The sequence below is a fragment of the Vibrio sp. A37 genome (assembly GCF_059777565.1).
Genome location: NZ_JBLNLI010000002.1, coordinates 1 through 57,671, shown reverse-complemented (window position 1 = coordinate 57,671; position 57,671 = coordinate 1). Strand labels below are relative to the sequence as shown.

At 41.2% G+C, this 57,671-nt stretch carries 43 protein-coding genes and 1 pseudogene (1 of these 44 running past the window's edge); 21 read left to right on the top strand and 23 right to left on the bottom strand.

Annotation, left to right across the window (positions count from 1 at the left end):
• Positions 1-1,062, bottom strand: partial view of an EAL domain-containing protein gene (locus ACM2FC_RS03985; RefSeq protein ID WP_498479557.1) — the start only. It extends 1,410 nt beyond the left edge of the window; the window shows 1,062 of its 2,472 coding nt (coding positions 1-1,062); it begins with the start codon at positions 1,060-1,062; its stop codon lies off the left edge, out of view.
• A 98-nt stretch (positions 1,063-1,160) separates the two neighbouring features.
• Positions 1,161-3,635, bottom strand: a complete 2,475-nt coding sequence (locus ACM2FC_RS03980) for an EAL domain-containing protein (protein ID WP_498479556.1) — start codon at positions 3,633-3,635, stop codon at positions 1,161-1,163.
• A 179-nt stretch (positions 3,636-3,814) separates the two neighbouring features.
• Between ACM2FC_RS03980 and ACM2FC_RS03975 the strand changes: the two are divergent.
• From ACM2FC_RS03975 to ACM2FC_RS03965, 3 genes and pseudogenes are all read left to right on the top strand, one after another.
• Positions 3,815-5,968: pseudogene (locus ACM2FC_RS03975) on the top strand (YgiQ family radical SAM protein); the annotation flags it as partial.
• Positions 5,969-6,128: 160 nt separating this feature from the next.
• Positions 6,129-7,019 (top strand): substrate-binding periplasmic protein, encoded by an 891-nt coding sequence (locus ACM2FC_RS03970; RefSeq protein ID WP_498479555.1) that lies wholly within the window; start codon positions 6,129-6,131, stop codon positions 7,017-7,019.
• Positions 7,020-7,352: 333 nt separating this feature from the next.
• Entirely contained in the window at positions 7,353-9,791 is a 2,439-nt protein-coding gene (locus ACM2FC_RS03965) for a glycoside hydrolase family 2 TIM barrel-domain containing protein (RefSeq protein WP_498479554.1), read from the top strand.
• Between the two features lie 81 nt (positions 9,792-9,872).
• Here the strand turns inward: ACM2FC_RS03965 and ACM2FC_RS03960 are convergent, their stop codons facing one another.
• The 4 genes from ACM2FC_RS03960 to ACM2FC_RS03945 all read right to left on the bottom strand — a co-directional run bounded on the left by ACM2FC_RS03960 (position 9,873) and on the right by ACM2FC_RS03945 (position 13,280).
• Positions 9,873-10,364 carry a DedA family protein gene (locus ACM2FC_RS03960; protein WP_498479553.1) on the bottom strand — a complete coding sequence of 164 codons (492 nt, stop codon included), beginning with the start codon at positions 10,362-10,364 and terminating at the stop codon, positions 9,873-9,875.
• 180 nt (positions 10,365-10,544) lie between these two features.
• Complete coding sequence (locus ACM2FC_RS03955; protein WP_498479552.1) at positions 10,545-10,862, bottom strand: hypothetical protein; 318 nt, start codon at positions 10,860-10,862, stop codon at positions 10,545-10,547.
• 327 nt (positions 10,863-11,189) lie between these two features.
• Positions 11,190-11,933, bottom strand: a complete 744-nt coding sequence (locus tag ACM2FC_RS03950) for a TerC family protein (RefSeq protein ID WP_498479551.1) — start codon at positions 11,931-11,933, stop codon at positions 11,190-11,192.
• 249 nt (positions 11,934-12,182) lie between these two features.
• Complete coding sequence (locus tag ACM2FC_RS03945) at positions 12,183-13,280, bottom strand: M20 family metallopeptidase (RefSeq protein WP_498479550.1); 1,098 nt, start codon at positions 13,278-13,280, stop codon at positions 12,183-12,185.
• Positions 13,281-13,457: 177 nt separating this feature from the next.
• Between ACM2FC_RS03945 and ACM2FC_RS03940 the strand changes: the two genes are divergently transcribed.
• From ACM2FC_RS03940 to ACM2FC_RS03930, 3 genes are read left to right on the top strand one after another with little or no spacing between them, the layout of a single operon-like run.
• On the top strand, positions 13,458-14,456 hold the full coding sequence (locus ACM2FC_RS03940; RefSeq protein WP_498479549.1) for an ATP-grasp domain-containing protein: 999 nt from the start codon (positions 13,458-13,460) through the stop codon (positions 14,454-14,456).
• The gene (locus ACM2FC_RS03935) at positions 14,453-15,883 is read left to right on the top strand and encodes an ATP-grasp domain-containing protein (RefSeq protein ID WP_498479547.1); all 1,431 of its coding nucleotides are present in this window, start codon (positions 14,453-14,455) and stop codon (positions 15,881-15,883) included. Before ACM2FC_RS03940 ends, ACM2FC_RS03935 begins: the two co-directional genes overlap by 4 nt.
• Before the next feature lie 2 nt (positions 15,884-15,885).
• Positions 15,886-18,561, top strand: coding sequence for a M14 family zinc carboxypeptidase (locus ACM2FC_RS03930; RefSeq protein ID WP_498479546.1), 2,676 nt, complete (start codon positions 15,886-15,888; stop codon positions 18,559-18,561).
• Between the two features lie 148 nt (positions 18,562-18,709).
• Here ACM2FC_RS03930 and aldA read toward each other — a convergent pair whose 3' ends face one another.
• The 5 genes from aldA to ACM2FC_RS03905 are packed head-to-tail and all read right to left on the bottom strand — an operon-like array spanning position 18,710 to position 24,385.
• Positions 18,710-20,161 (bottom strand): aldehyde dehydrogenase, encoded by a 1,452-nt coding sequence (aldA, locus tag ACM2FC_RS03925; protein ID WP_498479545.1) that lies wholly within the window; start codon positions 20,159-20,161, stop codon positions 18,710-18,712.
• Between the two features lie 3 nt (positions 20,162-20,164).
• A complete protein-coding gene (locus ACM2FC_RS03920; RefSeq protein ID WP_498479544.1) occupies positions 20,165-20,950 on the bottom strand; it encodes an enoyl-CoA hydratase/isomerase family protein in 786 nt (261 codons plus the stop codon).
• The gene (locus tag ACM2FC_RS03915; protein WP_498479543.1) at positions 20,947-22,098 is read right to left on the bottom strand and encodes a CaiB/BaiF CoA transferase family protein; all 1,152 of its coding nucleotides are present in this window, start codon (positions 22,096-22,098) and stop codon (positions 20,947-20,949) included. Before ACM2FC_RS03915 ends, ACM2FC_RS03920 begins: the two co-directional genes overlap by 4 nt.
• Positions 22,095-23,240, bottom strand: a complete 1,146-nt coding sequence (locus ACM2FC_RS03910; protein WP_498479542.1) for a CaiB/BaiF CoA transferase family protein — start codon at positions 23,238-23,240, stop codon at positions 22,095-22,097. The genes ACM2FC_RS03915 and ACM2FC_RS03910 overlap by 4 nt, the downstream gene beginning before the upstream one ends.
• Positions 23,237-24,385 carry an extracellular solute-binding protein gene (locus tag ACM2FC_RS03905; protein ID WP_498479541.1) on the bottom strand — a complete coding sequence of 383 codons (1,149 nt, stop codon included), beginning with the start codon at positions 24,383-24,385 and terminating at the stop codon, positions 23,237-23,239. Before ACM2FC_RS03905 ends, ACM2FC_RS03910 begins: the two co-directional genes overlap by 4 nt.
• Before the next feature lie 298 nt (positions 24,386-24,683).
• On the opposite strand from ACM2FC_RS03905, the gene ACM2FC_RS03900 reads away from it, so the two are divergent.
• Positions 24,684-27,050, top strand: a complete 2,367-nt coding sequence (locus ACM2FC_RS03900; RefSeq protein ID WP_498479540.1) for a glycoside hydrolase family 2 protein — start codon at positions 24,684-24,686, stop codon at positions 27,048-27,050.
• A gap of 54 nt (positions 27,051-27,104) precedes the next feature.
• Here ACM2FC_RS03900 and serC read toward each other — a convergent pair whose 3' ends face one another.
• Both serC and ACM2FC_RS03890 read right to left on the bottom strand, forming a co-directional pair.
• Positions 27,105-28,199, bottom strand: coding sequence for a 3-phosphoserine/phosphohydroxythreonine transaminase (gene serC, locus ACM2FC_RS03895; RefSeq protein WP_498479539.1), 1,095 nt, complete (start codon positions 28,197-28,199; stop codon positions 27,105-27,107).
• Between the two features lie 153 nt (positions 28,200-28,352).
• On the bottom strand, positions 28,353-29,645 hold the full coding sequence (locus ACM2FC_RS03890; RefSeq protein WP_498479537.1) for a DUF945 family protein: 1,293 nt from the start codon (positions 29,643-29,645) through the stop codon (positions 28,353-28,355).
• Positions 29,646-30,031: 386 nt separating this feature from the next.
• Between ACM2FC_RS03890 and ACM2FC_RS03885 the strand changes: the two genes are divergently transcribed.
• Positions 30,032-30,592 carry a hypothetical protein gene (locus ACM2FC_RS03885; protein WP_498479536.1) on the top strand — a complete coding sequence of 187 codons (561 nt, stop codon included), beginning with the start codon at positions 30,032-30,034 and terminating at the stop codon, positions 30,590-30,592.
• 24 nt (positions 30,593-30,616) lie between these two features.
• Here the strand turns inward: ACM2FC_RS03885 and ACM2FC_RS03880 are convergent, their stop codons facing one another.
• Entirely contained in the window at positions 30,617-31,222 is a 606-nt protein-coding gene (locus ACM2FC_RS03880) for a TfoX/Sxy family DNA transformation protein (RefSeq protein WP_498479535.1), read from the bottom strand.
• Between the two features lie 353 nt (positions 31,223-31,575).
• Here ACM2FC_RS03880 and ACM2FC_RS03875 point away from each other — a divergent pair, with 353 nt between their 5' ends.
• The 7 genes from ACM2FC_RS03875 (at position 31,576) to ACM2FC_RS03845 (ending at position 39,529) form a co-directional block, all read left to right on the top strand.
• Entirely contained in the window at positions 31,576-32,496 is a 921-nt protein-coding gene (locus ACM2FC_RS03875; protein WP_498479970.1) for an HDOD domain-containing protein, read from the top strand.
• A 243-nt stretch (positions 32,497-32,739) separates the two neighbouring features.
• The gene (locus tag ACM2FC_RS03870) at positions 32,740-33,645 is read left to right on the top strand and encodes a LysO family transporter (protein WP_498479534.1); all 906 of its coding nucleotides are present in this window, start codon (positions 32,740-32,742) and stop codon (positions 33,643-33,645) included.
• A gap of 85 nt (positions 33,646-33,730) precedes the next feature.
• The gene (locus ACM2FC_RS03865) at positions 33,731-34,243 is read left to right on the top strand and encodes a hypothetical protein (protein WP_498479533.1); all 513 of its coding nucleotides are present in this window, start codon (positions 33,731-33,733) and stop codon (positions 34,241-34,243) included.
• Positions 34,244-34,345: 102 nt separating this feature from the next.
• A complete protein-coding gene (gene panP / locus ACM2FC_RS03860) occupies positions 34,346-35,992 on the top strand; it encodes a pyridoxal-dependent aspartate 1-decarboxylase PanP (protein WP_498479532.1) in 1,647 nt (548 codons plus the stop codon).
• 346 nt (positions 35,993-36,338) lie between these two features.
• A complete protein-coding gene (locus ACM2FC_RS03855; RefSeq protein ID WP_498479531.1) occupies positions 36,339-37,193 on the top strand; it encodes a MurR/RpiR family transcriptional regulator in 855 nt (284 codons plus the stop codon).
• A 177-nt stretch (positions 37,194-37,370) separates the two neighbouring features.
• On the top strand, positions 37,371-37,637 hold the full coding sequence (locus ACM2FC_RS03850; RefSeq protein WP_498479530.1) for a GrxA family glutaredoxin: 267 nt from the start codon (positions 37,371-37,373) through the stop codon (positions 37,635-37,637).
• Between the two features lie 209 nt (positions 37,638-37,846).
• Positions 37,847-39,529 (top strand): aspartate:alanine antiporter, encoded by a 1,683-nt coding sequence (locus ACM2FC_RS03845; RefSeq protein ID WP_498479529.1) that lies wholly within the window; start codon positions 37,847-37,849, stop codon positions 39,527-39,529.
• 74 nt (positions 39,530-39,603) lie between these two features.
• On the opposite strand, the gene fabV is transcribed toward ACM2FC_RS03845, so the two are convergent.
• The 7 genes from fabV to ACM2FC_RS03810 all read right to left on the bottom strand — a co-directional run bounded on the left by fabV (position 39,604) and on the right by ACM2FC_RS03810 (position 48,337).
• Positions 39,604-40,806, bottom strand: a complete 1,203-nt coding sequence (gene fabV / locus ACM2FC_RS03840; protein ID WP_498479528.1) for an enoyl-ACP reductase FabV — start codon at positions 40,804-40,806, stop codon at positions 39,604-39,606.
• A gap of 130 nt (positions 40,807-40,936) precedes the next feature.
• Positions 40,937-41,710, bottom strand: coding sequence for a helix-turn-helix domain-containing protein (locus ACM2FC_RS03835; RefSeq protein WP_498479527.1), 774 nt, complete (start codon positions 41,708-41,710; stop codon positions 40,937-40,939).
• A 332-nt stretch (positions 41,711-42,042) separates the two neighbouring features.
• Complete coding sequence (locus tag ACM2FC_RS03830) at positions 42,043-44,325, bottom strand: acyl-CoA dehydrogenase (RefSeq protein ID WP_498479526.1); 2,283 nt, start codon at positions 44,323-44,325, stop codon at positions 42,043-42,045.
• A 93-nt stretch (positions 44,326-44,418) separates the two neighbouring features.
• Positions 44,419-45,042, bottom strand: a complete 624-nt coding sequence (psrA, locus tag ACM2FC_RS03825; protein WP_498479525.1) for a TetR family transcriptional repressor PsrA — start codon at positions 45,040-45,042, stop codon at positions 44,419-44,421.
• Positions 45,043-45,514: 472 nt separating this feature from the next.
• On the bottom strand, positions 45,515-45,928 hold the full coding sequence (locus tag ACM2FC_RS03820) for a GtrA family protein (protein ID WP_498479524.1): 414 nt from the start codon (positions 45,926-45,928) through the stop codon (positions 45,515-45,517).
• Position 45,929: 1 nt separating this feature from the next.
• The gene (locus ACM2FC_RS03815) at positions 45,930-47,330 is read right to left on the bottom strand and encodes an ArnT family glycosyltransferase (RefSeq protein WP_498479523.1); all 1,401 of its coding nucleotides are present in this window, start codon (positions 47,328-47,330) and stop codon (positions 45,930-45,932) included.
• Positions 47,327-48,337 carry a glycosyltransferase family 2 protein gene (locus ACM2FC_RS03810; protein ID WP_498479522.1) on the bottom strand — a complete coding sequence of 337 codons (1,011 nt, stop codon included), beginning with the start codon at positions 48,335-48,337 and terminating at the stop codon, positions 47,327-47,329. Before ACM2FC_RS03810 ends, ACM2FC_RS03815 begins: the two co-directional genes overlap by 4 nt.
• 164 nt (positions 48,338-48,501) lie before the next feature.
• Here ACM2FC_RS03810 and ACM2FC_RS03805 point away from each other — a divergent pair, with 164 nt between their 5' ends.
• From ACM2FC_RS03805 to ACM2FC_RS03790, 4 genes are read left to right on the top strand one after another with little or no spacing between them, the layout of a single operon-like run.
• Positions 48,502-49,176, top strand: a complete 675-nt coding sequence (locus tag ACM2FC_RS03805; RefSeq protein WP_498479521.1) for a response regulator transcription factor — start codon at positions 48,502-48,504, stop codon at positions 49,174-49,176.
• 2 nt (positions 49,177-49,178) lie between these two features.
• Positions 49,179-50,462, top strand: coding sequence for a histidine kinase dimerization/phospho-acceptor domain-containing protein (locus ACM2FC_RS03800; protein WP_498479520.1), 1,284 nt, complete (start codon positions 49,179-49,181; stop codon positions 50,460-50,462).
• A 16-nt stretch (positions 50,463-50,478) separates the two neighbouring features.
• The gene (locus tag ACM2FC_RS03795; RefSeq protein ID WP_498479519.1) at positions 50,479-51,384 is read left to right on the top strand and encodes a 1-aminocyclopropane-1-carboxylate deaminase/D-cysteine desulfhydrase; all 906 of its coding nucleotides are present in this window, start codon (positions 50,479-50,481) and stop codon (positions 51,382-51,384) included.
• 54 nt (positions 51,385-51,438) lie between these two features.
• On the top strand, positions 51,439-51,726 hold the full coding sequence (locus tag ACM2FC_RS03790; RefSeq protein WP_498479518.1) for a DUF1496 domain-containing protein: 288 nt from the start codon (positions 51,439-51,441) through the stop codon (positions 51,724-51,726).
• Positions 51,727-51,767: 41 nt separating this feature from the next.
• Here ACM2FC_RS03790 and ACM2FC_RS03785 read toward each other — a convergent pair whose 3' ends face one another.
• Both ACM2FC_RS03785 and ACM2FC_RS03780 read right to left on the bottom strand, forming a co-directional pair.
• Positions 51,768-52,565, bottom strand: coding sequence for a substrate-binding periplasmic protein (locus ACM2FC_RS03785; protein WP_498479517.1), 798 nt, complete (start codon positions 52,563-52,565; stop codon positions 51,768-51,770).
• Positions 52,566-52,642: 77 nt separating this feature from the next.
• Complete coding sequence (locus ACM2FC_RS03780) at positions 52,643-53,416, bottom strand: substrate-binding periplasmic protein (protein WP_498479516.1); 774 nt, start codon at positions 53,414-53,416, stop codon at positions 52,643-52,645.
• Positions 53,417-53,650: 234 nt separating this feature from the next.
• Here ACM2FC_RS03780 and ACM2FC_RS03775 point away from each other — a divergent pair, with 234 nt between their 5' ends.
• Together ACM2FC_RS03775 and ACM2FC_RS03770 are read left to right on the top strand one after the other, a co-directional pair.
• The gene (locus tag ACM2FC_RS03775; RefSeq protein ID WP_498479515.1) at positions 53,651-54,325 is read left to right on the top strand and encodes a response regulator transcription factor; all 675 of its coding nucleotides are present in this window, start codon (positions 53,651-53,653) and stop codon (positions 54,323-54,325) included.
• A 257-nt stretch (positions 54,326-54,582) separates the two neighbouring features.
• Positions 54,583-57,671 (top strand): hypothetical protein (locus ACM2FC_RS03770; RefSeq protein ID WP_498479514.1); only part of this gene is annotated, 3,089 nt, incomplete at its 3' end.

The window sequence follows — 57,671 nt, the reverse complement described above, 5'->3', positions numbered from 1 at the left end:
ATTCAGAGACAAAAAAAATCGACGAATCGCTTGATGAATAAGCCGAGTTTGCCCCGGGCCAACCTTTTTATCGCACTCTAAACTCACGACAAAGTGGTTATTTCCCAAATATCCCGCAACTTTAGCTTGTTGATTTTTTCCTAACTCTTCAGACAACTTGGCTTTGACATCAAACTCTAAGTCCGACGGAAAATTAGGAAGGAAAGCGACAACCATACAAAGAACATCATCTTTAAAATCCAGCCAACGGTTAACCACTCGTTGGGTAAACTGCTCCTCCGTCGGTAATTGAGTCAATAATTCAACACCACCATGTTCGACATCTTCTACCCTATATAAGTGATCAGAGAGGTCGACATACCATCCCATGTAGAAAGTTCTGTCATGTACCGATAGGCGTTGAACCGTCAATTCTTGGGGGACAATTTGACCATTGGCTTTTCGAATCAATATTGTTCCTGTCCAGTAGCCTCGATTTTGTACCGCAGACCACATCGTATGATAAAACTCTGGACTGTGTTTGCCTGAATTGAGGATGCTTGCGGGCTGGCCAACTAGTTGCTTTTTCGCGTAGCCAGTATTAGACGCAAAGTAGTCATTGGATACCAGTATATGATGTTCACTATCTGTAATAACAATTCCATGATGTTGATTATCAAAGATTTGGTGAAATAACGATCCAATATCGTGACCGCTAGCAGGAAAGAAAAATAAAGGATAAATAACACCAGTTACTTTACGGTCATTGACAGGAGGTTTGACGATAAATTCAACATAACAAACCCGCTCACTTTCGAGTAGTAAAGAACAACAATAAGTAACTGGTTTATTCTGCTCTATGCAACGCTCCACGCTTTGGCTCAGCTCATTTTGTGATTCTAAGCTTAGAGCAGAAAGCATAAATTGTTCTTCAATATAAGGTAATCTAGACGAAAAGACTTTTGAAAATTGCGTTTTATCCAACTCAACAGCTCTCTTATCTGCGTCCCATTCCCAACTCAAACTAAACTGAGTTGCCTTCCGGGCTACGAGAGCTTTTTCATCCATGCGTTGTTGTATCATTATTGCGCCTTCGAACACTCATGGCATTCCTTGCCACCACTTAAAATTGCTATTGATACTAATAACATTAGGATATTTTCAAATAGATTACATTATTGCTATTGCTCTGACATCCACCGAAGTGCGTCGAATTGGGTTATAACTCCCTGATATTTATCAAACTCATCAACTAACACCCATGGAAACGGCTTTTCTTCTTTCACAAATTTTACAATGTGCTCCCGATTTGTTGTACACAACAATTTTGTCAAGTGCGTTTTCATAATCTGGTTAATTGGTCTCATCCAAATTGCAGCCTCTTTAGACGTCTCCAGATCGGTCCCCATGGTGGGCGTTAAATGGAAATTCAATTCAACTTCGGTAATCACTCCCACACACTTTTTCTCGTCTATTACCATAACAGGCTTATCTGGAAATGATTGCAAATATTGATAGACCAAAGACAGTGGTGCCCCAGGATCAACTTGAAAGACGTCATCCGATTTAACTACTGACATCATGGTTTGAGAGCATGCATACTGCTGTTGCTTCTTGAACAAATCATACAATTTGTCCTTGTAATCGCTCGCTCTTAATATCTCAGTTAACGGTAGAGGCTTGGAGAAAAAAAAGCCTTGCATGTAATCTATCCCTAAAGATTTTAAAGTTAGCATTTCCTCGGCAGTTTCCACTCCTTCAGCAACAACTTTAATACCTAATTTATGAGAAAGTTCGATCAACATTTTCACAATTAGATATTGATTACTGCCAGCATGAATGTCAGTAATCAGTTCACGATCAATCTTAAGAAGATCGAACTGGCAGGTGGTAAGATAGCTCATTGAAGCATAGCCAGTCCCAAAGTCGTCAATCGCTATCTTTATTCCCTTACTTCGCATTCTAGAAAGCAATTTAGATTGTTTGACATCACTATCGAAATACGCTGTTTCCGTTACTTCAATTGTGACTAAAGAGGGATCTTCAACGTACTGATCGATCAAATTATATGCGCTCTTCAATACCTCGACTGCACCAACTTTAGTGTTGAACGAGCGATTGATAGTCAGCCCGATGTGTTGGCCAAAGACTTGCTGAATAGCGTTTAGACCTTGCATAGAGACAATACTGACCGCATCATCCAGTCCGTAAACAAGATCCATATCTTCTGCCAGATTAATCATTTCCTGGGTAGTAAAAGGCTCTTCTTCATCCTTAGCAAATCGGCACAGAGCTTCAAACTTGGCAATCTCCCAATCTTTGACATCAACGATCGGCTGATAGTGCACCTCTAATGCTTTCTGATCAATAGAATTTAAAAGGATCGATTCTAAGCGTTTTCTTCGCTCTAACTCCTCGTGGATTTTACTGTGGTAAAAGCTAACGTTACTTTTGCCCGAATGGTTTTCTAGCATGGCCTGAGTCGCATGAACCACGGCCCTTTTGGGCAGCTGCGTATCTAACCCAAGTACAGATACCCCTATTTTTCCTTTAATAACTCGCTGGTGAATTGTGTTTCCTGATTCGTTTTTTATCTCTCTAAAAAACGCTTTCATGGCTTGCTGCATTGACTGAATCTGCGTCACCCCTTTGTTCTCATTGTATTCAATACAGACCGCGAAAATGCCCTCTTTTAAGTATCCACTGAGAGTCGCTATTTGGCTATTTGAAAGCATGCAAGCAAAGCTCATTTTTTGTTCGTTAAGCGTACTTTCTTCAAACTGTGGCTGCATTACAATCACAACTCTTCTTACTTCAAGTTCTTCAGCAGATTCGCACAATTCTTCTAGCATAGATTCAAATTTCGCACGCGTAGGTAACTGAGTCAAAAACTCAACGCCCCCGTCCGATTTTTCAGCAACACGATACAATTCACTGGTGACATCCAGTGTTAGCCCAAAGAAGTATTGCTCACCACTTTCTGTCGCGACTTTTTGTAGTGTTAACTCCTGCGGAAAAACGCTACCGTCTTTCCGCTTAGTTAAAATCGTCCCTGACCAAAACCCTTCCTTGCCAACCTGACGCCACATGTTTTTGTAAAAATCTGCAGACATTTTGTGAGCATTAAAGATATTTGTTTTTTGGCCAATTAGTTCTTCTAACTGATATCCTGTCTGCGACTCAAAAAAACGGTTACAGGATAAAATGCGGGTTTGATGATCAGTGACTAATATTCCATGGTGGGAGTTGTCAAATAATGACTGAAATATGTCAGAAAAATCCTTGCGAGTGGAAACCAAAAGTAGAGGCTTGATTGTGCCACTTATTACATTCGCGTCCTTGCGATTTATATGTAGCTGAGCTTGAAAAACAAGATGAAGCTTTGAAGCAATAGTGACACCAATCCGCTCACTCTCCCCAGAAGTGAGCACCTTTTTAATAACATCACGTAACGATCTACCCTGAGTGCTAGACATGAATGAAAACAAATTAATATTTCTTATTGTCCGGTCAATGCCCAGCAACACGTAAATACTGTCATCCTCAAAGTTAAACTCACCACTTTTTAGGTCCAGAGCCCAAGCCACCTGCGGATAACCTACAAGATTTTTAAGCTCGTCTGTTGAGCTATGTGCATCAGATATTAAGCCATTCACCTGCGCTTCCACCTTTTTCAATCCATTGTCATATAATCATCGCCTAATTTATCAAATTGTTTAATTGAGTAATTATTCTTATGTTGCGTTGTTTACAGAGTTAATGAAATGAAATGTAACGCTAGATCAACGCCAGCCGAGTCGCTATAATTCGGTCTCCCTAGCTCGAAGGTTAAATTATGTACAGCGAAGTCACTCCTATTCATCAACAAAAAAAATACTGGGCAGAATGTTTTGGCACTGCTCCGTTTTTACCCACCAGTAAAAAAGAGATGGATGAATTAGGCTGGGACAGCTGTGACATTATCATTGTGACTGGCGACGCGTATGTTGACCACCCTAGCTTTGGGATGGCTATTGTTGGTCGTCTCCTTGAAGCGCAAGGGTTCCGAGTTGGTATTATTGCCCAGCCGAAATGGCATGATAAAAATGCGTTTATGGCTTTAGGTAAACCAAACCTCTTTTTTGGTATTACCGCTGGTAACATGGATTCAATGATTAATCGCTACACCGCTGACAGAAAGCTGCGTCATGATGATGCTTACTCTCCGAATAATGAAGGGGGAAAAAGGCCAGACCGAGCAACCTTGGTATACTCTCAACGCTGCCGAGAAGCCTATAAAGAAACACCTATCATTCTAGGCGGAATCGAAGCAAGTTTAAGACGCATTGCCCATTACGATTACTGGTCAGATAAAGTCAGACGATCGATTTTATTCGACGCAAAAGCCGACTTATTGCTGTTTGGCAATGCAGAAAGAGCGCTTGTAGAGGTGGCTCATCGCCTTGCAAACGGAGAAGCAATTGAAACACTAAACCGAATTCGTGGTACAGCGGTTATCTTGCAGGCTGAACCAGAAGAATACAAAGTGATTGATTCTTCAAGAATTGAAAAACCGAGTAAAGCTTCATTCGTTGCGCCTAATCCCTATCAAGTAGAAGAGCAGTGCGATGTAAAAAAGCCTGAAAAGCAAGAAATCAAACCAGTCACTGTTCAACCTTCAAGACATGATGCAAAAACTACGGCTGTCAGACTTCCTCACTTTGATAAGCTCAATAACGACCGCATCCTATATGCTCACGCTAGCCGAATTATGCATCTCGAAACCAACCCGTATTCCGGTCGTGCATTAATACAAAAGCACGGTGACAGAGAGCTCTGGGTGAACCAAGCTCCCATTCCTCTTACTACAGAAGAAATGGATTATGTGTTTGGCCTGCCCTATGCGCGTGTACCTCACCCTAAATATGGTAAGGCTAAGATCCCAGCTTACGACATGATAAAAACGTCCGTTAATATCATGCGGGGGTGTTTTGGCGGTTGTTCATTTTGTTCAATTACTGAACATGAAGGTCGCATTATTCAAAATCGTTCAAAAGAATCAATCTTGGATGAGCTGGAAGAGATACGTGACAAAGTTCCGGGGTTCACCGGCACGATATCCGATTTAGGTGGTCCAACCGCCAATATGTATCGCCTAGGCTGTAGCGATCCAAAAGCAGAAGCAAACTGCCGACGTCCCTCTTGTGTGTTCCCGGGAATTTGCAACAAGCTTAATACCGATCACAAACATACTATTGATCTGTATCGCTCAGCGAGAAAAGTAGATGGCATTAAGAAGATTATGATTGCTTCAGGTGTCCGTTATGACTTAGCCATTGAATCTCCAGAATACGTTAAAGAGCTAGTGACTCATCATGTGGGCGGTTATTTAAAAATTGCACCTGAGCACACCGAGAAAGGCCCATTAAACCTGATGATGAAACCGGGTATGGGGACTTACGATCGCTTCAAAGAAATGTTTGAGAAATACAGCAAAGAAGCTGGCAAGAAACAATATCTGATTCCTTACTTCATATCAGCTCACCCGGGAACGGAAGATGAAGATATGCTGAATCTAGCCCTATGGCTTAAGCAGAACAATTTCGAGTGTGACCAAGTACAAAACTTCTATCCGTCACCGATGTGCAACGCTACATCAATGTACTACTCAGAAACCAACCCTTTGAAGCGAGTCAAGTACAAAAAACGCGAAGAAGTCCCTGTTGCCAAAGGCGACAAGCAGCGCCGATTACATAAAGCTCTGCTTAGATATCACGATCCTGATAACTGGCCAATGATACGACGAGCTCTCACCGAAATGGGGAAACAATATCTGATTGGAGATAAACCCAACTGCCTTATCCCAGCAGAGGACGACGACAAAAAAACACCCGCTCAAAGACGAAAGTCTGGCCGTCACGGTTCCAATCGTTTCGCAACTAAGCACACAAAGAACCAACCTGGATTTGATGCATTGAATAGTAAGCCAAAAGGCAAAGGTGGTCCGAGAAAGAAGCCCAAGCGTCGTTAACTACGCCGATTAAAGCATCGAAATGAATTTGTCCACGTATAATTAGGGCTAGCTAAATAGAGCTAGCCCTCTTTTGTAATACAAGATAAAAACAACCAACTATAATTAAGCCAAATTTACTCAATATGGACATTGATAAATGAAAATTTGGCTTTTGCTACTCTCTGCAATCATCACTTTAGGACATCAAAGTGCCGTATCAGCTAACTCTAAAGATGTCATTAAGTTGCCTAAACTTTTAGTGGAAGACGACAAAAGATTTGTTTTTCCAACTCATGTGCTTCGACTCGCATTGGAAGCAAGTCGTGATAAGTATGGCGACTACGAAATAGTGGTAACCAAATGGTCCGGAAAGCGTAATCGCATACTCAAAGAACTGGAAAAAGGTGAGCGATTAAATGTTCATGTTGCTGCTACTCGACCAGAGTGGGAAGAAAAAGCCATACCGGTCTATTTCCCTGTTTTGAAAGGCATATTGAGTTATCGAATTTTTTTAGTTCACAAAGACAACCTCGCACAGCTAGAGCAAGTTCAGTCACTCGACGACCTTAAGAAGCTTCGTGCAGGCGTTGGAGCGCAGTGGTCCACAACCAAGGCGCTTAGAAAGGCAGGAGGATTCAATATCGTTACCGGTTCTACCTACCTAGGTTTGTTTGCAATGCTTGAAGCAAAGCGATTTGACTATTTTGTTAGGGGGATAAACGAAGTCTTTGTTGAATATGATGATAGGGTCAATGAATATCCGAATATGGTTGTTGAACCCAACCTAGTATTGGATTTGCCACTTCCTTGGTTTTTCTTTGTTTCTCCCAATGAACCTAGAATTGCAGACCGAATTAATTATGGGCTGCATAAAATGAAAGATGACGGATCGTTTGATAAAGAGTTTTTCAAGTTTCATGCAGATAGCATTGAGCGAGCCAACTTATCTAACAGGACGTTGCTCAAAATGCAGAACCTCACCCTGCCTCCACATAAGATTTATGACGACCCAAGCTATTGGCTGAACCTAAAGGATATTCAAAATTAGTCTTTGAATATGTAGACATTGCTTTTTTGTCAATATCTTAGATAAGTTCATTCAAAAGGTTTCTATAAAGAACAGTTATCTAAAAAGCTAAAAGGTGTGCTCTATGTCACTTTATGACATAGAGTATTCATCAACACACTCACAACTGTTGCACCAATATTAAAATTGGTTTACCTTTCGGTTCTGTTAGGTATTGGAATTTTAACTTTACGCGCTGGCTGTTGCCAAATTTCATGTTCTCCTACACCAGCTATTCAGCCAGCTTTTGCCATTGTTTTAATTCTCCTTAAAACAATGGCTTTTTTATTTCCAGAATAACTTCAAGGTAGAAGTATGAGCACCCTCCTCGCTAGACAAACCATAAGCTTTAACGACAACTGGACTTTTCAACTTTCTAACCGCTCTCCGATCGCGGAAAACTGGCAAACCGTTCAGATACCACATGACTGGAGTATTAAACAGCCGTTTTCTTCATCAAATGATGGCGCTACGGGCTACCTACCTGGAGGTGAAGGTTGGTACAGAAAAGTATTTAATAACCCGTTGCATAACAGCACATTTGAAGTCGCGTATCTCATTTTCGATGGTATTTATAATCGAGCCACCATTTATCTAAACGACCAGAAATTAACTTTCCACCCGAATGGCTACACGCCTTTTTATTTAGATATCAGTGATTATTTACAAGACGAAAATGAGATGCTGATACATGTTGATCGCAGGAGATATGTCGACTCTCGCTGGTACACTGGCTCTGGAATTTATCGCGATGTTGAACTGGTTTTAGCGCATCCTACTCATGTGGCTATTTGGGGCAATACCGTATCTAGCCAGCTTTTACCTTCTGGCCAAGCCCACGTTGAACAAACACTCACCATAAACAACTCTGAAAGCACGCAACTTTCAATAAAGAGTGAGATTATCTCTGTATCCAGCAGAGAGCACATCACGCAAAGTCAGATCAATGCTTCTTTTGCTGAGCACGACAATAAACAAACATTGGATTTTTTTATTCATGCACCTTCCCTGTGGTCACCCGATTCTCCCCAACTGTACAAGTTGGTCACCAAGGTGTTTGAAGAAAATACAATGATTGATCAAGTTGAAACGCAATTTGGCATTCGTAGTATTGAGTTTAACCCTAAAACCGGGTTCTACCTCAACGGCAAGAACACAGATATTAAAGGAGTATGTTTGCATCAAGACGGTGGACTTGTCGGTACTGCGGTGCCGGATATTATTTGGAAACAGCGGCTATTCAAACTCAAAGAGTGCGGTGTCAATGCGATTAGAATAGCGCATCACCCAGCAGCAAGGAATCTACTTCGACTCTGCGACCAAATTGGTATGTTAGTTCAAGACGAGTTTTTCGATGAATGGGATTACCCCAAAGACAAGCGCTTGAACATGAACGAACAACATGAAGATTTTATTAGCCGAGGTTCAAGTGAGTATTTCCAAGAATTCGCTGAGCAAGATTTAAAAAATACTATCCGCTGTCATATCAACCACCCTTGTATTTTTATGTGGAGTATTGGCAACGAAATCGAATGGACCTATCCAAGAAATGTCGAAGCAACCGGCTTTTTTGATGCTAGCTGGGATGGCAATTATTTCTGGAGTCTGCCACCCAATAGCAAGGAAGAGATTAAAAACCAGCTTGATAACTTGCCTCGCCATAAATACGATATCGGCAAAACCGCGCAAAAACTAGCGGTATGGACGAAACAATTAGATACGACGAGACCTGTCACAGCCAATTGTATTCTACCTTCAGCTAGCTATGAATCCGGTTATGCTGAAGCGCTAGATGTCATCGGGTTTAGTTATCGTCGAGTGATTTACGATTATGGTCACGAAAACTACCCAAGCTTGCCAATTGTTGGTAACGAGAATTTACCCCAATGGCACGAATGGAAAGCGATTCAAGAACGTGAATTCGTCAGCGGGTTATTTTTATGGACTGGTGTGAACTATATGGGCGAGACTCATAATCAATGGCCAACAAGAATTACCAATAGTGGCCTTCTCGATTCTAGCGGTAGAGAAAAGCCAGCATTTCATTTATATCGCACGCTATGGACTGAGACTCCAACCGTTTATATGCATAGCGCTTTAGCAACAGAGCGAGAAGTCATATTTAGTCAAACTGACTTTACCGTTCAAGCGAGTGATGAAAACGCATGGGAGCAAGAATTATGGGTTTGGAAAGACAGCAACCAACATTGGAACTATCAACCTGGTGATTGGGTGATTGTGGAGGCCTTCACTAATTGCCAAGAAGCAGAGCTGTTTCTTAATGGTAGGAGCTTAGGAAAAAGAACACTCGAAGAGCAAGCTGATCGCACCTTAAAATGGGCAGTACCCTATGAAAATGGCACTGTTGAAATAAGAGCAAATATTCATCAGAAAACGGCTGTTTCCTCTTCGATAGTCACCGCTGGGGAAATTGCGAGTATCGGTGTAATTTGTGATGATCACGGAGAGAAATTCCAGCGATTGGTACGAGCTAAACTATTGGATGAAGATGGAAACCCTATTTCCCATAAAGACACAGAGATCTGCTTCGAGCTATCTGGAAATGCCCAAATAGTAGCGATAGGTAATGGCGCAATAGACAGCGTCACACCACATTACCTTTCTCAAATCGAAACGTACAAAGGCGAAGCACTGGCTCTGATTTCGTTAAATAAAAACAATCATCAAGAAGTGATCTTAACCTTAAGCTGCTCCGAAGGTGTCACTACGAAACACAATATTCCCCTGTCTTAATACAAATGCCTCTAGGGCATGATGACCCACCTAGAGGCATTGTTTCTCGATTCAATCACCCCAAGCAAGTTTTAGATAGGTTTAGCTCTTATTATTTTTTAAACGATGAAGTAGCTTAATCATAACAGGTGACACTGAAACAACCACAAATAGAATAACAAGGTAAAATAAATTATTGTTTATCCACTCTACCTTGCCTAACCAAAATCCCGTAAGTACCAGAACGTTAATCCAAAATAGTGCTCCTAGAAAGCTCAACCCATTAAACACTTTGTTAGACATCGTTGAATACCCAGCCACAAATGGGGCAAATGTTCTCACGATGGGTAAAAAGCGTCCTAGAATAATCGCGATCACGCCATATTTACTAAAAAATACATTCGCATACTCAACATGATGATGACTCAACCAATGGTGTTTCAAGCTCTTTTTCTTTAAAAATCGGGCAATGTAAAAGTTTGCTAAGTTCCCCAAGTAAACAGCAAAAACAAGTAGTGCAATAATGTATAGTGGGGAGCCTCCTGAATTAGACAAGTATATTCCCGTAGAAAACAACAACGTATCTGCTGGCAAAAAGAATAAGAAAATAATGCCCGATTCAAAAAATATTATTGCTGAAATAATTGCAAAAAAAATAGTGTTTCTGTGTTTGAAGGTATTGAAATGGTTCGAATAAAAATTGATCTATTTGTTCCATAAATATATTTGTAAATCCATATTGGAGTAGAACTGACGACCAAAACCAGACGTAGCTTAGTTGACGTCAAGATATCGTTCAAAAAATGCGTTACAAGATAGGTAGACCGCCGACATTGCACATAGAAGAAACGGCATGAGCACTCCACCGATAAGAATATAACTAGCCAGATGATAGTTTTTTGCGACAACAATAGGGTCAACGAAAACAGCTTGCACGAGCTCTACCCATGTTAGCGATGAAGGTAACAGATAAAAAATTAGCGCACTCATCAAAGATAAAAAGCTAAAGAAAATAAAGGAATAAATACATAGTGATACCCAATCATTAGTTGTGGCTTCACGACTTAAAACTTCTATTTTTATATCTTCCATTCGTCCTCTCATTCTGCTATTACTAATTTCTTGATATATTGTTTATATTTAATCGATTAAACTTCTACTTTTATTTAATCTCATAAAAATAACGAACAAGTTCTAATATACGATAATTATATCCCCTAATAAATATTATATCCTTCAACTCAGTTACCAAACAGAGTACCTATTTATCTTTACTCATATTTTCTGAAATTTAATTATCCAAAATTCATAGATCAATTCAAGAATATTAATAGACATGAACATCAAAAAAACATAAAAAACAAGTTACATAATGGTGTTTATATAGATTATTATCTTTGTCTCGACGATTTATTAGATTTATGGCGTTTCTTTTGTTTTAGAGGATGGGTTCACAGAGTACTTTGTCATCAGCCGAATATGGCATAGCTCGAGCACAATACCAAAGACCATCGCAAAATAGACATAACCTTTATTGATATAAATGGCGAATCCTTCAGCCATTAGCAACCCGCCAAGTAGCATCAAAAATAGTAAAGCCAGAGTTTTGAAACCTGGATACAGAACAACGAGGTGATTGATCTTATCCGCCATCAGTATCATGATCACCGCCGAAGACAGTATTGCTACAATCATAATAGGAATATTGCTCGTTAATCCTATCGCTGTGATCACTGAGTCCATAGAGAATACAGCGTCAATAGCCACAACCTGCAGCAATACAACAGCAAGTCCAGTTCTAATATGAGTAGAATAGCCAGCTTCATGGTGGGTCAGCCAAAACCAAAGCTCCCTGATACTTTTTAAAAATAGAAAAGCACCACCTGCAATCATAATCAAATCATGGCCAGTAAAACTGATGGAAAATATATCCAATACTGGTTGTGTGAGTGACATTACCCACGATATAGAAAAGACTAGTGAAATACGAGCTACGACGGCTAGAGAAATACCCAAGTTTCGCGCTAATTTTCTCTCAGAAACCGGCAGTCGTTCGCAGAGCACAGAAATAAATACCACGTTATCGACGCCAAGTACGATTTCTAGGACTAAAAGCGTAGCGAAAATAGCCCATGTATCAGGTTGTATGAGGAGCTCTAACACTGGATCGTCTCCTGCATAAAAGAAAGGTCCTGCCGACTAAAGGGGTCGTCCATGTATATTTTGTTACCTCTGTTATATAGACACCCCTAGTTAATCAACCAACTGAATAATTTGCAATCACAGAGCAAAGAATCAAGCGATAGCACAGTATTTTTGTGAAAAAGTACTGAAATACTCACTTTCACTATTTTTCTAAAGCAAAATAGCCTACTGTTCACAGGCCTTTAACCAACACTTTTTTGAAAAGGATTATTTTGCAAAGTAATGAAGAATCTTGGTAACTTCTTCTATTCGTCTTACGAAACTGCTTTTTAGTGCGCGTTCTTGGTCAGTATGATCTCCATCGCCAAACGGGCCAAACCCATCCAGCGTAGGTACGCCTGCTCCAGCAACGACATTTGCATCACTCACTCCGCCGCGCTGCTCTGTTTTAAGTGGATACCCTACTAAGTCACTAAGTAGATTGAGAAATTTAACTTGCTCGGGAGTTTGTGTCATCACGTCACGTTGCAAGCCTCCCGAATAAGTGGCAGTGATACCGTTTGAACTTGCCTCCTGAATCATTTGAGGAATCTGATTAAGTACTTGCTCCTGCTCGGAAAACTCAGTAAAACGAACTTCTACCATCAGCTTAGCTTGCGGAGAAATTGTGTTAGTACTTATCCCTCCTTCCATTTTTCCGATGTTGACAGTTGTTCCTTTGCTTACCTCGGTAAGAGAACTTAGCTTGATTAAAAGGTTGGCAGCTGCAAGATTTGCATCTCTCCCTTCTAGGAAACAGTTCCCCGCATGAGCTGCGACACCTTCAATATTTACACTATAAGTGGCGACACCTTTACGCCCATCCACCACTTCGTGATCGGGGCCTGCTGCTTCAAAATCAATACAAGCGCTGTAGTTTTTAGCTATTTGCTTTGTGACGGCTTTACTATCATCACTTCCGGTTTCTTCATCACTAACCAACAAAAAGTCGATGTTACTAACTTGCCCAAGTTCAGAGTAAAGTCGACGGAGTGCGGATAAAGCGACAAAGTTGCCTCCTTTCATATCACAAGTACCTGGTCCATAGACCCACTCGCCATCTTCAGAAAACTCGGTAAAAGTATTCGGTGGAAAAACCGTATCTAGATGACCTAACAAAAGTAGCCTTGGAGAATCGTTGCTTTGACGGCTACAGAAAAGAAGATGATTGCCTACGTGTTGACGCTCAAAACACTCGGCACTAAAACCGAGAGGTTCAAGCCAATCTATCATCAACTTTCCATACTTATCGACACCGGATTTATTGTGCGTCCAAGTATTGATCTCGACCATCATTTTGAGATCTTTATAATTGATATCATTCATTTTTTTACTTCCCTATGCAGCTTGGATTTAACGTCTGAATCTTTTGACAAATCTCCTAATCGGTCAGTATCATACCGCCTATGAAACAATGCGATATACGCATTTATACATAACGTTTCAAATTTCACAAAATATTCATAAATAAAGTTATCAGTTACCAACGGCGAGGGATGTAAAATGGCTAGCAAAAGGATTGGAATATGGTTGTATGAAAATGGTGGAGGAAAAGAAATTGAACGCAAAATTGTGTCTCAGCTACAAGAGCGAGAAATTGAAGCGTTAACTGGATTAAATCTTGCGAATGCTTCAGCATATAATGGCAATATTTTTTGCAATGGGTATAAGATGGATGAGCTCGATTTATTTTTCTCTTATAACGCTGGTCAGCAATCAGAATTTCAAGTCTATCTCTATCAAGCTCTGAACTCGGTCATTCCGATGATCAATAACTATCAAGCGTTTACATTGACAGAAGATAAATATCTCACCGCACAAATGCTCAAAGTAAATGGTATCCCAACCACCGATTATATCGTTTGCAATAAAAATAATATTGAACAACTCAAACAACATATGCTCTTTTGGGGCGGAAAGGCTATCTGTAAACCGGTTGACGGTTGGGGTGGCAACGGAATTTTTAAACTCGAAAGCGTTCGCGATTTAGATTTACTAACACCATTTATCGCTAAACAGAAAGCACCTCAATTCTACCTAGAACGAGTGATAGAAAATGACTTTACCGACTACCGCGTTGACATCGTAGATGGAAAGTTTGTTGCTTGCTATGGACGTCAAGCTGCGACTGGAAGTTGGAAGTCAAATGTTTCTAGCGGTGGTCGCGTAATCATGCGTGAGCCGGTGCCCGAAGTCATTGATTTAGCTCTGAAGGCAGCTAAGGTGACCGGGCTAGAGGTTGCTGGTGTCGATATTCTGTTTGATATTGAGTACCAACGCTATGTTGTTATTGAAGTGAACGGAATCCCAGCGTTTGCAACCCCTGATCAGGAAAAAATTGGACTCAACTTTAACGACAAAAAGATTTCTTATCTGGTCGATTTAATCGATCGAACTATAAACAAGCCTTCATCATCTAAATCACCACTCAAAATGGCTCCTGTCGCTCATCAAGATAGTGCTATCACCGCCGAATTACTTCTAAAGGAACCAGCAGTATGAACATCGTTAACAAAACCCGTCCTACCATAGGATTGCTTTATCTCGATCATGTTTTACGTTTTTTTGATCGATCAAATTTTCGCGGATGGCCTGACAAGATTGAACAACTTACCTATCACTGGGGAAATGACAAGCAACGCTTTATTGAAGAAGTAAAGCGTAAAAATATCGACGTGTTGATTGGCAATATTCCAGCCACGGCATATGAAACATTTCGAGAAATTGCTCGCGAGTTACCCGATGTGCGCTTTCTTCCTTCACTGGACAGCCAGTTCAGCAATAAATCTAAAGAGAACGTTACTCATTTTTGCAATAAATACCAGCTACCCACACCAAAGACTCACATTTTTTATGAAGTAGAAGAAGCACTGAATTTCTTACGAAATACCAGCTATCCAAAAATCGTAAAACGTTCTTATGGGCCATCGAATTATGGCGGCTATTTCGTCCACAAAGTAGACACTGAAGAAGAAGCACTCAAACTGTATTCAGAAAGGCGCTACTACCCCGCTTATATACAAGATTTCGTGCCAATGAAAGCCGATATTCGAGTTATGTTAGTTGGGCACCAACCTGTTTGCGCATTCTGGAGACGCCCACCTAAAGGAGAATGGCTAACAAATACTAGCCAAGGCGGCAGCATGGATTATCAAGATGTGCCTCAAGAAGTCCTCGACCTAGCTGTTGCTGCGTCAAAAGCAGCCAAAGCGGAATATTGGGCGTGTGATATCGCGGTAAGCATGGATGATCAGTACAGTATTTTAGAATGCGCAACTGCGTTTGCTGCTTTTCCGTATATCCGAGATTGGATTGGACAATACTTGGTTTGGCTACTGGCCCCAAATCACTTTAAAAAGCCATTCTTCGCGCATAGAAACTGGGAAGAGCTTGGCAAAATAGACTCGTCATTGCTTAGAACAATGCGACACATCAGTTTCGGGCAAGCGAGCTACTCTACCGATACTGGTGAACACGAACCGACTCAAAAGCTATACCCACTGCTTGAAACCTATCAACAATCGAGAGAAGAGTGGCCAAGTGAATGCTGGAATTTCCAAAGCCAAAATGAATTCAAAGTGATACAGCAAACTCCATCTGCTTTAGGTGATGTACTTTCTAATGTAACAGCAAATGCTCTTGATAGCGGTATAGAAGATTACGAAGACGTAGAGCAGCAGTTAGAGGCAAGCTCCGAAGCTGGTAACCGTCATATCTATACAGCAGAGGAACTGATTGAGTTTTTTCTGCAGGTGAAAGGTGTTGGCAAAGTTCTCGCTAACGATATCGTCAATACTTTGGGACCAAAAAGAACCGTTGAAGTTCTCAATAATAGCCCTGAACAACTTTTGTCATTTCGAAACCTCAAAGAGAAGAAACTAGAATTAATAGTTAACCATTGGAGTCATTTCCAATTTTCTGAGGTATAACCATGAAAAAGCAATATCTCTCTTATCAAGAAACTATTGATTTTCTGACTGAGGCGAAAGCAAAGTATCCAGATTTGATTCGTTTGCAAAGCATCGGTGAGACTCACGAAGGTCGCCCAATTATGATGGTGACTGTCTCTCAAGATGTTGCGTATGCTGATTTAAAGCCTGCTTTACTCTACACGGGAACTATTCATGCCCGTGAGTGGATTGGCATCGAGCTGGCGGTTAACTTCATTCAATATTTGATCGACAATTATCCAAACAACCCTGATGTCGTTGAAGCTCTCACACGAAATACACTGTATATGGTGCCCTGTTTAAACCCTGATGGTTTCGAGTATTCACGTCGTCACTTTTCGTTTTGGCGTAAGAACAGGCGCGACAATGGGGATGGCACTTTTGGCGTTGATCTCAATAGAAACTTTGGGATTAACTTTAAATACTCTGCTAACACTCAATCGAACGTTTATGGTGGGCCTTCAGCATTTTCTGAGCCAGAAACGCAAGCAATTAAGCAATTCGTCGAATCTCATGAAAATATCCGTATCGCGCTAGATTACCACTCGCAGGGCAATGTTTTCTTTCCTGCTCACAAGTTTAACCATGAAGCGGAAATAGAAGGGACTGATCTCAATATTCTATGTGCCAATATGGCTCGCGAAATTTATAATGTGACAAAGCGCCAGTATGGTATTCATCGCGGAAAACCACCAGCCAACCTGATACCGGGAAGTGGTAGAGAGTACTATTATGATCGCGGAATTTTAGCGACGGTGGTTGAAGTCGGCAGCCGTAATATACCTGATTACTTGGTCAATATGAGCCAAAGCGTCGACGAGAATACGCCAGCATTGCTTTATGCATTAGGCTCAGCGATAAACTATTCTGATTTAGCACCATCTCGCCCACAGAACTTTACCGTCAATAATGTCACGGCCAATACTGCTGAGCTTACTTGGGACCATAACTCCGAAGAAGAAGGATGTTACTATCAAGTCTATCGAAGTGAGGCACCCAAAGCGCCCTGCACTCGTGATAATTTAGTCGCAATAACTTCGCAAAACTACCATTGCGATAAACAGCTGAAGTCTGGACGACGCTATTTCTATAATCTTCGTAAGGTAAATAGAGTCACTCGGATTAAATCCCCATTCGCTCCAGAACTTAAAATCAAGGCTGGGCTGGAGCGAAACGAGTTTTCGCATACCTTATTCCCTCTCGCAGATAACATTGGCTATGTTGGGGAGCTAACAAGGTCAAGCAATAGAGAACATTTTGGCCTCAACTCTCTATTTATTGGTGTAAATAACAACAAGGGAATTTGTTACGGCGTTATTGACTTTGATGTTAGGAAAATCCCTACCGACGCGATCATTAAGCGTGCAGTTTTGTCTTTATATCCAATGAACCGCGTGGGAGCAAAAATAGAAAACTATGGTGAATGGTCGGTTTCTATCCTCAACCCAGAAGATATTTCAGACATTACTGATTACTCTCAAATTCATGAAGCTACCCCACTACAAACTTTGGGTAACGCCATAGAATCCGATCAATTGACTCAAGGCATCTGGAAAACTTGGCAACTCAGCTTAGTTGAAAGACACTTAATTCAAGATCAACTGAATACAGGTCGCTTATTGTTGCGCTTGCAAGGACCGAGAAAACTTCCGCTCGGTCAAGACTCACAGATGATGCAGTTTGACATCGGTTATGGCCGTTTTGGTGGTGGGATTCACTATCGCCCCAGTTTGGAGCTGATTTATCAGCGAAGCCCTAATCGATTAGCCTTTGGCGCAAATACCTGCCATACAGTACGAGGTACGAGCCTCATTGCCAATTCTCTGCAAAGTGGTTTTGATGAAGAAGGGAAAAGAGTGTTGGGGCACATGAGCTTCTCGCTTCCTCAATTGTCGAAACAAACGGACATCATTATCACCCATGCCCATCTGGTTCTGGAAAGTGAACAGCTTAGCCGAGTTTCTCAACCAATGCGTTTTACGGTATCAATGGTGGACCTACCTTCTGAACGCGAAGAACTTCAGTCTGAGAATGTTCGTAACGCTGAAGTCATTGAATTTTTGGGCTATGAAGTGAGTGATAAAGCGTTAGTGAAAACACCGCGCCAAACATTTATTTTTGATAGCTCGGCAAGGCAGACTCTAGAAAGCTTGCACGATCAAGAAAAAGATGTTCATTTTATAATTAGAGCAACTTCAGCCTCTCGCCAACAAGATGCGGATGTGATTTGGAAAACATCTAACGGTGATGGGGAGATATTGCCTCAGCTGGTAGTAGAATATATCGAGCGCCGTAAAACACCTCTCGTGGCACCAGAGAATCTTGATGTTTCGATTGAAGGTGGAGCAGTTAAATTGACTTGGGACAACCCTAACCATGATGATTGGGTAGGAACCTATGTAGTGAGAAACAATTTTCATCCACCTCGCTCGCCTTTTGATGGGGTCAAACTGTATGGAGGAAAAGACAACTATACGTTCGATCGATTCGGCAACGCGAATTTAGAAAAGTACTACTCGGTTTTTAGTTACGATAATGTACCAAATTATTCATCGCCAGCGACCATTCACTTTAGCTCTAGCGAGACAACTCCAGTCGTTTACGACGAGTTCGAAGCGCAATCTGAAGCGGAACAAAGGTATCACGAAGGAGATTAACAGCAACACTATGTATTTTTCCTTTGAGCTACTTCAGATCAGCTCGACAGTAAAGGTAAACTAAAGCTGTATCTTGTATAGAAACAAAAGCGTGTTAGTTGGATTAACTAACACGCTTTCAATTTAAAAATAGAAACACTTTGCAGCGTTACTCATAGCTCCAATACACCACCCTTTTTTGTAGATAATTTTCTATACCATGAATACCATCTTCTCCGCCGATACCACTGCGTTTATGACCAGAATGGAAACCTTGAACGTTACCAGTGATTGGCCGGTTCACAAATACAGTCCCGACTTCTAACTGATTGATGGTTTGCATTATGTGGTTTACGTTTTGCGTGTAGATATAAGAAGACAAACCATCTTCGCGATCATTTGCAATATCCAATGCTTGCTCGAAGTTCTTTACCTTTATAATCGGCATGACAGGTGCAAACATTTCTTCTTTAGCAACAGGCATCTCTGCGGTAACTTCAGTTAAAACAGTCGGTTCAAACCAATGGCCTTTTGCAAACTGTTCTCCTGCTGGCCTACCGCCACCCACTGCTATTTTCGCTCCCATTGAAACTGAAATATCGACCATAGTTGCAACGCGGTCTAATCCAGATTGCGTCACACTTGGTCCCATATCTACGTCTGCCATAGGGTCTCCAACTCGGAGCTGTTTTACCTTTTGCAAAACTTTTTCGGTAAATTCTTCTGCGATCGACTCTTCCACTAAAACCAATTCATTACAGATACAAACTTGCCCGCAATTTGCGTAACGCGATGCAACCGCCGCTTCCGCCGCTTTATCGATATCGGCATCAGCCAACACGATAAACGCTGCTTTGCCTCCTAGCTCCAGCACAAGCCCAGAGACATTCTCTGATGACGCCTTGTAAATTGCTTGCCCTGCTTGAGTACTACCTGTTAGGGAAACTAAGCGCGTTGTTGGGTGTGTGACTAACTGTGAGCTCACATCAATTCCAGAACCACTAACAAGATTAATCACCCCCGCTGGCACACCTGCCTCCTCGACTGCTTTACAAAATTCAGATGCTGTAACAGGGGTTGCTTCATGAGCCTTCAAAACTATGGTATTGCCAGTAACCAAAGCAGGCCCAACTTTCCTACCTATAAGAGCCAATGGATAGTTATACGCACACAAACCCAATGTGACTCCGTAAGGTACACGATTGATGTAAATCTGTTCATTGGGTTCATCCGATGGAAAAATCTCTCCTTGAAGGCGGCGAGCCGCTTGCGCAGAATAACTCAGATAATTCAAGGTATCATCAAACTCACTATAAGCTTGCGCGAGTGTCTTACCTTGCTCTTTGACGATTAACTTAGCGAAATGCTCTCGCTGGGGCTTTAGAACTTGAACAATTCGCGCGATATATCTGCCACGTTCAATTGCAGGTAACATTTGCCAAGCTCTTTGTGCACCTTGAGAACTTCTCATCGCATTTTCGACATCATCGTCTGTACAGTCTGGAACCGTCGCCCATACTTGGCCATTGGCAGGATTAATCACTTCAAATGTCGCCCCATTGGAAGCGTTAACCCACTCTCCATGGATAAAACAAGGGTAATGTGTCACTTGTTGCTTCATAATTTATCTTCCTAAAAATTCTGGGTTACGCTTTTCAACAAACGCTTCAAAGCCTTCCTTTGCGTCATGAGTATCATAGAGCTCATCAACTAACTTTTGCTCTAGCAATAGCCCTTGTTGCAACGACAGTTCTACGCCTTGACGCAACGCTTTCTTAGTTGCGGCGACAGCCAAACCAGGTCCATTTGAAATGACTTTTGCATATTCTTCTGTCTCGAATGCGAGTTCTTCAGCCGTATAAAGTCGGTTTACTACACCCCATTCGGCGGCTTGTTGTGGGGTGAAACTTTCACCTGTGGCAAGCAGCTCGATAGCACGGCTCAATCCAACTAAGCGAACCAAACGCTGACTACCTCCGTTTCCAGGCATTAACCCAAGTTTGATTTCCGGTAAACCAAAGTAATAATTGCCTTGCGACGCAAAACGTAAATCGCACGCCATGGCTATCTCTAATCCGCCCCCAAGAGTGTGGCCTTCAATCTGCGCAATATAGATCTTGTTGCTCACCTCAATGGTGGACATATTTAAGCGCGCTTGCTCGACCATTGCTTGGTTGTCTTGCGTACTATTTTTTTGAAATGCCCTGATATCTGCACCCGTACAAAAAAAGCGCGGCACGCCACTGCGAATTACAACTGCATTCGTTTGTTCATCGAGCTCAGCTGTTTCAAGTGCATCTGAAAATTGGCGCACAAACGTCAGATCATACGCATTGGCTTTATCACGTTGTAACGTGATAAAGCCGACCCTATTGACCCTTGAGTATGTCACCCACATAGGCTCCATCATTGTGCTAACTCCTCTCGAAAAGTGAACTCTTCTCTAATCTTTTCTGTATGTTGCCCTAATGCTGGAGCTCCTAACGAACTTGTGAAAACCTGTCCGTCGATGCGAATCGGGCAACGGGTTGTCTGGTAAGTTTCACCATTTTTATTCGCAACGGTTTGCAGCATATTAAGAACCTTAAACCCGTCATGAGACAACAATTGCGCCCAATCGAATACTTCTGCACACCAAATATCCGCTGGCTCCAAAATTCTCAGCCAGTGAGCAGTGGTATTGGTTAAAAGAAGGGTTTTTAATACTGATTTGATTTCATCGCGCCTGATATACCATTGGCTAGGGTCTGAAAACACCAATAGTTCCTTCGAATTAAGCAGCTCTCCTAGCTTTTGAATCGAGCCCATTGCCAACACTAAAAATCCGTCTAGGGTTTTATACAACCCATAAGGTGCGGCTACTAACGGGTGAGCGCCATTTACCTCCCCTCTCCAGACTGGCTCCTGATCTTGGTAGTACAAAGTGAGGGGTTCAAACTGAAAATCTAGGATAGCTTCCAACATGCTGACCTCCACCAAGGTGCTTTCCCCACTGATTAAAGAAGCCAATACTCCCTGTACCAACTGACCACCCGCCAACATATCAGCGATTGCAAGCCCCATCGGTACAGGGCCATCTTGATCACTGCCTGTTTGCCACACTAGACCTGAGAGCGCTTGAACTAGAAGGTCTTGTCCTGGCTTCTGGCTCCATGGTCCATGCTCCCCGTATCCAGAAATAACACCGTATACGATGTTTGGGTTCAGTGCCTTTGCTTGTTCATAGCCGATACCGAGTCTATCCATTACTCTCGGTCTAAAATTATGGAGGACGATGTCAGCCTTCTTAATAAGCTCTCGCACAAGACACTTGTCGTCCTCTGAAGACTTTAGGTCTAGTTCAATGCTTTCTTTGTTTCGATTAATAGCCTGAAAAAATGCCGATTCTCCAACAACCTGATAAGACTCTCCATAGATCTGGCGAGAGAGATCTCCTTGTCCCTTTTGTTCGACCTTTATTACTCTAGCTCCGAGGTCCGCTAGCCGAAGCGAGGCACAAGGCCCAGAAAGCAATTGAGTAAAATCAAGCACGATAATTCCGTCTAGAGGTGAGATCATAGTTGGTACTCCTGAGAAATTGCCTGTGTATCTTCTCCTAGTCTTGGTGAGGCTTTGCTTGATGCGAGAACCTGCCCGTTAATACGGATAGGACATCGAGTGGTACGCACTTTTGTCTCTTCGTTTCTGGAAACCACTTGCTCCATTTCTAAAGACAAGTAAGCTTCACTGCGAGTTAAAGTCTGATAGTCATAAACATCGGAGCACCAGTAGCCAATATCTTCAAGCTTGGTAATCCAATGCGCTGTTGTGTTCCCCTGCAAAATCTCAGAGATAATCGCTTTTACTTTATCCCGCTCAGTAAAATACAAGTCACCTTCAAACCAAAACTCTAACCGACTATCTGACAACGCTTTGTTTAGCAGTGATAACTCACCCATCGCGAGCGCTATATAGCCATCTTTTGTTGGATAAATTCCATATGGAGCACCTAGATAAGCATGCGCATTGGACTCTTTGCTGCGCTCAGGTGTAAACTCCGGATTATTAAGAAATGCTGTTAGCCCCTCAAATTGGAAGTCAATGACCGACTCCATCAAGCTAACCTCAACTTTACTGCCCTTGCCAGTACGACGTTTTTTAACCAGAGCAGCGAGAATACCTTGAGCCAAATGCGTACCACACAGCATATCAGCGACAGCCGCACCAAAAGGAATCGGTGGCTGTTCTTGGTTTCCACTTAGCCAAGTTAAGCCAGACATCGCTTGAGCAAGCAAATCCTGACCCGGTTTTGTACGCCATGGACCAACTTCACCATAACCACTCACTTCAGCATAAATAAGGGTCGGATTGATTGCCTCTACCGTTTCAAAGTCCAGCCCTAGCCTATCCATAATTCCTGGGCGAAAGTTATGTGTAATAACGTCTACTTCAGCAATCAGCTTTTTAATGGTTTCAATATCTTTTGGATTTTTGAGATCGGCGACAAAAGAAGATTTATTCCGATTCACAGTATGGAAGAGTACGCTATCACCATCTGCCCACATACTTTTAGTCGCAAGCTGACGACAAGAATCACCGTATATTGGCCGCTCTATTTTGATGACCCTCGCGCCAAGATCTGCGAGGCGCAGTCCAGCATAAGGGCCTGCCATATATTGGCTAAACTCCAACACCGTGATTCCTTCTAAAGGTCTTCTCATAGCTTGATTTCCTTTGAGGTTAGGTAAAGATCATTTAAGTGTTTCAGAACCTCTTTAGCATCCCCTCCCTTCATTAGGAATTCTCGTATCGGCGCGCCAGAATGGTCTTGGAAATACATGTGACCATGATAACGTGGCCTTAGGAAAGCACGCTCAAGCGTTGGCATTGTGTCAGTAAAATAATTATCCGATGCTAGGTTCGCTGACTCGCTGCGCCAAGCGTCTTTGTGCCCTGGCTGACCACCAAATTCGGTAAAGAAATGCGCTTGCATGTCAGGATTAGCGACAAACTCAGCGTAACTAGCTGCAATATCTTTATGCTTAGAGCTTGCAGAAACAGCAAGGCCAGTCCCACCTAAGGTGGTAATCAAACGACCGTGACCATTTAATTCAACGGTATCAGCAAATTTTAATTGCTTGCGAGCGTAACTCGGTTTCGCATAATTCGAATAGCCGTACCCAAATGGACAATAGGCAAAGTCATCACTTTGTGTCATCGCTTCATAAACTTGGATTGGATTCCAATCAAAACAGCGTTTATCCAAATGGATTGAAAGCTCACGTAACATTTCAAGGCTTTGCACCCCAATATCTTCGCTTACCACGTGCTTGTCTGTTGAACACGGGTCTTCTCCCAACGTGCAGCAAAGCATATAAAAATTCATCAAAGTGTCTTGGGGAATAGAAGGAACTGCAACTAATCCTTTCTTAGCGAGATCCAATAGTTCATGCCAAGTTTTTGGCATCTCCTTTCCTAGCTCAGATAATTTATCCAAGCGAGCAGACGCAACAGGTGTTGCTGCATCCATCGCAAGTGCCCACAGCTTGCCATTGTAGCTGTAGCTAACATGAGATTGACCAACAGAATTTTTCTCTTGGTCTTGCAAAAAATCAGCCGGTAAAAGGTTATCTAACGCTTCAATTACACCAGTTTTTGCGGCAAAACCTGCCCATGGATGATCAATGACAAGCAAATCATAGCGCTCGGCTAGTTGATCAATTGGCTCATCTGCAAACGCTTGCAGGGAGCGCTTTTCCCAAGTAATGCGAATGTCTGGATTCAGCTCTTCAAACCTTTGCGCGGTTGCCACCATAGGAGTAAATCCACGAGTGTGGTTCCAAGTAATACCTTTGAGTGTCTTCATATCATCCCCTAGTTCATTTTTTTGAATTAATTATTTATATATAAATATAAATTCTTTTGCGAATGAACAGTCAAGATATATTAAATTTGGCGAATTCAAATCGTGAAGGCAGCTACATAATGGCTATAAAAAATTCATTTTATACTTTATTACAATTGATTGAAAAGCGTATTCAGATTAGGCAAGAGCAAATAGTCATATTACCCATTGAAGTAATCTCCATCACAATAAAGTGAATTTTATTTGAATGAGTAATTTATATATGAATATTATATTTTCGGAAATTACGGAGGATAGAATGAAACGTATTAACTTAGACCTAAGCGGTAATCGCTGGCAGATGGAAAGAATGCGCCCGGGGCAAGGCGTAAAAGAAGGCTTGCACTTACTGCCTGCTGAATATCAAGGCACTCACTTTAGTTGGAACTTCGCTAAAGTCCCTGGCGATGTTTATACAGACCTACATCGCGCAAATGAAATTGAGGACCCTTATTTTGGCCGCAACATGCACCGAGCAAAATGGGCTGCAGAATATGAATGGTGGTATAGCCGCAGATTCGCTTTACCAAATGAAATGCAAGGTAAAAAAATCCGCCTAATTTTCGAAGGCGTCGATTACAGCTGCGAAGTTTGGCTCAATGGCGAATACCTCGGCCATCATGAAGGTATGTTCTCAGAGTTTGAGTTCGATATCACTGAACAAGCCAACTTTGCCGATTGGCGCGGCGGTTCGAACATGCTAATGGTAAAACTTGATCCTCCACCGAAGAACTATCGCAACTGTGGCGGTAAAAAGGTTAACTTCTCTGGTGATTATTTCTCTGGGTTGGTTCCGTTTGGGATCTGGAGACCCGTTCGTATTGAAGCAACAGAAAAAGTGCGAGTCAAAGATATACGAACAGATGTGAAAGTTATCGGTGAGAAGCACGCCACTGTTAAGGCAAAATATACTCTTGACAACCAGTTAGATGAAAATCACGAAGTGACTTTGGTATCCCACCTACGGGGAAAGAATTGTGACACTGAGGACTACTTTTCTGAAACTAAACTAACACTCAAACCTGGTCAACAGTCTGTCAATACAGAAATTGAAGTCTCGGATGCTAAGCTATGGTGGCCTTGGGACATGGGTGAGCAAAACTTATATTTGCTCGATGCGATTGTCATCCAAGACGGTGTAGAAGTCGACAATAAGCAAGAAACGATCGGCCTACGTGAAGTCACCATGGATTTCAACCCAGGTTACTCTCGCGAGGAGGCGGAATTTCCATGGACGTTCTTCATCAATGGTAAACGTCACTATTTGCGTTCAGCTTGTTGGGGAGGGCAACCCTCTTTCCTCTATGGCCAAAATAGCCTAAAAAAGTATCAAAAGCGCGTTGAAATGGTACGTGAGGCCAACATTAATAACCTGCGTATTTTCGGCTGGCATCCGCCTGAAACCCCTGAATTTTATCGCTTATGCGATGAGTTAGGTATCACGGTTTGGACCAACTTTACTCTAGCCACTCAGGCATACCCAAAAGATGAGGAATTTATTCAGGGCGTATTGCACGAATGTGTTGAGACAGTGAAACAAAGATGCAACCACCCTTCTAATATCTTCTGGATGGGTGGTGAAGAAGTCTTTTTCTCCGGTGCCCACGAAGAGAGTGGCAACAAACAGCTAATGGAAGTAATAGGTCAATCAGTATCTAAGTACACGGATATTCCTTATGGCCTAGCTTCACCACTTAGTTCAGAATCGGCTCAAAATATGGGCTTTAAAGCACATGATTCGATCCATGCAAACGAGCACTACTATCAAGGTGGCGCTGAGTTCATGGAAGAATATTACCCTGCGCTAGATTGTTGCATTATTCCAGAACTAACCGCAGCATCAGCACCATCAATTGAGAGCTTGAAAAAATTTATCCCACAAGACGAACTGTGGCCAATGGGCCCTAGCTGGGCTTATCACTGGGCAGATATCGACATTCTTAAAAACCTTAATTTTGAGGTCTTTAACGATTACAAGATGGACTCGTTAGAAGAATTTGTCGAAGCAACACAAATCGCTCAAGGGACTGTTATCCAGTTTGCTCTAGAAACGTACCGACGCCGCAAGCCCAAAATGAGTGGTGTGGCATTGTGTCACTTCATCACACATGTGCCTGATATCAAATGGGGTGTCGTCGATTTTTATGGTGAGAAAAAGATCAGTTTTGACTACTTGAAACGAACATATCAACCGTTATTGCCAAGCTTAGAGTTTAATAAAAGACGCTGGGATGCAGGAGGAGACTTTACAGCAAACCTTTGGGTTATCAATGATTATCAACATAGCCTCAAAGATTTGACTTTGGAGTGGGAAGTTCGCTACCAAGACAATACAACAGAGTGTAAAGGAAGCCTAAACTTGGATGCAGGCATTGATTCGGCAACTAAGTTATCTGGAATCTCTTGGGCAATTCCGTCGAACGCTGACGGTGAGTTCCAAGTGTCACTTTCGCTGAAAGACAGCTCTGGAAAAGAGCTTGCGAACAATTTCTACGTACTTCTTATTGGCAATCAACACGAAGCCAAGCAAAAGAGCCTCGCTTACCTAGCTGAAGCCCAGCAACGTCTCAATGAACATGGTCACTGCATTTATAGGTACTGGCCTGAAATGTGGGAAAACGAATAGACATTCTGTCAAATGAAGAGGTCAGATGCCTCTTCATTTTATATAGATAAAAGACTAAGCGTTGTTTTGTTCGAACTCTTTCATGAACTCAACTAAAACTTGCACACCTTCTATCGGCATCGCATTGTAAATTGATGCTCTCATACCACCCACTGCTCGATGTCCTTTTAATGCAACCAAACCTCGTTGTTTAGCGAGCTGCAAAAATTCAGCATCTAACTCTGGTTTTGCCAAAGTAAATGGGACGTTCATAATTGAGCGGTTGTCAGGGTGGACATTGTTTTTGTAAAAATCAGATTGATCAATATAGCTGTATAGAATGTCTGCTTTTTCTCGGTTAATTTGCTCGATAGCTTGAACGCCACCTTGCTGCTTTAACCACTTGAAAACAAGTCCGGATAAATACCATGCAAAGGTTGGCGGTGTATTGTACATCGAATCTTTTTCAGCCAACAATTTGTAGTTCAGAATGCTTGGTAATGTATCTTGAGCCAAACCCAGCAGATCATCACGAACGATAACAATACAAATGCCGGCTGGACCTATATTTTTTTGTGCTCCCGCATATATGACGCCGTATTTGGAGATGTCTATTTCGCGAGACAAGATTGTAGAAGACATGTCTGCAACAATAGGTTTGTCAGTTTCTGGCAAATCATTAATTTCAATACCATCAATCGTTTCATTTGGGCAGAAATGTACGAACGCAGAATCAGAATCGATGACCCACTCAGACGCTGGCAGAACGGTGATTTTTCCATCTTGCTCAAACTTCGCTTTAAATACATCGGGTTGACAATATTTTTCGGCTTCTTTTGCCGCACTTTCCGCCCAGTAGCCGGCGTCTATATACGTAGCCTTAGATGCGGAGCCCATTAGATTTGCAGGGACTGCTGCAAACTGTCCGCGAGCACCACCATGACAAAACAGGACTTTGTAATTATTAGGAATACTAAGCAGATCTCTTAAGTCTTGCTCTGCTTCTTCAGCTACCTGTATAAACTCTTTGCTACGGTGACTGATCTCCATCACCGATGTTCCCAAGTCATTCCAGTCCACCAAGTCAGCTTGTGCTTGCAGCATCACCTCTTTCGGTAAGCCCGCAGGCCCAGCGCTAAAATTGAATACCGTATTTTTTGTTGAACTCATGACTTTCCTTCCGCTCCTGCTTTCTTTTCATTTCTAGCCAACCCTTATGTAAACAACTTAAGAATCGCCTGAATGAATTAATACCATTTTTTAAAACCAATAAAAAGAAAGAAAGAGGCCAGTTGGCCTCTTTCTTTATTCACAGCGTATTGTTTAGTGTGCGTGATTATGAGATTGCGGGTGAACCATACCTGATAGGAACAAAGAGATAAGTGGTATCTTTTGCCCATCTTCGAACACTAAATTCCCGTCTTCGATCTTCGCTTTTAGCTCATAGCCGTCTTGTTTTTGCTTAACCATCTTATTTGCAAGCGCGCCTTCGACAGTGTGCTTCATGAATGGGTACTCTTTCACCAAATCGTTGGAGAAGTAACTATTTATATGACCTTGCAACGCCGTCAGAATCACACCGGGGTTTTGAGTCACATTATCGGTTCCCTGAGGAATGATAAATTTCCAATCAGAAGTAAATTTACCTTTTCCAACATTCATCGAGAAATCTTCAATAGAGAGATAAAACCCTTTCGAGAACAGCGTATTTACGTACGGAATTGCTTTCTCTAAGTCGGATTGTGACAACTCTTGGTTATCCTGAAACAGAGTCATAAGATTGCCGAAAGATTGCTTGTCGATATCGCCAAGAGTGGCATCCAAAACTAAGTTTGTTACATCGCCACCATCTGAAGTCTTAATATCTTTTACAGATAATACATTACGACTTTCGATTTTGGTCTGCTTGTCATCCAGCTTCGAGTTAAATTTATACTGAGCACCTTCAAATGAGAAAGTCGACTTGCCTTTAGGATCATCTATATTGAGTTTCTTGACTTTCAACGTGTGACTTCCAAGCCAGAATCCATTTTCACGCTTGCCTTGACCTTCACCTGTTAAGCTATCAATTAGCAGTTTTTCTTTCGATGCAAAATCCAATTCGATCGAAGGAACATTCAATTTGTAGGTCATCTCACCTAGCACTGAAACCGTACCAGATAAGTATGACGGGGACATAGATACGGTAAACTTCTCTTTGCTGGTATTTGATGTTAAATGCCAATTGCCTAGGTCTATCTTGTATTTGGTATTACCATTTAACTGAGTTGTACTGTCCATGGTTAAAGGAATTTTACTACCATCATCCAGTTTAGAATGCGCGCTGAGGCTATATAGCCCATGCGACACGTCACTGGTGACAAAAAATGAAGTCGGTAAATCGTCTGCTTTAAATTGCTGGATTAAAGCCGGGTCTTTGATAGTGAACTCCGTTTTAACTACAGAAGATAAATATCCTCTGTCATAGTTAACAATTTTTGCGCTGACCGCTCGACTGTTTGCATTATCTATTAGCTTGGTTATCGCATCTTGACCAATTTTCCCTACAGCCAGAGGCCAAATCAAAACCAGTGCAACTGCACCACCAACTGCACCATAAACCTTTAAACGATTCATAAAATATATTGTTCCCTATAGCTCGAGCTATGACCTATTCTGTCAAAAAACTGTTGTTTGGCAATTCTTATACTCTAGATAACTAAATTAGTACATAGTTCCATAATCGAATTGTATTTAAATATATCCAGTTCAGAGCCTGCTAACTATTTGTGTCATATCTAACCCACTCAAAAGTGTACGTAAGTCACTCTAGTATGCTCTTTGGGTGTCAAGAATATTGTAATAAGTGGCATGACCGTTGCTTTATTTGTCAAACAGTGACAAAAGACTGTCTTTTTAATAGAGGGAAAGGGCAAGAATGTATTATGATGGCGCTACGCGATGTGATGACACACTTGTCACCTAAGGTCATGGAATTAGTTAAGATATAGGTTTATGTAAGTATGCGTAAAACAATAATTGCGGCAGCATTAGTACTGGCTTCAAGCTCGGCATTTGCAGAGGTTGACCCATATGCACCATCTACAATGAGTAACTTTAGTTATGACTACGTAGATGCTCGAATTGGTGTCAGTCCTGTGACATATGGCGTAGCTGTCAGTAAATCTATTCACCCTAATGCTCATGTTATCGGGCGAGTAGATTCCGAGTTTGACGGTGATTACGATGCCGCAGGTGGTTTTGGCTTTCACGCCCCAATTAACAACTGGGCAGATTTGACTGGTGAAATGCTATTTAGAATGACCGACAACGGAGATACGTCAAACTCCCTAAAAGGAACGAACACCGGGATGGAGCTAAACCTTGGTATACGTCAATGGCTAGGCCCACAGCTAGAAGTTGGCGGCAAAGCAGGCTATGTATCGATTGATGAAAAAGATGATTGGGTAGGCTCAGTTTACACTCGCTTCCACTCGACAGAGCTATTCTCAATCGGCGCTGAAGCTAGGTTTAATGACTTCTACGGTGACCAATTAATGTTTACGACTCGTTTTAATTTCTAATAAAAATGGGAACCAGTGTACTCACTACACTGGTTCCGCTTCATTCGTATCTTCGCAGTTTTCCAGTAGCTCTTGTTTTTTCTCTTGATCAATGAGCTCCCAGTGAACCCCTTCGATAGCTCCTGCGAATTTCCATAGTAAGTCTGTATCAATATTACTACCATAAGTGTTACGGACTCTACAGTAAGCTTTAGCGGCACCAAGTTTTATAAAAGTATCCACATCTGAAATACCTGATTTTTTCACCATTCTCTCTAACGTCAACCTCATATTTGGTAAGTCTCTAAGTCGTATTAGGCTGGAAGATTTCTTAGACGTTCGTTGATTAATCGATTGATTAATGGAACGAGCAATTATGTTTTCTATATCTATCGTTTCACTCTTTAAAAGTGGGGTAACATTATAGTAATTAACCGTTACCTTAGATTGTTTTTTGACATGAATAAGGCGACCACAACTTAAATCTTCAAAAACTTTATCTAACTCCCCGCCCCCACGAATATAGAGCTTATTTCCTGTCAAGGCTGCAAACATTGCCCCTTCTTTAAAAAGTCCAAGTCCACCAAACATTGATCTTGTACTGAACTTCGTAAAATTCGCCATGTAATCCAATAATGTTTCTTCCGTCATATCCTTGACCCTTACAATGCAGTGGCACCTAACCCAAAAGATAATATTACTTATATTTATTGTTAATTTTGAAATTAAGCCAATACAAACAATAATTTAAATTAATACAATGAATTCATGATAATAAAACAACTTATCTAAACCTGTCAGCAATAAAAGCTAGCTTCATTTTAAGTTGTGTTGCCATATGAGACATGTTTCTCAATAAACTTGGTCTATAATAAATACTATTGTCGAATCTGAGACTAAACTTAGTAACAGTTATCAACATGTTTTCCTTCACCTCGCTATTAGGCTGGGTATCTTTATAGGCATCAAGGATGAACAATATCCATTTGAAAAAAGCAGGACAAATGAATCATTTATCTTTTTACTGGCTACCTGATAATCGAGATCTTCTTATCCAAGGGATTGAAGGAGAATTTGCTCAGCTGGTTGAACGTTCAATTAGCACCGGTAAAGTCACCCTCCCCCCTATTCCAGACGTAGTGCTCAAGATCCAGAGGCTCAGCTCTTTAGAATGCACAACCATTGCTGATATTGCCGATTGTTTACTTGAAGACCCTGGCCTTGCCGCCATCGTGATTCGAGTTGCCAACTCGGTGATCTTTAATCGTAGAAACATCACCTGTACTGATTTGATGACTTCTGTGTCTAGACTCGGCATTGCAAGAGTTCGTGACATTGTTACCGCTCAGGCTATTGAGCAGCTAAAACGATCGGTCAATTTGAGTAAGGAATGTAACCGAATTTTGGTATCAAGTGCTTCGTACTCAAGAGAACTTGGCGCGGCTATGGTTATGGTGGTCAAATCGTATAAAGAAGAGAACCCAGTCCAATTTAAATACCTTGAAGAAGACAAAGCTCTACTCGTTGGCCTTCTTGCCGATATTGGACTATTTTGCTTGGTCAATGAATATTATTTATACCTTGAAAAGGGCAATTACCTAAGTGAAGACATTGCACTGCAACTATTCAGAGCGTTATGTGCGATGGCAAGTCAATTAGTGCTCGAAAGTTGGGGATTTGACGAAGACTTTGTCTCAGTAGCGATGAACTCTTCAGATAGTATTTCTGAAGGTAAAGTCTCCTACCTAGAAATCGCTCGTATTTCTAGTCATTTACTTATGTTCCGCAACCATGAAGAAGAACAAGACGATCACTTTGTAGAAGTGGATGTGATGGGTGCAGACATCTTGTACAAGCTTAGCAATTTAAGTGATGTAGAGTTTAAGAATCAGATGGATCAAATCATCAGTGCGAGTGGCCTATAACCTATATGGCTAAGGGCTACTCAGTATGTGAGATAGTATTTTTGGCTTTATCACTTTAAGTCATACTTAAGCATACGTTTCACGCTTAGCTCAACAACTTGTCTTTTTAGCTTGCTAAGCCTCTATCAAACCATTTCATACCGATACTTATTCAAAGTAAATACAGCTTTTACTCCCCTTTTTGTCAATTCAATGTATGATTGGCGCTTCTTAATACCACCCAAAGGGAGAGAGTAGGACGCCATGCTTTCGGGAATGCTTTTAATATTCGCAGCACTTATTGTTGGATACCTTGTCCCCATTTCAAGTAAATCCACTTTAGATCAAATCATAAAATACACTTCTCGACTGGTTTACGTCATTCTCGCTTTAATGGGACTTAGCTTGTCTGCTTTAGATAATCTAAGCGAAAACTTGCAGCTAATTTCTCAGTATACCTTGGTATTTTTCCTCGCCATTGGCGCTTGTAATTTAGTTTGTTTACCACTTGTCGATAAGTTTTTTGGTATAGATGCCGATAGTAAACAAAACAAATTACCGCTGCTAAGCATGGCTATCGAGTCCGCCAAGCTAGTTCTGGTCGTTGCTGGAGGTTTGGTTGTTGGGCTGTTTTTCCCAGTGAATATCCATATTGTCGAAAGCATAAGTCAGTGGATTTTGTTACTGCTGTTGTTTTTGATTGGTATTCAGTTAAGAAACAGTGGACTAACGTTGAGACAAATTATTTTAAACAAGCACGGAATGCTTATCGCCGCGGTGATCGTTGGTAGTTCAATGGTTGGTGGTGTTATCGCAGCCAAAATACTCAACATCAGCTTGCTAAAAGGCCTAGCAATGTCATCCGGATTTGGCTGGTATTCTTTATCAGGTATCTTAATTGGCGGTGCATACGGCCCCGTTTTTGGCGGTGCCTCTTTTTTGGTCGAACTTCTTAGAGAACTGTTTTCCCTTATTCTTATTCCTCTCATAATTGGGAGCAGACCACATACAGCCATCGGATATGCTGGAGCGACTGCATTAGATTTTACGTTACCCGTCATCCAAACAACTGGTGGGGTAAGGTGTGTACCTATTGCGATCGTCAGTGGTTTTATTTTAAGCCTGCTGGTCCCAGTTTTAATGCTGTTCTTTATTTCACTTGCAAGTTAGATCTCAGGAATAATAATCAATATCCTCTAGAATTACCCTAGGGTTATTCGCCCTAGGTAGGACCTGAAAAATACAAGGAACGTTTATGAATCGCCTTATCGCAGCTCTTTTAGTGAGTTCGGTATCTTTTTTCGCCAATGCCGCTGACACGCAATGTCTCGAAAAAAAATATGACGCTTACGTTGATGCATCCCTTGAGTGGTACAGCAATCTAATTTTGCTCACCAACAAGCAGTATCCTGATCTTGAAGAAGTCAGCCAGTGGTTTCTTCAAGGACGTCAACACCACTTTGAACTGAGCAAAATTGCCGTTACTTACTACCTGCAGAATGACCCTAGAAAAGTCGCGACAGAACAGCCCGTTGAACGGTGGCTTCAGCTAGAACAAAAAGATATAAAGAATCTTGCTAAACATGATGACGAACTGGGAAAAGCGGCTAAACTGACCTATGAAGATCGCCAATCGCCGCCGCATGCTGACAATTATCAGCTGCGTTCAGCCTTTGCAGATCTCTTAAGTAACCCCAAACAAATCAATGATTCATTGCAAAAATATAACGCTGAGATCACAAAAATCGAGAAAATTAACTGCGAGTAGCTGAATCAGTATCTGAGTGGCTAACATCAACCCAATAAAAACGAGACTTTGTTCTCGTTTTCGTTTAGATTGTCGGCCTAAATAATACAAGTATATGACAGTATGGTATCGGAACAAAAAAGCGCTGACGTAAGTTTCGAGAGTCTACTTAGGATTTTTACAGTACCAGAAGGGCCAGACTCCACACTTACAAAAATTGAAGCAAAGCTCTCGCAAAACTTAAATGAGTTTCTGCGCGAGCACATCGTTGCAGAAGAAAAACCATTAAAAGAAATCGAAAAATCATTTTCTAACCCTGCGATCCCAGAAGAAGCACAATTTGTCTCAGACCATACTGAGCACCTGCTAGATACGTTAGTTGCACATTCAGTACACACCTCTGCACCTAGCTTTATTGGACATATGACCTCGGCACTTCCCTACTTTTTGATGCCGTTGTCCAAAATTATGATCGCGCTGAACCAAAATTTGGTTAAGGTTGAAACGTCGAAAGCCTTCACACCACTAGAACGCCAAGTTTTAGGCATGCTTCACCGACTAATTTATAACGATTCGGATTCTTTTTACTCTCAATGGATGCACAGTGCACAGCACTCACTTGGAGCATTCTGCTCTGGCGGGACAGTCGCAAATATTACCGCTTTATGGGTTGCAAGAAACAACCTGCTACGTGCAGACGGAGAATTTAAAGGCGTAGAAAAAGAAGGCTTATTTAAAGCCATGCTTCACTATGGTTACGATGGCTTAGCAATACTAGTGTCTGAAAGAGGACATTACTCACTAAAAAAAGCAGCTGATGTGTTGGGAATTGGACAAGAAGGGCTGATTTCAATTAAAACCGACATTGAAAACCGCCTTTGCCCAACTGATCTACAAGAAAAAATTGCCGAGCTAAAGCAGCAAAATATAAAACCAATCGCGGTCGTTGGTGTTGCGGGCACAACTGAAACTGGCAGTATTGATCCCCTAGAACAAATTGCCGAAATTTGCCAAGCCGAAGACTGCCACTTTCACGTTGATGCGGCGTGGGGTGGTGCAACCTTGATGTCAAATAATTATCGTCACCTTTTAAAAGGTATCGAACTTGCTGATTCAGTCACTATTGACGCGCACAAGCAATTGTATATTCCAATGGGTGCCGGAATGGTACTGTTCAAGCAGCCTGACTTAATAAATTCTATCGAGCACCATGCTCAATATATCTTGCGTAAAGGCTCGAAAGATCTTGGCTGCCGAACGTTGGAAGGCTCCCGCTCAGGAATGGCAATGTTAGTGTATGCATCAATGCATATTATTAGCCGTCCAGGTTACGAGCTTTTAATTGACCAAGGTATAGAGAAAGCCAAGCAGTTCGCTGAACTAATACAAGCCCAACCCGACTTCGAGCTTGTGTCAACGCCTGAACTTTGTTTGCTCACTTATCGCTACGTACCTGAAAGCGTTTTGTATGCACTACAAAAAGCAAAGGCAGCTGACAAAGCAGAGCTAAATGAACTAGTGAATGAACTCACTAAATTCATTCAGAAAAAACAAAGAGAAACAGGTAAGTCATTTGTTTCTCGAACTCGACTAAATCCAAGCCAATGGGATCAATTGGATGTCATTGTGTTTAGAGTTGTTTTAGCTAACCCATTAACCAGCTTTGACATATTGGAAGCGGTAATTGAAGAACAGCGATACATCGCGACACAAGCTCCTAAGTTGATGAAGCGAATTATGGATCTTACCAAGCAAATCAACCATCCATAACCTCATATCCCCGAGCAACCTATCATTCTTCTAGATAGGTTGCCCTCCATTGAGAAATTGAAATTTTCTTTCTTTTTGCTGTAATTCAACCATCAATTTGTTATCAAATTGCTATAGAATCGTGCCTGAGTCTTTCATTTTTGTAGTTTGAAGAAAGTTTTGTTTGAGGCGCATCATATTCTCACCATTTGATCTGTATAAAAATTACTGTATATCAAGCGTTGCGTTATACTGGGGGCATAGTGTTGGTTTAATGCAACTTTTTTAGGAAACAAATTGTTTCCAGCTACTATCGGCTTTAATTTAGACAACCAATGAGTTGTTCTCTATAACTCTCGTACACTCTATGAATACATTAGAAAAAATACAGAAAAACTTAGAAAACTTCAGTAAGTCAGAGCGCAAAGTAGCTGAAGTTATTATGGCTTCTCCTCAAACAGCTATTCATTCCAGCATCGCGACGCTGGCTAAGATGGCTGACGTCAGTGAACCAACAGTGAACCGTTTTTGCCGCCGTCTGGATACAAAAGGCTTTCCTGACTTTAAACTCCATTTGGCTCAAAGTCTTGCTAACGGAACGCCTTACGTAAACCGTAATGTCGAGGAAGACGACGGCCCTGACGCTTATACTCATAAAATATTTGAGTCAACAATGGCTTGCTTGGATGTCGCCAAAAATAGTTTAGATCCCATGCAGGTCAATCGCGCTGTAGACCTTCTAACTCAAGCGAAAAGAGTCTCTTTCTTCGGTTTAGGTGCTTCCTCGGCTGTAGCAAAAGACGCGCAAAATAAGTTTATTCGCTTCAACATTCCCATTACGTGCTTTGAAGATGTGGTAATGCAAAGAATGAGCTGCATCAACAGCACAGATAATGATGTTATCGTACTGATTTCCCACACAGGGCGGACCAAAAGCCAAGTTGAAATTGCTAATTTAGCCAGAGAAAACGGTGCCACTGTCATCGCCATTACCGCAAAGGACTCTCCTTTAGATAAAGCCAGCTCATTGTCGATTACATTAGATGTCCCAGAAGATACTGATGTATATATGCCAATGGCTAGCCGCGTTGTTCAAATGACCGTGATTGATGTTCTAGCAACTGGGTTTACTCTGCGCAGAGGCTCTGGTTTTAGAAGAAACCTTAGGCGAGTAAAAGATGCTTTGAAGGATTCCCGCTACGACAAGTTATCGCAATTGTAGTGAGCATGCCCTAAGCGTTTACGTTCAGGCAGCTAATTGTTGATTGTGTTTTAAGCGCTTTCTTCATTCTAATTTTATTGATAGGTTTTAACTATCAAATTAACAGACAAATCTAGCTTTATTTCCCTTGTTGGATAAGGCATAGTTGCTCATAACGAGTATTGAGGAGAATTTTTTATGTTCGTGGTTATTTTTGGACGTCCGGGTTGCCCATTTTGTGTTCGAGCGAAAGAACACGCAGAAACTCTAAAAGCGCAGCGTGATGATTTCAATTACCGCTATGTCGACATTCATGCTGAAGGTATCAGCAAAGCGGACCTAGAGAAAACAGTTGGTAAGCCAGTTGAAACAGTGCCACAAATCTTTATCGACCAAGAGCATATCGGTGGTTGTGACGATTTCGAAGCTTACGCGAAAGAAAACTTGGGCCTATTTGCTGAATAATCCATAAGACATTTCGCATCTGAATACCTTAAATTCCGCAGTTTAATGACTGCGGAATTTTTCTTTTTATGCCATACAAAAAATAATGATTAAAAATGAAATTTTTCACTTAATTTTTCACGTTAATCAGATACAATTCACACAGTTTATTTACACCTGTCCGTTATGGTGTGATTTTTGATTTGCTGGCATGAGAATAGAGCCGCGCTGTGAATATAGATATCGTACATTTGCTTCAACAAAACCCCATTCTTCTAATTTTTGTCTCTTTAGCGATAGGCCTAGCTATAGGTAAAATCCGCTTCGGAAACCTTCAACTAGGCAACTCTATAGGAGTTTTAATTACTTCGCTGATTCTAGGTCACCTAGGCTTTTCTATTAATGCTGATGCATTGACCATCGGATTTATGTTGTTTATCTTCTGCGTCGGTATAGAAGCTGGCCCAAACTTTTTCGGCATCTTTTTCCGAGATGGTAAGCACTACTTCATTTTATGTATGGTGGTCATAGCCACATCAATCGCTATTACATACTTTGCCGGGCATTTCTTTGGATTAGATTTCGGCATGTCCACGGGTATGATGGCTGGAGCACTCACCGCTACCCCAGTTTTAGTGGGCGCTCAAGATGCTCTAAATTCCGGTTTAGCCACCATCCCCCACAACGCGAATTTTGCCACTGTGATGCAAAACTTGTCTGTGGGCTATGCCATGGCTTATCTGGTCGGTTTGATCAGTATGATTCTATTCGCCAAGCTGTTACCTAAGTTACAAAGACAAAACCTTTCCGACTCAGCCAGACAAATTGCTAAAGAACGTGGTTTAGGCAGCTCTGGGCAGCGAAAAGTATACCTGCCTATCATTCGAGCCTATCGAGCAGGTCCAGAGCTCATTGAGTGGACTGATGGTAAAAACCTACGCGAGCTTGGGATATATCGTCAAACCGGCTGCTATATCGAACGTATTCGTCGTAACGGTATCCTTGCCCACCCTGATGGTGACGCCATATTACAAGAGGGTGATGAGATAGCATTAGTAGGCTTTCCTGATAGCCACGCAAGACTTGATCCTAGCTTCCGCAACGGTAAAGAAGTATTTGACCGCAACTTACTCGACCTTAGAGTTGTAGAAGAAGAAATCGTGGTTAAAAGTGATGGCATGGTTGGCAAAAGGTTGTCTGATCTTAACCTTTCTGAGTATGGCTGTTTTCTCAACCGAGTGGTTCGCGCACAAATTGAAATGCCAATGGATCAAGACATCGTTGTTGCCAAGGGTGACGTATTGCAAGTCAGTGGTGAAAAAAGTCGAGTGCTTGGCTTGGCCGAAAAAATTGGTTTTATTGCCGTACACAGCCAGCTTGCTGACTTGTTTGCATTTTGCAGCTTCTTTATCTTTGGCATCATGCTCGGCCTAATTACTATGACATTTGGCCAAGTTTCTTTTGGTTTGGGTAATGCCGTTGGGCTGCTTTTGTCTGGAATCACGCTAGGCTTTTTGCGAGCCAACCACCCTACTTTTGGCTACGTGCCTCAAGGAGCTCTGAATATGATTAAAGAGCTGGGGCTGATGTTCTTTATGGTCGGCCTAGGGCTCAGTGCTGGTGGAAAGATGTTTGCACATTTATCTCAAAACGGCCTACAGATTATTGGTTTAGCCTTCTTGGTGAGTGTCATTCCAGTCATCATTGCTTATCTAGTTGGCGCTTATATTTTGAAGATGAACCGAGCACTGTTGTTTGGAGCTATTATTGGCGCTAGAACCTGCGCACCAGCGATGGACATCGTTAACGACCATACTAAATCAACGATTCCAGCACTGGGCTATGCAGGCACCTACACCATAGCCAATATTCTAATGACCTTAGCAGGAACCATACTGATCATCCTCAGTTGACAAACCTTACAACCAAAATACCAAAGCAAAAGGGCACTCAATGAGTGCCCTTTCTAGTATCAAAGTTTATTGATTTAGATATTGATAAACTCGACTTCAACTGCTGGATTTACGTCAGCTTCATAATCCACGCCTTCGACACCAAAGCCGAACAACTTCAAGAACTCTTCTTTGTACTCAACGTAATCAGTTAGCTCTTTTAGGTTTTCAGTAGTGACTTGTGGCCATAAATCACGGCAGTAATTTTGGATGTCTTCACGCAGTTCCCAGTCATCTAGACGTAGACGGTTTTTGTCATCCACTTCTGCTGCACTGCCATCGTCTTTGTATAGACGATCACTAAACATACGGAAAATTTGTTCCATACAACCTTCGTGAACACCTTCTTCGCGCATTTTCTTAAATACCATTGCGATGTAAAGAGGCATCACAGGAATCGCAGAACTCGCTTGAGTCACAACAGATTTAAGTACTGCAACATTTGCACTACCGCCGTTTGCTGAAAGCTTTTCGTTTAGAGCTGTTGCTGCGCGATCCAAATCCATCTTAGCTCGGCCTAATGCGCCATCCCAGTAGATTGGCCAAGTCAACTCAGTACCGATGTAGCTGTAAGCAACGGTTTTGCAACCATCAGCCAGTACACCTGCTTCAGAAAGCGTATTGATCCAAAGTTCCCAATCTTCGCCACCCATAACAGTTACAGTGTCTTTGATTTCTTCTTCGGTTGCAGGCTCAATACTCGCTTCGATGATGGTATCTTTGTTTGTATCAACAGCCGCTGAAGTGTACGTCTCACCAATTGGTTTTAGAGATGAACGAACAAGTTCACCTGTTTCTGGCATCTTACGTACTGGAGACGCTAGAGAGTAAACAACAAGGTCTACTTGACCTAGGTCTTCTTTAATCAAGTCGATAGTTTTTTGTTTAGCTTCGTTTGAAAAAGCATCGCCGTTTAAGCTTTTAGCGTAAAGGCCTTCTTCTTTTGCTAGTTTTTCGAACGCTGCAGCGTTGTAAAAACCAGCTGTGCCAGGCTTTCTCTCTGTGCCTTCTTTCTCGAAGAAAACACCAATTGTCGAAGCACCGCCGCCAAATGCTGCTGCGATACGAGAAGACAATCCATAGCCACTAGATGCGCCAACGACTAGTACGCGTTTTGGTGCATTTTTAATTGGACCCTTCGCTTTAGTGTAAGCGATTTGCTCTTGCACATTTGCTTCACAACCTACAGGATGAGTTGTGGTACAAATGAATCCACGAATTCTAGGTTTGATGATCATATTCAACTTCCTTAAAAAAACCCCGCTAGGATAAAAGTTTCGTGGCAAAATCTCATCTAATTTCTTACATTTTGGAAAATTTTATCTAGTGGTTGGGCCACTTTTTTATACAAACCTCACCAAAAACCCATCACAATAATGCACTTGGTGCCTTCATCGTTGGATAAAAACATCCTTTGGCTCCCATTAAAACCATTGTATGTTCTTCAGCATTCACACTGTATTGCTCTCTGTTGTAACTTAGGCTTCTCGCTTCTGACAACAGCGATTCGATTTTTCGCTCAAGCTCTTGAAACTCCTCGTTGGTAATTTGCAAACGAGCGACACTTAAGCACGCAGTTGTATCATTAATATCCAGCAACTGTACCCTTTCTTTTAGGCCATCAATCACCTTACTTTTATAGAAGGTTGGAAATTTTGAACCAGCAGCAAACACGATGTGCCTTGGAACCGTTAACCGATATTTCAATTCTGACACTAGTTTTATCAGCCCCAAATTCTCTAAATCACGCAAATACAAATACATCGAACTTTTGTCAAGATTAAACAGTTGCATCAGTCGCATCGCACTCGCATCAGTACAACAGATTTTTGAAAACAACGTGAATAGCTCTGGTTTCGCAAAAAATGCTTCATCTTGCTGTTTGGTAAACAAAGGAGCGCTTAACGATGCTTTCTCTGCTTCTTGAATGATATTTGATAGAGGAGTCTGAAGTAGATTTGCTATTTCTATCATTCGAGACATAGATAAAGGCTGTTGTAGATTGAGTAGCCTTTTAACACTGACCTCGGAAATATCTAGATATTCGGCCAGTTCACCGTATGAAATGCCCGTCTTTTTTAGAAGCCTTTTAAGCACCTGGCAAACTTCTTTATCAATCTTTTCCAATTTATTGTATCCCATGGCAACACTACAAGAATCATAAGGTGATACTAATTTCTTTTTAATTGATAGGAAAGCATCTTTATACGAATCTAACCGAAATCGCGACGAGCAATGTTAGGAGTAGAAGATGATAAACTTTTTAAATTATCTAAATCGAGTACGGCAATTACAAAATAACCTCAGGCAAGATAAGCCGAACAACAAGAGTAATCTGAGTACCAATGTATCCTTCGCAAACCATTACAACCAAATCTGTTTAATGGCTTTATCGGCAAAAATGTATTTGTAGACGGAAAAAAGCCGAGTGTATCAATACACTCGGCTATTCATTTACAGTCCGTTGCTAAATGCTATGCGACGCTGTTTAGCTTAGGTTTACTAATTTGTTGTGTCCTTATTTCGGAAAAATCATGACTAAAGTGATCCACCTGAATAGCTTGATAACGAAGCTTCTCTGCTACTAATATTTTATCAACTTCTTCTTTAGTCAGAACTTCTGCTTCCAAAGCTTGAGACAAGCGTGTCTCTAAAGGCGCTTTTTTATCTATCTGACCACTCTTTATCCCTTTAAATAGCTTACGCTCTAAACTACGAATGTTATACATAGCTAGAAATGCCTCTTCGACCAAACCAACACTATCATTCTCATCTTTACCGATGTAGCACAAGTGGGTTAAACGATCGCGATGCGCTCCAGGAGTCATTAAGCTATCTGCAATTTGCAGGGATAAATCGTCAGACGGCATTTTGAAGTGATTACCTAGCGGGAATACAATACCTTTCAGTAAATACCCCACGGCTTTATTCGGAAAGTTAGAATAAGCCTCTTGCAATGACTTCGCCGCGTGATGAAAACAATGTTGGATAGAATAATGTACAAACTCTAAATCTTGCTGCTGTCTACCTTCATCTTCATACTTTTTCAGCACAGCAGATGCCATATACAAATAACTCAACCCATCACCAAGTCTTGCCGAAATCATCTCTTTTCTTTTTAAATCGCCACCCATAGTCAGCATGGCAAAATCGGAACTCACAGCTAATGCCTTGCTGAGTCTAGTGATCTCTTTGTAATAACGTTTTGTCGGCCCGGACATCGGTGAAGAATTAAAATAGGACTTTGTGAAGGCCGAGAAAAAGGCACCAAATGTATTCAGTGTGGTGTAAGTGATATGAGAGGATAACAGTTCATCAAAATCTTCTGCGCCTTCTTCTGCATCCGGATTTGCCGCCGCTTCCATCTCCTTTAAAACAAATGGATGACAGCGAATCGCACCTTGGCCGAATATCATCAAATTCCTAGTTAATATATTGGCACCTTCCACAGTTATCGCAACGGGTACACCGAAGTAGTGAGATGACAAATAGTTCATCGGCCCTTCTTGAATAGCGCGGCCAGAATGGATATCCATCGCATCATTCAATATGGTTCGAGCTATTTCGGTCATATGATACTTAGCAATTGCCGTAACGATGCCCGGCTTTTCTTTCAGGTCTAAAGCTGTCGTTGTTAAAGTTCGAGTCGCTTCAAGCAAATAAGTCAGCCCACCAATTCGTCCTAGAGCTTGAGCCACACCCTCAAACTTGCCTATAGATGTACCGAATTGTTTTCGCACATAAGCATAGGCACCCGTAGTTCGTGAGGTTAAGTGCCCAATGGCTGTACCAAGAGCAGGAAGAGAAATACCACGTCCCGCAGATAAACATTCAACCAACATACGCCAACCTTTACCAGCGTAATCAGAACCACCAATTATCCAATCAATAGGTATAAAGACGTCTTCTCCGCGAGTTGGGCCATTCATAAAGGCTAGATTCAAAGGATCATGCCGCTCACCGACCTCAACACCCTTGTGGCTGGTAGGAATTAACGCACAAGTGATACCTAGCTCCTCTTGTTCACCTAAAAGACCTTCAGGATCATACAATTTAAACGCGAGCCCAAGCACTGTCGAAACAGGAGCAAGGGTGATATAGCGTTTGTTCCAGCTTACTTTAATACCAAGTGTTTTTTTGTTTTTATATTTTCCATAACAAACTACGCCACGGTCAGGTATACCACCTGCATCAGATCCCGCTTCAGGGCCGGTAAGAGCGAAACAAGGAATATCTGTACCATCGGCGAGCCTTGGTAGCCAATATTCTTTCTGCTCTTGAGTTCCATAGTGAGAAATCAACTCACCCGGGCCTAATGAATTGGGAACCATGACGGTCACCGCTGCACTAATGCTGCGAGTGGCTATCTTAGTGACGATAGTTGAGTTTGCCAGAGATGAAAATTGCCTTCCACCAAACTCCTTAGCAATGATAAGAGAGAAAAAACGCTCTTTTCTAAGGTAGTCCCACACCTCTTTAGGCAAATCTCTATCTTCTTTAACGATTTTGTGGTCATCAAGCATGCCCAGTAGCGTTTCCAATTCATTGTCTACAAAAGATTGCTCTTCTTCTGTTAGAACTGGTTTGTGGAACTGATGAAGCTTGGTAAAATCAGGCTTTCCAGAGAACAACTCTCCATCCCACCAAACACTGCCTGCTTCCATCGCTTCTCTTTCCGTATCTGAGAGAGGTGGCAGTAACTTCTTAAACAGCTTAAACGTTGGGTCACTCACCCATTTTTTTCGTTGAGCACGCATGTTCAGTTCCTTATTTCACTATTGGAAATGTATCTTCACTGTATACCTAGTAAGTTTAGGCATGAATTGAGTTTTGAGCCTGTTAACTTGTCTCTATTCTGCTACCCCAGCCGCTAAGTAAGGAATAAGCTCGTCTACGATAGCGTTCACATCTGCAGTTTGGCTATATTCACTCTGAGCAATCTCCAACAAAGCCTGACTTGAAGCCATAGTGAATACGCAAGCGCCAAGGGTAAAGTGCAAGCGCCAAAACAGCTTTTCAGGTTTAAGGTTTGGGTTTGCTTTCAGGACAGAATCGGTAAAGAGAGACAAAGCATCTTGGTAACGCGTGGTAATAAACCATCGCAGGTGGCCTTGAACATCAGTGTATCCTCGGCCAAGCAGTAACATAAATCGGCTCATTCCATTTGGCCGAACGGAATCTAAATTTTGTAAAGGTTTACGAAGAGATTCAAACACGGCTTGCATAGAAAATGACTCTTCTCCATTAAGATCAACAAGCGCTTGTTTGACAGAAGGCATAAATACTTCCAAATAACGGTCTAGAACTGCTCTGACTAAACTTTTTTTGTCTCCAAAGTGATAATTGACGGCTGCTAGGTTCACTCCAGCTTTACTCGTAATTGTGCGCATAGAAGTACTGTTAAACCCATGCTCAGCAAACAGTAGCTCTGCAGCATCTAAAATCTTTGCTTTGGTATCGGTGCGGACGTTCATTTCAATCACCAGTATTAAACACTTGTTTGAAATATATCTCCATCGCTCGTCATTAACAACTGATTAACATCACAGATTTAAGCTTCTTTTTCGTTATCACAAAAAACATAGGGGTGAAGATTTCATAAAATATTTATTAAATACAACGAATTAGAGTGGTGACACGAGAGAAATGAACAAAAAGAGAAAAAAAGTTTAATTTTTTATGAATTGAATGGAACTGTTTCGCTTTTATTGCGTCTTATATATTGTAATTAGCAAGAGCGATTAGAGTTTTGACAACAAAAGGTCCTAATTCTTATTTCACTACTATTTACACTGCTTTTTCTTATTAACTCCTATGTTTGTATCGGCCCAGAACATCTTTTCGTTCTGGGCTTTTTTTATGGGATGTCTGCACACCACAAAAATAAAACCCTAAGTAAGAAACTTACTCAGGGCTTACAGTAGCAATAGATGAAATCTGGTATATTTATAGCGTTTCCGAGGCTGGTTGGTGGTTATTGAACACCCAGAAATGACTTAATAAAAAGTTGCTACACATCCCGGCTAAAATCCCTAAAACCAATCCTAAATATGGAGTAATCCCATGATTACCCAAAAAGAAAATAACCATTTGAAATACAGTAAAGTTTGGCACTGCGGAAATTAATGCACTACAAAAAAACTTCGACCATTGTTTTAGCTTTGCTTCCTTTTCTCGCTCTGAAAAAGTAAATAGTCTATTTCCTAGCCAAGTTGTTGAAGCTGCAAATATGAAAGAAACAATTCGTGCAAGCAATAAATCTGTTTTTAATACATAAATCGCAACAGAAAAAACGACTGTATCAACAACAAAACCAGCGCCACCCACACAAGCGAACTTTACAATTTTTTGCCTGAACATTTTACTTCTCACACAGAAATAACGAGCGTTTACTTGGAGCAGTAAATTCCACTTGGCAATTCAACTTATCCAACTTAATAACAGGGTCAACTTGGTTATCAATTCCAACTAATTGGAACTTAGCCAGAGTTTTCAACGTTGCCGGATTTTTTAACAGTTTCGCTTTACCGTTACTATAATATTCACCTGAGAAAGTTCTTTCCCCTACGTAGTAAGTCGGTAATGATTTGTTTGCTTGGTCAAAAATGACTTTGTCACTACGTACATCCGCCACGTTATAGTGAATGTAAAATAGAGCGAATACGAGTGCAATTGGGCAAATCGCAGCGCTTATTTTAAACCACTTTGTTTCTAGCTGTTTTTCTGAGATTAGTACCGCAAGCAAGATTCCTATTGCAGGAATACCCGGTAAAACGTAAGCAGGTAAAATATTCCCTGCAAATGTGAATAGGATTAACGGCGAGATCAACCAACAAATAGCGAAACTCACTATAGGGTTTAGCTTATTATTTTCAGTCTGAATATATTTACGTTTACGCCAAAAAGAGATAGGTAAAACAATAGACCATGGGAGAGCCGCCAATAACCAAAACAGCCAAATGGTCCCACGTGCTCTTTCGTGAGCAGTTCCGTATAAATCCCCTTTCCACCCTGGGTCTAAAAAGCGATCAACGTACTCACCGACTAAAAAGTAATGTAAGAAGCCAGGCGTCGCTCTTTCAGCCATGACATACCATGGAACCGCAATTGCCAACATGAGTAACGTGCCACCTATGATAGGAAAACGCCCCCAGAGCTGCTTGAAGGAGTCTTTAAAGCCATATTGCAATATTAGCCAAGGCATCACTGCCAACCCTACTAACACAATAATCAGCGGTCCCTTAGCAAGTAACCCGATGGCTAGGCCGACAAAACCTAAATACCCCCAAAGTTTGCTGCTATCTTGCCAACAAAGGTAAAAACCCATCATGGCTAACGTCATGCCAAATGTGAGTGCCATATCGGTTTCCACTACGCCAGCCGAGACGGCAAAAATAGCAGTAGACGCCAGAATAGTCGCGGTCAACAAAGCATTCACACCAACACGTCGGGCAAAATAAGCCATCATCGCTAAGACAGCAACGCCTGCTAGCCAATCTGGAAATCGAACCGCGAACTCGCTAACACCAAATATTTTAATTCCAACGGCACTCATCCATGCAAACAATGGCGGCTTTCCCCAGAAGGGGACGTTGTAATCGAACATTGGTGTTAACCAATTGTGGGTCTGCACCATAATCCGCGCCATTTCCCCATAACGGGCTTCGGTAGTATCCATCAACGGATAAGCGCCGAGTGACAGCAGACGAATCAAGAAGGTGGTACATAAAATAAACCACAAATACGTCTTGCTAGACTTCATGCACGCTTCTCCTTAACAGAGGGCTGTGCATTCATAACATTAGAGCGCTCATTTATTGATTGAACGATGTATAAAGGCCGGCGCTTAGTCTCAATAAATATTCTGCCAATATATTCACCTAGCAACCCTACACTTAGCAACTGTATACCACCTAAAGCCAACTGGACGGCCATAATTGACGCGTAACCTTGAGTTTGAACACCAAAGACAAGTGCGTTAAAAACGATGACCATACCATAAAAAAAAGCACTAATCGCAACCAGCCCTCCTAGTACTGTTGCAACACGAAGTGGACTTATTGAAAACGAAGTGATGCCATCCATTGCCAAACCAATTAGCTTGAAATAGTTCCATTTAGTTTTTCCTGAGTGCCTGGCAAATCGCTTGAAAATAATAGTGGTCTGGTTGAAACCCGGCCAAACAAACATACCTTTCATATATCGATTACGCTCTGGCATTTCATTGATGTGATCGATTACCTGCCTACTCAATAGACGAAAATCGCCCACATTTTCGGGAATGTCTGACTTGGATAGCAAGTTTAAAATACGGTAGAACATCGCAGCAGACTTACGCTTAATCCAGCTTTCTCCTTCCCTTTTTATGCGTTGCATGTTGACGACATCGTAGCCCTTTCTCCACTCCTTGAGCATGCTTGGAATTAACTCGGGAGGGTCTTGCAAATCGGCATCGATTAAAATAGCTGCCAAACCAGTACAATGCTCTAGCCCCGCACTCATTGCATTCTCTTTTCCAAAATTACGGCTTAAGTTTATGCTAACCACTTTACTACTGCTGACTGGTAGTGATTCGACTAACTCATGGCTCCCATCAACGCTGCCATCATTGATGTAAATAATTTCACTTTCATCTTCGATAGAATCGAGTACCTTAGTCAAACGGGAGTGAAACTCTGGTAATACTTCAAGCTCGTTGAAATATGGAACAATGACAGAGAGCACAACATTTTTTTCCGCTGTGTTGGAAATGAGAGAAATACGGTTCATACAGACTACTCTTAAAATTAAAAAGGGCGCCTTTAAAAACAAACTTCAGCGCAAACCAAGCATTTGGTATGACCTTTTTATCAACTTCAATGTCAAAACAATGTGATTGACATTTTTTTCACGTAAACTCTGGAAGCTAGAAATTGCATTAAGGTGAACACTGAATGAACAAAATTTTACTCGTTGAGGACAACCGCGAGGTAGCAGGAATAATATTCGACTTTTTTGAAGGTTTGGGAATGGAGTTAGATTACGCTGACAACGGAGAGCTTGGCTTACAGTTAGCACTAAAAAACAATTTTGACATCATCTTGCTCGATTTGATGCTGCCTAGAATGGATGGCCTCACTGTATGCAATCGCCTTAGAGAAGCGGGAAAAAACACACCTGTATTAATGCTTACAGCTCTAGATAACAAAGAAGATATGTTAAATGGATACAAACATGGGGCGGATGATTATATGACTAAGCCCTTTGATCTGGATATTCTAGAAGCAAGGATGAATGCTCTGATTAAGCGTTACCATGGCGCTGTATCTAACACAGTTATCAACTTCGGTAGCCTTAGAATCAATCAAAAAATTCGCCAAGCCTATCGAGAAGAGAAGCCATTGGCACTAAATCCAACCACGTACACTATTTTAGAATTGTTGTGCTCTAAAGCTCCTGAGATTGTCACTCGCCAAGAAATCGCCGATAAACTTTGGCAAGAAAATGAGCCTAGCAATGACGTGCTTAGAAGTCATATATACCAGCTAAGAAATCAGCTCGATAAACCTTTTTCTTCACCTATGCTGACAACCATCCCCAAAATAGGCTTTCGATTAGAGGAAAAATAAGGATGCGACTTCGCTTTTTCTGTAACACTCGTACTCTTACGGGGCGGCTAGCGACATTTTTCACTCTCGTCTCTTTGGCCATTGGTCTGATGACATTTCTAATTTTTATCTTTGCTTTGCAATATTCAGAAGATCGTGCCGGTGAACGAATGCTGCTTGTTGATAGAGACGAAGCTATCCACAGATTTTCAGAGGGAGAAACAGGTGTTATCAAAATAGACCTGTTAACGAACGCCTACAACAACTTTGCAAACGTGCCCCAACCTTTTAGAGAGTTTGTAAAGTCCAAAGAGTATTATCTTGATGAAGTGAGCTTTGACTCACTTCCGTCAGACTACATGGTTTATGTTGGCCATTACTATATAGACGGAAAAAAAGCACCCTTAGTGTTAATTGCACAAATAGATAGAATTGAGTTTGGTTTTAAAGAATTAGCTTATGCTGGTTCAGTCGTATTAGTCATCATATTGTGCTTAATTTTAGTGTTTGGCATTATGTTAAGTCGTTTGTCACAAAGACTCATTTCTCCTTTAAACGATATAAACTTTCAACTCGAAAAACACGGTTCAGATGTTGAGATTCCATTTACCATGTCATCTGAAGCAGCAGAAGAATTTCAGACATTAACTAACAAGATGAATGGCTATCGCGAGGAAGTGCATACACTCATCAAGCGAGAGCAAGCTTTTGCACGATATGCCAGCCATGAACTGCGCACACCTTTAACTGTTGTTAAGGGTTCAACAAAACTCTTATCTCGTGGAGAAGTGAACGAATTTCAGCAGCGTCAGCTTTCAAGACTAGATGATGCCTCATTCCAAATGGAGACCATGATTGATACTTTACTGAGCTTAGTTCGTTACGAAAAGAGTGAAGACCTTGCACCAGAAAGAGAATTTACCCAACATGAGCTAGAAAAAATTATTGATCAAAACTCAACTCAAGCGATCGAGAAAGGTTTAGAAGTGGCTTTGGAAGTGGACTCTAACCCCATGATCCGAGCAACTCCTCCGGTCATGAATATGCTGATAGGCAACATATTACGAAATGCTATTGCAGCAACAGAGAAAGGAAAAATCTGTATCTCACAAAGTGTTTGCCAACTCTCTATCGCAGATCAAGGTCATGGCCTTACTTCAACACCAAACAAAGAAGGCCATGGATTAGGACTACTAATTGTTGAAGATCTATGCCGCCGATATCATTGGCAATTTTCTTTGACTGAAAGTGCGACTGGCGGATGCATAGCGACAATCGAATTTGAAAGTGACAATAAAAATGTCTAGAGCTTGCTGAACTATTATGCAAATAAAGGATAGCCCAGTAACAAAACACACCTTTATGGGCAAACCATTTTACCTTAAACGTGACGACATGTTACATCGTCACTTTTCGGGAAACAAAGCACGTAAGTTCGCTTCCCTACTATCGACAGACAACCCGGCCGTTAACACAATCGTTAGCTATGGCTCCGTACAAGCAAACTCACTGTACTCTCTGGCAGCTCTAGCTCACTTAAAAGGTTGGCAACTTGAGTTTTATGTCGATAGGATTCCACCATGGTTGCAAGAGAGCCCTATTGGTAATTATCGTGGCGCATTGGAGCTCGGCGCAAAAATTATTTCTGTTTCATCAATCGAGAATTTAGCGCATATTCACCGCAGAGAGTACATTTTAGAATTTAGGCAACCTACAGAGAATTGTTTGTATGTTCCTGAAGGTGGTTACTCTGAACTTGCTCAGCAAGGGATCAGCCAGCTAGCAGATGAAGTTTTGCAATGGAAGCACAAACAATCCATTGATGAGCTCTTCGTTGCACTGCCTTCAGGTACAGGCGCAACAGCAGGTTACTTAAACCAATGTCTATCCCCTTTTGGTATTGAAGTTCTGACTTGCCCATGCGTTGCTGGTAAAGACTATTTGATAAGCCAAATATCTCAATTACCCAGTGTTTCACATTTACCCACCATCCTAGAGCTTGAAGGCAAACATCACTTTGGCAAGCTTTACCAACAAGACTATGCTATTTGGAAAGCACTCATTGAACAAACAAGTGTTGAATTTGATCTTCTGTATGATCCAATGATGTGGCGATGTCTGATAAATTGGTGGGAAACAAATCCAGATGCTACTTTATTGTATATTCATCAAGGTGGGCTACTTGGAAATCAAAGCATGTTACCTAGATATCAGCGAAAGTTTCCATAAGAGTTGCTAAAGACGGACGGCGTTCGTTGCACGTTTAAAGTCAGGGACAGAGCAATGCAGAGAATACTCATTACCGTAATGACTGTTTTACTGAGTCAACAAACTACAGCAGAAGTGATCACCCTTCCCCATCATTCTTCTCAAAATGCCGTGGTGGTAAATGGTCAAGGAGCCAAGTTTCGAGTGTGCTATTACCAAGATAAGGCTTACTCGCTGGGAGCAATATTGCAAGTGGGTGATTACTACATGATCTGCCACCCTGCCAATAAGTTTGAAACAAACGGTGCACTCAAGTGGGTTAGATACAACCCAGGAGCAAGCAACTCAGAGTCAAATCCGTAAACGAACTTAAATTCTGAATCACACAGCCCAACCTGAGCTAATTACAAATTTGTTGTATTGTGATTGTATTTCTTTAAAAGCTGCTGGTATTGATTTGTTTGCTTAAATTCATCCAACGCCTTTTGCAACTGTTCGACCTTTTTCGGCGATGTTTTTTTGTTTATCGCAAGATAGTTGTCATTGAATGGAAACCTAAATACAACTTCAAATTCCGATTTGGGTATATTAAGCGAGTCTAATATCTTTACTGCTCCTTGCAGGTTGAACGCCCAAAAATCAATACGGCCTTTTTCCAACTGCTCAGCAAGTAGCTCTCCACTGTGCACTTTGATAATATTATCATTAGGTCCGTCCAAAGCCTTAACTCGGTTTTCCAAGCTATCACCACGTATCACGCCAATACGATATTTATGTAAATCTTTCGCATTACTAATATCAAAATGTCTATCTTTCCTCGCCAATAGCACAGATGGAGAACCTTTAGACAAAGGCCCTGCCCACAAAAATAGATTCTCACGCTTTGGCTTACGAGAGGTGGTAAATAAAACCACATTTTTATCATTCTCCGCCATCCGATACCCCCTAGCCCAAGGAAGAAGCATAATATCTTCAACGGTTAAATCAGAACCAGCACGTTTGGCTGCTCCGAGTAAAGTCTCCACGGAAAGGCCAGTTAATTTTCCATCTTCACCAACATAATTAAATGGAGGGTAATCCTCAGTAATAAATACTAACCCAGCCCATGGATCACTGGGGGATAACTCAGCTTTAGCGCTAGCTTGGACGCCAATCAACATTGCAATCATGATCAGCAATGCCCAAAAGTTGTTAATAGACATATCTCTACTCCCGTATGATGGCAAAGCCCAAACACAACATTTACAACTAGAGCAAACTGCCAATTTTTAGCACCAAACTACTGATATTTAGTCAATATCAATTGATATTCTTTCGTTGCCTTAAATTCTTCTAAGGCCTTCTGTACATTCATTATCATCGTCTTAGAAGTCAGCCGATTTGCAGCAATATAGTTATCATTAAATTTGAGTTCATACACATCCTCGAACCCCCCAGGTGATAGACCGAACTTTCGAAAAATTTTTCCTGCACCGGGAAGATTGTATGCCCATAAGTCAATTTCACGCTGATTCAACTGTTTGGCTAACTCTTCTGGGCTGTGTGATTTAATTAAAATGTGTTCAGGGACGCCCAATTTAACTAATCGATCTTGTAAACTGTCTCCACGCACGACTCCAATTCGATAATTTAATAAATCTGTTGGACTTTTAATTTTTATTTGGCTGCTTTTCCTTGCAATAAGCACGGAAGGAGAACCTTGTGAAATCGGACCTATCCACTCAAACAACGTCTCTCTTTCGGGTTTTCTCGACGTAGTAAAAAGCATTGTGTCTTTTATGTTCAATGCCATTTTATAACCGCGAGCCCAAGGTAGTACTTCTATATGTTCCCGGTTTAATTTAGAGCCTGCTATCTTTGCTGCACCCAAAATCACTTCTACGGACAATCCTGTTAAGTGCCCTTGATCATCAACATAGTTATGGGGAGGATATTTTTCCGTCACAAACTTCAACTGGCCCCAAGGATCCGACTCAGGTAATGGCTCGCTTACACTTTCATGTGACAAAGCAGTTAACATGAGTGTAAGAAAGAGTGTCCTTACTTTTTGCATGCACATCATAATAACTCAGATTAATTTTAAATAAGCATGGGTGATGAGTGGGATATGTTCAAGGAGATGATGCAGGGCAAACGTGCTCTCACCATTCAAACGATTAAAGGATAAACACTTTTATTCATATTCTCAGAAATGAATCAAATAAGCACCCATTTCACGTACCGATTACCAATGGCATTTTCCTGACTAATAGAAATAATCTTTTATCCCAAATACTGAGGTAACTCCATGAAACAAATACTATTAGTTAGAGAGAGATTCTGCGATATAACTAAGGTATACCTACATTTTGAAAAATTAGGTTATGAACTCGATTACACCGATAGTGCAAAACATTCACAAGTTTTGGCATCTGAAGTTAAATTTGACGCTGTAATCATATACTTCCCCACATTGATTTCTTCTGCGTTTAATATTTGCAAAAACTTTCGAACATCCGGTATCACAACCCCGACAATCTGGATAACCAAAGCTCAAGACAAAAAAACCATACTCGAAGCATATCGCTGTGGATTAGATGACTACTTTTCTATTCCTGTTGATGTCGATCTTTTAGCAGCGAAAGTTAATACTCTCGTTAAACGTGAGCGAGGGATGCTTGCCCAATCAATATTTCAATATGGAGATTTAACTATTGATACACATAATTATAAAGCGATAAGAGATGGAAGACAGCTAGTCTTAAACCCAACGACATTTAAAATTCTTCGTTTATTATGTGTAAAAGCCCCTAATATAGTAACACGCCAAGAAGTAATAAAGCATATTTGGAATACAAATGAAAATATCAATGAAACATTGCGAAGCCACATATATCAGTTGAGAACTCAATTAGACAAACCCTTTTCGTTTCCGATGTTGAGAACAGTACATAAAGTTGGATTTAAGCTTAATGATTCATAAATCCATAGTATAAAGCTCAAAATCAAATCATAAATAATGATATCAACTTATGAGTAATCACTACTAAAAATATAAAATTATTCTCTAACCCCTTCTCCGATGTATATTTAAATAATTGTTTTTATTGAAAAATAAAAAATACATAACAAATAATTGCAATGTGATTTATATGATACCGGTCATTCTAAAATAGTCATAGTAAATATAAATTATAAAAAAGGGAATATTCCCATAAAGAATAAAATAAGGGACGTGAAATGACTACTACCAATAATAAAGAACACTTATTACTAACCCTACGCCACAAACTAACTAAAACCATAAACAAAGTATTAAATAACGAGAGTTTAAAGAAAAAAGAACTAAATTGTTTTGATGCCTTAATATCCCGTCGAGAATTTCTTACTAAAAGTGGACAAGTTGCTACTTTGGGTGCATTGGTGAGTAGCGGCATGATGCCAAGTGCTTGGGGCATGCTTCACGATGACTTTGCCAGTAATCCTGCCGATTTTGGTATCACTCAAGCCGAGATGCAAGAAGAAGTCACAGCATATCGTCTTGCTTGGGGTACAGAATTATATACTCAAGTAGTCTCGGCTAAGCAATTTGAACCTACAGTTTCTGACACCACTTGCAATCATATTGCTGCATTTGAAGGGTTTAATAACGGCCAATTGAAAATACAAAGCACACTCAATAGCTACGATCCTACCGAAAATAAATTTGTCGATACTGGATGTAATTATGGTCCTACTGAATTTGCGAAACTAAGTAAGGAGAATCCTAATGACGATAGTTCATGGTGTATTGAGCTACTCAGTCATAACAATGCAAGTAACTCTGCTAGTAAGAATCAGGATGAGCAAGGCGGTGGCTTTTCTCACAACACTATACCAAACTCAGCTTTCAAGTATGGGTTAAGTACTGTCGGCCATGGTGTCATATATTTGAAGAGTCTTTATCATCCTATGCACAATAGGATAGATGAAGTATCTGGTGAAATGCTGGGGGTACAAGCCTTTTTTGTTGGAGGTTCAGATCAAGATATAAAACAACATTATATTTGTATTAAATGGTCATCAGAAAAGCCGAGCATAGCACCAGAGCCAATATTTGAGTCAGAATGGGAAGTCATTCCATTGATTGACACTCACCTTATAAACAAGCAAGAGATTAACCACATCGATGTATACACCGATATAAACGGTCAATCATTTTTGCTTCTATCTTCAAATAAATCTGAATACATTAATGTAATTACTATTACCGGCTGGAGAAAGCTGGAATTATATAGCTGTAGAGGAGCTCATCTAAATTCAAAATCGGAATTTTCTCCAACTTTGAACCATGTGTATAGAGGAGAAAATACTGAATATAGTTTTATGTTAAGTGGTCGAAGTATGTCCGCAGATGTATCCGTACTCTATTCGTCAAAAGATACTTATTACAAAGACGATATTACGATATCCAACAACACCTTCGCGTTATTTGGAAGGTTCGTTGACGGACAAAAAACATCCAACATCACTACACCTGTAGGTATCAATGGGGCGTGGATTAATCGTATCCAGAAAATGCACAATTTGTATGAAATTCAAGAAACACCCGCCGAAGTTATGTCTTCTGATTCCAACAAATCCTATGAAACGATTGCAGTAATTAAAATAGGCCTAATTGAGCGTGAGGAAATTAATGATCCGTCTCAACCCAGCTACGGGCTCAAAAATGGTGTTTATCTGATTGCTCACGACAAATTCACTGGAGCTCTACTTGGAATGCGATTCTTTGTCATGTCAGAAATGCCAGGAGTGGGATACCCAATAGAGTTAACTGGCGGAAGAAGCAAATTCGGTGGATTCACGTTTTTTAGCCGCGATAGAGATGGCAATACTCAGCTCTTTCGCCAAGAAACTTTAGATGATCCGAATACCCCATATCAGCCTGCACTGAACACAGGAAAACTTATATCTCCTGCTTTTGAAAGCTACACTGACAATGTATTCACTTATTGCCCATCATTTGAAACAACTAGATCTATGACTTGGTATCCAGGACAACATAATGAATGCACCTGCGATGAATATTCTGGTTTTTTTTTAGGCAATAATTTCGTTAACATTCAATGTAACCCAAGGTTTTCAGAGTCATGTGAATATATTTCACTGCAAGTCGATAACGCAACAACAAAGCTTCGCGCTAATATTGTCTACAACAAAATGGTAGAGAAAACTTGGGTCGAAACGCCACTCACTCAGGCCACAAGTTTGGAAGAAGCAGCTCAGGATGAGCTGGTCTATAAAGCCTGCTATCAGGCTAAAATAATGCCGAATAACAGTTATGGCAGCAATACACCTCTAAATGATAATCAATATTTAGAAATTCGAGCTGCGGCCCCGATGAAGATAGTCGTGAATGGAGGGCGCTGTTACGACGTAAGTCGAACAAAATCGGCACTTGTTAAAAATGCTCAGTTAGATGGCTCGTTCAAAGTAATGATTCTCGCAGCTGAGCAAGGTCTTGCTTGCCAGCTCATAGTAAGGATCATTGATGTCAGTCACTTACAAACTGGCAACGACCCAGCCTTGTTGAGGGACCACTCTGGACAAGGAGTTTCATCCGAATGGACAAACATAAATTTAGCAAGTGAATCTATACAACGCCTGAATGATCCTTCTTACAATAATCCTCAAACAGTAGAGAGCGAAGCAAATAAATCAGGCTTAAAAGTAAATCGTGATTTTAGAGAAACTGGCGCAGACCCATACGAAATGTTATGTGAGGTTACAACCGACTGCGCAGGTTCCATGTTGGTCCTTTCAAATCCGACAGTACAAGAAACACAATTCCTGACTGCCTCATTCTCTAAAATAGCTAGCGGAATCGACCCCCTGTTTACCATGCATGTAGCAAGCCAATATAACTCTTCACCCAAGAAGCAAGCGAGCACTACTTCGGCGTATACATTTGAAAATGGTGTCCTTACTGCTCGAGAAGCAAACGGAAAATCATATATTCAATATTCGGGTTTTTGGGACAAGGTAGCGAAAGTTGCTGGTGATATATGGCATGGAACGAAAAATATAATCAACTCTCAAACTGAACATATTGCAGGACCTATTGGCTTTAAGATCGATGCCAATGGGGTAACACTCACTTTTGACAAAGATTACATTAGATCGTTTGGTCCTGATAACTGGAAAGATCTTTCTTGGAAATGTGAAACTCTCGAACAACTTGCTGATCTAGCACTTCAGCTTTGTAGCTTAGTCGCACCACTAAGATATGTCATTGATGTCATTGATGTCATTGATGTCATTGATGTCATTGATGTCATTGATGTCATTGA

Bases quoted from the DNA above. Each gene is read 5' to 3' on its own strand.
- ACM2FC_RS03970 (WP_498479555.1), top strand. From the start codon at position 6,129: ATGAAAATTTGGCTTTTGCTACTCTCTGCAATCATCACTTTAGGACAT.
- ACM2FC_RS03965 (WP_498479554.1), top strand. From the start codon at position 7,353: ATGAGCACCCTCCTCGCTAGACAAACCATAAGCTTTAACGACAACTGG.
- ACM2FC_RS03955 (WP_498479552.1), bottom strand. From the start codon at position 10,862: ATGGAAGATATAAAAATAGAAGTTTTAAGTCGTGAAGCCACAACTAAT.
- ACM2FC_RS03945 (WP_498479550.1), bottom strand. From the start codon at position 13,280: ATGAATGATATCAATTATAAAGATCTCAAAATGATGGTCGAGATCAAT.
- ACM2FC_RS03940 (WP_498479549.1), top strand. From the start codon at position 13,458: ATGGCTAGCAAAAGGATTGGAATATGGTTGTATGAAAATGGTGGAGGA.
- ACM2FC_RS03935 (WP_498479547.1), top strand. From the start codon at position 14,453: ATGAACATCGTTAACAAAACCCGTCCTACCATAGGATTGCTTTATCTC.
- ACM2FC_RS03930 (WP_498479546.1), top strand. From the start codon at position 15,886: ATGAAAAAGCAATATCTCTCTTATCAAGAAACTATTGATTTTCTGACT.
- aldA (WP_498479545.1), bottom strand. From the start codon at position 20,161: ATGAAGCAACAAGTGACACATTACCCTTGTTTTATCCATGGAGAGTGG.
- ACM2FC_RS03920 (WP_498479544.1), bottom strand. From the start codon at position 20,950: ATGATGGAGCCTATGTGGGTGACATACTCAAGGGTCAATAGGGTCGGC.
- ACM2FC_RS03915 (WP_498479543.1), bottom strand. From the start codon at position 22,098: ATGATCTCACCTCTAGACGGAATTATCGTGCTTGATTTTACTCAATTG.
- ACM2FC_RS03910 (WP_498479542.1), bottom strand. From the start codon at position 23,240: ATGAGAAGACCTTTAGAAGGAATCACGGTGTTGGAGTTTAGCCAATAT.
- ACM2FC_RS03905 (WP_498479541.1), bottom strand. From the start codon at position 24,385: ATGAAGACACTCAAAGGTATTACTTGGAACCACACTCGTGGATTTACT.
- ACM2FC_RS03900 (WP_498479540.1), top strand. From the start codon at position 24,684: ATGAAACGTATTAACTTAGACCTAAGCGGTAATCGCTGGCAGATGGAA.
- serC (WP_498479539.1), bottom strand. From the start codon at position 28,199: ATGAGTTCAACAAAAAATACGGTATTCAATTTTAGCGCTGGGCCTGCG.
- ACM2FC_RS03890 (WP_498479537.1), bottom strand. From the start codon at position 29,645: ATGAATCGTTTAAAGGTTTATGGTGCAGTTGGTGGTGCAGTTGCACTG.
- ACM2FC_RS03885 (WP_498479536.1), top strand. From the start codon at position 30,032: ATGCGTAAAACAATAATTGCGGCAGCATTAGTACTGGCTTCAAGCTCG.
- ACM2FC_RS03880 (WP_498479535.1), bottom strand. From the start codon at position 31,222: ATGACGGAAGAAACATTATTGGATTACATGGCGAATTTTACGAAGTTC.
- ACM2FC_RS03875 (WP_498479970.1), top strand. From the start codon at position 31,576: ATGAATCATTTATCTTTTTACTGGCTACCTGATAATCGAGATCTTCTT.
- ACM2FC_RS03870 (WP_498479534.1), top strand. From the start codon at position 32,740: ATGCTTTCGGGAATGCTTTTAATATTCGCAGCACTTATTGTTGGATAC.
- ACM2FC_RS03865 (WP_498479533.1), top strand. From the start codon at position 33,731: ATGAATCGCCTTATCGCAGCTCTTTTAGTGAGTTCGGTATCTTTTTTC.
- panP (WP_498479532.1), top strand. From the start codon at position 34,346: ATGGTATCGGAACAAAAAAGCGCTGACGTAAGTTTCGAGAGTCTACTT.
- ACM2FC_RS03855 (WP_498479531.1), top strand. From the start codon at position 36,339: ATGAATACATTAGAAAAAATACAGAAAAACTTAGAAAACTTCAGTAAG.
- ACM2FC_RS03850 (WP_498479530.1), top strand. From the start codon at position 37,371: ATGTTCGTGGTTATTTTTGGACGTCCGGGTTGCCCATTTTGTGTTCGA.
- fabV (WP_498479528.1), bottom strand. From the start codon at position 40,806: ATGATCATCAAACCTAGAATTCGTGGATTCATTTGTACCACAACTCAT.
- ACM2FC_RS03835 (WP_498479527.1), bottom strand. From the start codon at position 41,710: ATGGGATACAATAAATTGGAAAAGATTGATAAAGAAGTTTGCCAGGTG.
- ACM2FC_RS03830 (WP_498479526.1), bottom strand. From the start codon at position 44,325: ATGCGTGCTCAACGAAAAAAATGGGTGAGTGACCCAACGTTTAAGCTG.
- psrA (WP_498479525.1), bottom strand. From the start codon at position 45,042: ATGAACGTCCGCACCGATACCAAAGCAAAGATTTTAGATGCTGCAGAG.
- ACM2FC_RS03820 (WP_498479524.1), bottom strand. From the start codon at position 45,928: ATGTTCAGGCAAAAAATTGTAAAGTTCGCTTGTGTGGGTGGCGCTGGT.
- ACM2FC_RS03815 (WP_498479523.1), bottom strand. From the start codon at position 47,330: ATGAAGTCTAGCAAGACGTATTTGTGGTTTATTTTATGTACCACCTTC.
- ACM2FC_RS03810 (WP_498479522.1), bottom strand. From the start codon at position 48,337: ATGAACCGTATTTCTCTCATTTCCAACACAGCGGAAAAAAATGTTGTG.
- ACM2FC_RS03805 (WP_498479521.1), top strand. From the start codon at position 48,502: ATGAACAAAATTTTACTCGTTGAGGACAACCGCGAGGTAGCAGGAATA.
- ACM2FC_RS03800 (WP_498479520.1), top strand. From the start codon at position 49,179: ATGCGACTTCGCTTTTTCTGTAACACTCGTACTCTTACGGGGCGGCTA.
- ACM2FC_RS03795 (WP_498479519.1), top strand. From the start codon at position 50,479: ATGCAAATAAAGGATAGCCCAGTAACAAAACACACCTTTATGGGCAAA.
- ACM2FC_RS03790 (WP_498479518.1), top strand. From the start codon at position 51,439: ATGCAGAGAATACTCATTACCGTAATGACTGTTTTACTGAGTCAACAA.
- ACM2FC_RS03785 (WP_498479517.1), bottom strand. From the start codon at position 52,565: ATGTCTATTAACAACTTTTGGGCATTGCTGATCATGATTGCAATGTTG.
- ACM2FC_RS03780 (WP_498479516.1), bottom strand. From the start codon at position 53,416: ATGCAAAAAGTAAGGACACTCTTTCTTACACTCATGTTAACTGCTTTG.
- ACM2FC_RS03775 (WP_498479515.1), top strand. From the start codon at position 53,651: ATGAAACAAATACTATTAGTTAGAGAGAGATTCTGCGATATAACTAAG.